General features: G+C 33.5%; 52 protein-coding genes and 1 pseudogene (2 of these 53 cut by a window edge). 35 read left to right on the top strand and 18 right to left on the bottom strand.

From position 1 onward, the window contains the following. The 10 genes and pseudogenes from ADIWIN_RS22300 to ADIWIN_RS20475 form a co-directional block, all read left to right on the top strand. A pseudogene (locus ADIWIN_RS22300) lies at positions 1-1,835 on the top strand (DUF5724 domain-containing protein); its annotated part reaches 1,890 nt to the left of the window's first position; the annotation flags it as partial. A 57-nt stretch (positions 1,836-1,892) separates the two neighbouring features. Next, on the top strand, positions 1,893-3,116 hold the full coding sequence (locus ADIWIN_RS22295) for a DUF4132 domain-containing protein (RefSeq protein ID WP_438874650.1): 1,224 nt from the start codon (positions 1,893-1,895) through the stop codon (positions 3,114-3,116). A 117-nt stretch (positions 3,117-3,233) separates the two neighbouring features. Further along, the gene (locus ADIWIN_RS02855; protein WP_020894887.1) at positions 3,234-3,647 is read left to right on the top strand and encodes a hypothetical protein; all 414 of its coding nucleotides are present in this window, start codon (positions 3,234-3,236) and stop codon (positions 3,645-3,647) included. A 9-nt stretch (positions 3,648-3,656) separates the two neighbouring features. Beyond that, complete coding sequence (locus tag ADIWIN_RS02850) at positions 3,657-3,971, top strand: hypothetical protein (RefSeq protein ID WP_020894886.1); 315 nt, start codon at positions 3,657-3,659, stop codon at positions 3,969-3,971. A gap of 80 nt (positions 3,972-4,051) precedes the next feature. Then, the gene (locus ADIWIN_RS02845; protein ID WP_020894885.1) at positions 4,052-4,570 is read left to right on the top strand and encodes a GNAT family N-acetyltransferase; all 519 of its coding nucleotides are present in this window, start codon (positions 4,052-4,054) and stop codon (positions 4,568-4,570) included. Between the two features lie 149 nt (positions 4,571-4,719). After that, entirely contained in the window at positions 4,720-5,340 is a 621-nt protein-coding gene (locus tag ADIWIN_RS02840) for a DUF1444 family protein (RefSeq protein WP_316929621.1), read from the top strand. A 212-nt stretch (positions 5,341-5,552) separates the two neighbouring features. Further along, a complete protein-coding gene (locus ADIWIN_RS02835; protein ID WP_040756416.1) occupies positions 5,553-6,176 on the top strand; it encodes a hypothetical protein in 624 nt (207 codons plus the stop codon). 76 nt (positions 6,177-6,252) lie between these two features. Beyond that, positions 6,253-6,627 (top strand): hypothetical protein, encoded by a 375-nt coding sequence (locus tag ADIWIN_RS02830; RefSeq protein WP_040756399.1) that lies wholly within the window; start codon positions 6,253-6,255, stop codon positions 6,625-6,627. Positions 6,628-6,681: 54 nt separating this feature from the next. Next, positions 6,682-7,365, top strand: coding sequence for a hypothetical protein (locus tag ADIWIN_RS02825; protein WP_020894881.1), 684 nt, complete (start codon positions 6,682-6,684; stop codon positions 7,363-7,365). A gap of 152 nt (positions 7,366-7,517) precedes the next feature. Continuing rightward, the gene (locus ADIWIN_RS20475; RefSeq protein WP_020894880.1) at positions 7,518-7,655 is read left to right on the top strand and encodes a hypothetical protein; all 138 of its coding nucleotides are present in this window, start codon (positions 7,518-7,520) and stop codon (positions 7,653-7,655) included. Positions 7,656-7,674: 19 nt separating this feature from the next. On the opposite strand, the gene ADIWIN_RS02820 is transcribed toward ADIWIN_RS20475, so the two are convergent. The 10 genes from ADIWIN_RS02820 to ADIWIN_RS02775 form a co-directional block, all read right to left on the bottom strand. Continuing rightward, complete coding sequence (locus ADIWIN_RS02820; RefSeq protein ID WP_161624660.1) at positions 7,675-8,082, bottom strand: DUF4168 domain-containing protein; 408 nt, start codon at positions 8,080-8,082, stop codon at positions 7,675-7,677. 236 nt (positions 8,083-8,318) lie between these two features. Next, positions 8,319-8,750: a hypothetical protein gene (locus tag ADIWIN_RS02815; RefSeq protein ID WP_020894878.1), complete on the bottom strand. Its 432-nt coding sequence runs from the start codon at positions 8,748-8,750 to the stop codon at positions 8,319-8,321. Between the two features lie 19 nt (positions 8,751-8,769). After that, complete coding sequence (locus ADIWIN_RS02810) at positions 8,770-9,279, bottom strand: endonuclease V (protein WP_020894877.1); 510 nt, start codon at positions 9,277-9,279, stop codon at positions 8,770-8,772. 37 nt (positions 9,280-9,316) lie between these two features. After that, positions 9,317-10,072, bottom strand: coding sequence for a DUF2314 domain-containing protein (locus ADIWIN_RS02805; RefSeq protein ID WP_020894876.1), 756 nt, complete (start codon positions 10,070-10,072; stop codon positions 9,317-9,319). A gap of 68 nt (positions 10,073-10,140) precedes the next feature. After that, on the bottom strand, positions 10,141-10,848 hold the full coding sequence (locus ADIWIN_RS02800; RefSeq protein ID WP_040756397.1) for a DUF1963 domain-containing protein: 708 nt from the start codon (positions 10,846-10,848) through the stop codon (positions 10,141-10,143). Positions 10,849-10,859: 11 nt separating this feature from the next. Then, positions 10,860-11,309, bottom strand: a complete 450-nt coding sequence (locus ADIWIN_RS02795; protein WP_020894874.1) for a DUF1963 domain-containing protein — start codon at positions 11,307-11,309, stop codon at positions 10,860-10,862. A 93-nt stretch (positions 11,310-11,402) separates the two neighbouring features. Further along, positions 11,403-12,479, bottom strand: a complete 1,077-nt coding sequence (locus ADIWIN_RS02790) for a hypothetical protein (protein WP_152487201.1) — start codon at positions 12,477-12,479, stop codon at positions 11,403-11,405. Positions 12,480-12,796: 317 nt separating this feature from the next. Next, entirely contained in the window at positions 12,797-14,053 is a 1,257-nt protein-coding gene (locus ADIWIN_RS02785; protein WP_020894872.1) for a hypothetical protein, read from the bottom strand. 57 nt (positions 14,054-14,110) lie between these two features. Continuing rightward, positions 14,111-14,752 carry a putative DNA-mimic protein gene (locus tag ADIWIN_RS02780; protein WP_020894871.1) on the bottom strand — a complete coding sequence of 214 codons (642 nt, stop codon included), beginning with the start codon at positions 14,750-14,752 and terminating at the stop codon, positions 14,111-14,113. Positions 14,753-14,997: 245 nt separating this feature from the next. Beyond that, positions 14,998-15,831 (bottom strand): DUF6892 domain-containing protein, encoded by an 834-nt coding sequence (locus tag ADIWIN_RS02775; protein ID WP_020894870.1) that lies wholly within the window; start codon positions 15,829-15,831, stop codon positions 14,998-15,000. A gap of 162 nt (positions 15,832-15,993) precedes the next feature. Here ADIWIN_RS02775 and ADIWIN_RS02770 point away from each other — a divergent pair, with 162 nt between their 5' ends. From ADIWIN_RS02770 to ADIWIN_RS02720, 12 genes are all read left to right on the top strand, one after another. After that, a complete protein-coding gene (locus ADIWIN_RS02770; protein ID WP_020894869.1) occupies positions 15,994-16,344 on the top strand; it encodes a hypothetical protein in 351 nt (116 codons plus the stop codon). Between the two features lie 2 nt (positions 16,345-16,346). Further along, entirely contained in the window at positions 16,347-17,207 is an 861-nt protein-coding gene (locus tag ADIWIN_RS02765; protein ID WP_020894868.1) for a hypothetical protein, read from the top strand. Then, positions 17,208-18,341: an adenylosuccinate synthetase gene (locus ADIWIN_RS02760; RefSeq protein ID WP_020894867.1), complete on the top strand. Its 1,134-nt coding sequence runs from the start codon at positions 17,208-17,210 to the stop codon at positions 18,339-18,341. Between the two features lie 60 nt (positions 18,342-18,401). Next, positions 18,402-18,818: a hypothetical protein gene (locus ADIWIN_RS02755; RefSeq protein ID WP_040756393.1), complete on the top strand. Its 417-nt coding sequence runs from the start codon at positions 18,402-18,404 to the stop codon at positions 18,816-18,818. A 91-nt stretch (positions 18,819-18,909) separates the two neighbouring features. Further along, complete coding sequence (locus ADIWIN_RS02750; protein WP_020894865.1) at positions 18,910-19,956, top strand: SMI1/KNR4 family protein; 1,047 nt, start codon at positions 18,910-18,912, stop codon at positions 19,954-19,956. 42 nt (positions 19,957-19,998) lie between these two features. Continuing rightward, positions 19,999-21,927 carry a hypothetical protein gene (locus ADIWIN_RS02745; protein ID WP_020894864.1) on the top strand — a complete coding sequence of 643 codons (1,929 nt, stop codon included), beginning with the start codon at positions 19,999-20,001 and terminating at the stop codon, positions 21,925-21,927. Positions 21,928-22,148: 221 nt separating this feature from the next. After that, positions 22,149-22,523: a hypothetical protein gene (locus ADIWIN_RS02740; RefSeq protein WP_020894863.1), complete on the top strand. Its 375-nt coding sequence runs from the start codon at positions 22,149-22,151 to the stop codon at positions 22,521-22,523. 4 nt (positions 22,524-22,527) lie between these two features. Continuing rightward, positions 22,528-23,187, top strand: coding sequence for a DUF1266 domain-containing protein (locus ADIWIN_RS02735; RefSeq protein ID WP_020894862.1), 660 nt, complete (start codon positions 22,528-22,530; stop codon positions 23,185-23,187). Further along, positions 23,184-25,427 carry a tetratricopeptide repeat protein gene (locus ADIWIN_RS02730; RefSeq protein WP_020894861.1) on the top strand — a complete coding sequence of 748 codons (2,244 nt, stop codon included), beginning with the start codon at positions 23,184-23,186 and terminating at the stop codon, positions 25,425-25,427. Before ADIWIN_RS02735 ends, ADIWIN_RS02730 begins: the two co-directional genes overlap by 4 nt. Before the next feature lie 23 nt (positions 25,428-25,450). Next, positions 25,451-27,307, top strand: a complete 1,857-nt coding sequence (locus tag ADIWIN_RS02725) for a tetratricopeptide repeat-containing sensor histidine kinase (protein WP_020894860.1) — start codon at positions 25,451-25,453, stop codon at positions 27,305-27,307. Then, complete coding sequence (locus tag ADIWIN_RS22290) at positions 27,304-27,414, top strand: hypothetical protein (RefSeq protein ID WP_438874649.1); 111 nt, start codon at positions 27,304-27,306, stop codon at positions 27,412-27,414. The genes ADIWIN_RS02725 and ADIWIN_RS22290 overlap by 4 nt, the downstream gene beginning before the upstream one ends. Before the next feature lie 6 nt (positions 27,415-27,420). Continuing rightward, entirely contained in the window at positions 27,421-28,059 is a 639-nt protein-coding gene (locus tag ADIWIN_RS02720; protein ID WP_040756389.1) for a response regulator transcription factor, read from the top strand. Between the two features lie 68 nt (positions 28,060-28,127). Here ADIWIN_RS02720 and ADIWIN_RS02715 read toward each other — a convergent pair whose 3' ends face one another. Then, entirely contained in the window at positions 28,128-29,120 is a 993-nt protein-coding gene (locus ADIWIN_RS02715; RefSeq protein ID WP_020894858.1) for a hypothetical protein, read from the bottom strand. A gap of 149 nt (positions 29,121-29,269) precedes the next feature. Between ADIWIN_RS02715 and ADIWIN_RS02710 the strand changes: the two genes are divergently transcribed. Beyond that, positions 29,270-29,665, top strand: coding sequence for a hypothetical protein (locus ADIWIN_RS02710; protein WP_020894857.1), 396 nt, complete (start codon positions 29,270-29,272; stop codon positions 29,663-29,665). A 153-nt stretch (positions 29,666-29,818) separates the two neighbouring features. Here the strand turns inward: ADIWIN_RS02710 and tssD are convergent, their stop codons facing one another. Then, positions 29,819-30,211 (bottom strand): type VI secretion system tube protein TssD, encoded by a 393-nt coding sequence (gene tssD / locus ADIWIN_RS02705; RefSeq protein WP_020894856.1) that lies wholly within the window; start codon positions 30,209-30,211, stop codon positions 29,819-29,821. A gap of 17 nt (positions 30,212-30,228) precedes the next feature. Beyond that, positions 30,229-30,918, bottom strand: coding sequence for a hypothetical protein (locus ADIWIN_RS02700; RefSeq protein WP_020894855.1), 690 nt, complete (start codon positions 30,916-30,918; stop codon positions 30,229-30,231). Between the two features lie 654 nt (positions 30,919-31,572). Between ADIWIN_RS02700 and ADIWIN_RS02695 the strand changes: the two genes are divergently transcribed. Both ADIWIN_RS02695 and ADIWIN_RS02690 read left to right on the top strand, forming a co-directional pair. Then, on the top strand, positions 31,573-33,210 hold the full coding sequence (locus tag ADIWIN_RS02695; protein ID WP_040756387.1) for a tetratricopeptide repeat protein: 1,638 nt from the start codon (positions 31,573-31,575) through the stop codon (positions 33,208-33,210). A 177-nt stretch (positions 33,211-33,387) separates the two neighbouring features. Next, positions 33,388-35,583: a T9SS type A sorting domain-containing protein gene (locus ADIWIN_RS02690; protein ID WP_020894853.1), complete on the top strand. Its 2,196-nt coding sequence runs from the start codon at positions 33,388-33,390 to the stop codon at positions 35,581-35,583. A gap of 402 nt (positions 35,584-35,985) precedes the next feature. Here the strand turns inward: ADIWIN_RS02690 and ADIWIN_RS02685 are convergent, their stop codons facing one another. Then, entirely contained in the window at positions 35,986-38,037 is a 2,052-nt protein-coding gene (locus ADIWIN_RS02685) for an HD family phosphohydrolase (protein ID WP_040756385.1), read from the bottom strand. Positions 38,038-38,151: 114 nt separating this feature from the next. On the opposite strand from ADIWIN_RS02685, the gene ADIWIN_RS02680 reads away from it, so the two are divergent. Then, positions 38,152-39,330: an acetyl-CoA C-acyltransferase gene (locus tag ADIWIN_RS02680; RefSeq protein WP_020894851.1), complete on the top strand. Its 1,179-nt coding sequence runs from the start codon at positions 38,152-38,154 to the stop codon at positions 39,328-39,330. A 9-nt stretch (positions 39,331-39,339) separates the two neighbouring features. Next, on the top strand, positions 39,340-40,089 hold the full coding sequence (locus ADIWIN_RS02675) for a C40 family peptidase (protein ID WP_020894850.1): 750 nt from the start codon (positions 39,340-39,342) through the stop codon (positions 40,087-40,089). Positions 40,090-40,140: 51 nt separating this feature from the next. On the opposite strand, the gene ADIWIN_RS02670 is transcribed toward ADIWIN_RS02675, so the two are convergent. Continuing rightward, the gene (locus ADIWIN_RS02670; protein WP_040756383.1) at positions 40,141-41,427 is read right to left on the bottom strand and encodes a tetratricopeptide repeat protein; all 1,287 of its coding nucleotides are present in this window, start codon (positions 41,425-41,427) and stop codon (positions 40,141-40,143) included. 26 nt (positions 41,428-41,453) lie between these two features. Then, entirely contained in the window at positions 41,454-43,997 is a 2,544-nt protein-coding gene (gyrA, locus tag ADIWIN_RS02665; protein WP_020894848.1) for a DNA gyrase subunit A, read from the bottom strand. A 422-nt stretch (positions 43,998-44,419) separates the two neighbouring features. Between gyrA and ADIWIN_RS02660 the strand changes: the two genes are divergently transcribed. Both ADIWIN_RS02660 and ADIWIN_RS02655 read left to right on the top strand, forming a co-directional pair. Continuing rightward, positions 44,420-46,969 (top strand): ATP-dependent Clp protease ATP-binding subunit, encoded by a 2,550-nt coding sequence (locus tag ADIWIN_RS02660; RefSeq protein ID WP_020894847.1) that lies wholly within the window; start codon positions 44,420-44,422, stop codon positions 46,967-46,969. A gap of 81 nt (positions 46,970-47,050) precedes the next feature. Beyond that, positions 47,051-47,422 carry a hypothetical protein gene (locus tag ADIWIN_RS02655; protein WP_040756381.1) on the top strand — a complete coding sequence of 124 codons (372 nt, stop codon included), beginning with the start codon at positions 47,051-47,053 and terminating at the stop codon, positions 47,420-47,422. Positions 47,423-47,460: 38 nt separating this feature from the next. Here the strand turns inward: ADIWIN_RS02655 and hutH are convergent, their stop codons facing one another. Beyond that, a complete protein-coding gene (gene hutH / locus ADIWIN_RS02650; protein ID WP_020894845.1) occupies positions 47,461-48,990 on the bottom strand; it encodes a histidine ammonia-lyase in 1,530 nt (509 codons plus the stop codon). Positions 48,991-49,118: 128 nt separating this feature from the next. Here hutH and ADIWIN_RS02645 point away from each other — a divergent pair, with 128 nt between their 5' ends. Then, entirely contained in the window at positions 49,119-50,156 is a 1,038-nt protein-coding gene (locus ADIWIN_RS02645; RefSeq protein WP_020894844.1) for a TlpA family protein disulfide reductase, read from the top strand. 61 nt (positions 50,157-50,217) lie between these two features. On the opposite strand, the gene ADIWIN_RS02640 is transcribed toward ADIWIN_RS02645, so the two are convergent. After that, positions 50,218-51,774, bottom strand: coding sequence for an NAD(P)H-hydrate dehydratase (locus ADIWIN_RS02640; protein ID WP_020894843.1), 1,557 nt, complete (start codon positions 51,772-51,774; stop codon positions 50,218-50,220). A 386-nt stretch (positions 51,775-52,160) separates the two neighbouring features. Here ADIWIN_RS02640 and thrA point away from each other — a divergent pair, with 386 nt between their 5' ends. The 5 genes in view from thrA to ADIWIN_RS02615 are tightly spaced (at most 60 nt apart) and all read left to right on the top strand, a layout consistent with a single transcriptional unit that may run on beyond the window. After that, positions 52,161-54,635: a bifunctional aspartate kinase/homoserine dehydrogenase I gene (gene thrA, locus ADIWIN_RS02635; protein ID WP_020894842.1), complete on the top strand. Its 2,475-nt coding sequence runs from the start codon at positions 52,161-52,163 to the stop codon at positions 54,633-54,635. A gap of 4 nt (positions 54,636-54,639) precedes the next feature. Further along, complete coding sequence (locus tag ADIWIN_RS02630; RefSeq protein ID WP_020894841.1) at positions 54,640-55,563, top strand: homoserine kinase; 924 nt, start codon at positions 54,640-54,642, stop codon at positions 55,561-55,563. 60 nt (positions 55,564-55,623) lie between these two features. Continuing rightward, positions 55,624-55,980 (top strand): four helix bundle protein, encoded by a 357-nt coding sequence (locus tag ADIWIN_RS02625; protein WP_020894840.1) that lies wholly within the window; start codon positions 55,624-55,626, stop codon positions 55,978-55,980. A gap of 50 nt (positions 55,981-56,030) precedes the next feature. Next, positions 56,031-57,320 carry a threonine synthase gene (gene thrC, locus ADIWIN_RS02620; protein WP_020894839.1) on the top strand — a complete coding sequence of 430 codons (1,290 nt, stop codon included), beginning with the start codon at positions 56,031-56,033 and terminating at the stop codon, positions 57,318-57,320. A 34-nt stretch (positions 57,321-57,354) separates the two neighbouring features. Continuing rightward, on the top strand, positions 57,355-57,671 hold the beginning of the coding sequence (locus tag ADIWIN_RS02615; RefSeq protein WP_020894838.1) for a DUF6503 family protein. It continues 520 nt past the right edge of the window; 317 of the gene's 837 nt are visible here — the first part of the coding sequence; it begins with the start codon at positions 57,355-57,357; the stop codon falls past the right edge of the window.

Here is a 57,671-nt window from a genome sequence, read left to right as displayed (position 1 = left end):
CCACTATATATTCCACAATCGCGCTTTGAGAAAAAAACGAATTTCTTCGATAAATTAGGAATTACCACTTCAGAATCTTCAGGGTTTAAATTCAAAGATTTTATAGATGCGACTAAAATTGTTAAGGAAGTTAATACCTTAATTGATATTGTTACTAAAAACAAAATTACGAATATCAAACAGAAATATATCAAGGGGAAATAGCAACTACTTATATAGACAAAGGGATTCGTGATATAAAAAAATTAGAAGATGATGCTACTGCCGAAGAACGTTTACACAATATTCCTTTAGCAAATGTATGGATCGCTTGGTACGAGCAAAGTAAGCTTAATGATTTTGAAATGTACGCTGCAATTCGTTACATTAATCATCATAATAATCCGTTTGGAGACTATAAAGAATTAGCACCTTTTGCCAGACAATATTATCCAGATTTGAGTGGTTTAAAATTAGATAAAGAAGACCGCTATAATTCAAAATCTGATGCCTATAACAAAATTCTAAAATGTTTAGCAAATGTCTATATAGAAGAAAGAATTATTGCGTCTTTTAAACTCGATGTCTTGGAGGATATGATTGCTAATTTTCCTAAAAAATTAAAATCCGTACACTACCAAACCTCTAATTACCGCTACAATAATAAAACTTACAATTGGGCTAATATTGTATTACCGCTCGGACCAGGAATAAGTAATAATAATTTACATCAACTCACAGAAGCACAGCTTCAAAGATATTGGGGACTTTATATGTATTTAATTGCTCAAGATATTGTCTACCCTGATACGACTAACGATGTAAAAGCGATTACAAAACAATTTAGTAGACCTGGTACTGTACCGTTTCCAAGGGTAGAAGTCACTTTAAAACTTTATAAAGAAGGCTTATTAAATGATGACGACTTACGTTTTCAGGCTTTAAATTCTCATGAATTAATGGTGATTATGGATGGTGGTTTTAATTATAGAATGAATTATAAATGGGTAGAAAGAGACTGCGTACCTAAGCACGTACTAGCACCTTTAAAAACCAATTTATTAGAAACAGAATTAGAACGTGGCGATTTAGAAACATCAGCAACAGGATACATAAACGGTATTCACCGTGTAGAAGGTGTAGATTATGTATTTAGAATTTTAGAACGCTTAGGAAAAGATAATTTTGAGCGTGGTTATAGCTATTATGGAGATAGTAAAAAAACAATTTTTAGTGGTCTTCTTAAAAAATCTCTTTTTAAAGATACCGAAAGTTATCCCGATTTTGCAGCTCGTGCAGATGCTTCTAAAGTCACTAAAAAACGATTAATAGAACTCGCGTGTTATGCCACACAATGGACGGGAGTTGTTGGCGAATATTTAGGTTTAGAAAAATTAGAAGATGCCGTTTGGTGGTTTCAGGCACACGCTTCAGATTATATGAATAGTGAAAAAGAAACCATTATTTCGCGTTATTCTAACATTCCAAAAAGCGATTTTGCGCTTGGTGCGATAGATGTCGATTGGTTTAATAGAGTCTATAAAACCATCGGAAAAACCAATTGGAAACTACTACACGATGCAGCCAAATATATTACCGATGGAAACGGACACCGACAAGTAAAACTCTATTCTAGCGTGATGCTTGGTGAAGTAAAAATCACAGAAACGTTGAAAAAAATTAAAGACAAGCGCGATAAAGATTACGTACGTGCTTTAGGTTTAATTCCATTAAGCAAAACCGTACCAGAAAAAGATTTATTAAAGCGTTACAACCTGTTGCAAGATTTCTTAAAAGAAAGCAAGCAATTTGGTGCGCAACGCCAAGAAAGTGAAGCCACAGCAGTAGAAATTGGTTTAGATAATTTATCAAGAACCGCAGGTTACCAAGATCGTGTACGTTTTAGTTGGGCTATGGAAGCGAAGGCAACTCAAAAAATTATGGAAAATGCCATAATTACCATAGAAGAAACGGTGATAGAATTAGTGATTAACGACCTCGGTAAAACAGACTTTAAAGTCACTAAAGCAGGTAAATTATTAAAAAATATTCCTGCCAAATTACGTAAAGACAAGCAAGTAATTGCTTTAAAAGAAAACAAAACATACCTATCTAGACAATACAGTAGAACACGTTTATCATTAGAGAATGCCATGGTAAACGAAGATGAATTTTCGGCACAAGAAATTCATAATATGATGCAACATCCTATTGTAAAAGTAATGTTGAGCAAATTGGTAATGTACGTTCCAGAAAAAGAAATTTCAGGATTTTATAACCAAGGCATTTTAACAGATGCAACAGGAAAAACACATCCATTAGCAGAAGACGATGTATTACTTATCGCGCACGCGTCGCACTTATACAAAGCTGTAGAATGGGATATTTACCAGAAACACTTATTCACAGAACGTTTAGTACAGCCATTTAAGCAAGTTTTTAGAGAGTTGTACTTAATTACCGATGATGAGCGCGAACATAGCACACGTTCCGAGCGTTACCAAGGACACCAAATTCAGCCTAAAAAAACCGTAGCACTTTTAAGAACTCGTGGTTGGACGGTAAGTATGGAAGAAGGCTTGCAAAAAGTATATCATAAACGTGGTTTTATAGCAACAATGTACGCCATGGCAGATTGGTATTCGCCGTCTGAAGCCGAAGCACCAACACTAGAAGATGTCTGTTTCCATTCCATAGATACTTACAAAAAAATTCCGCTTACAGAGATCCCATCCGTAGTTTTTAGCGAAATTATGCGAGACGTAGATCTTGTAGTAAGTGTTGCTCATGTTGGTGGTGTCGATCCGGAAGCAAGTCATAGTACCATGCAAATGCGTGCTGCTTTGGCAGACGAATCTGCAAGATTATTCAAACTTAAAAACATCACGGTTAAGGAGCGTCATATCTTTATAAAAGGAACTTTAGGCGATTATAGTATCCATTTAGGAAGTGGTCAGGTGAGCAAAAACGGACTGTCGTTATCTATCATTCCGGTGCACAGTCAGCATCGCGGACGTATGTTCTTGCCTTTCGTAGACGAGGACCCAAAATCGGCAGAAATTATTTCTAAAATGAAATTACTTTCAGAAGACAATAAAATCCAAGATCCAACCATTTTGGCACAAATTAATAGTTAATAACAATAATATTAGCGCGTTACCTCGCTTAGGCGAGGTCGGGCTTTCTGTTGCAAGTCCTCGTGCTAGCGCACTGTGGGCTTTCCACGGCAATCCCTAACGCAAAATCCGTAAACCATGGAACTCACGTTACAACTAAAAAAACTCGGGAAGAAAAAAGTAAAAGAAGTCCCTTTTACACTAGAGGAAAACCCTAAAAATCTAGAAGATTTATTAATTGGTTGTGTTAAAAATCAAGTGGACGCGTATAATAAAAAACGAACCGAAGTAAATGTTATCGGGTTTTTAAGTCCCGCAGAAATAGAAGAAAAAGCCCAAAGTGGTAAAGTCAATTTCGGAGACATCACCAACACCGAGTTAGCAAAGCATCAGCAAGCCATAGACAATGTGTTGCTAGCCTTTAAAGACGGTCTTTTCGTGGTTTTTGTAGACGATGAAGAAATAACCGATTTAAAAGCCCCTTTACAACTCACCTCAGAAAGTGTGATTGCCTTTATCAGGCTTACCTTTTTAGTCGGCACCTATTGGTAAATTGTATCTATGGAATCCCTTCAACACGACTTAGCAAAACAAATCACGAATTACCATTCGGTTTGGTCTAAATTATTAGCCAATACCAATTTTGGAAATTATGCTTCAAGTTTATGGAACGTCACACTAAAGCCAGAAGATGTGTCGGTAAACCGCGATGACGAAACATTCAAATTTCAACACGCTAATTTTCAATTTGATGTAGAAGTAGGATTGTCTTTTGGTGATGATCATTCCCTATTTACAAAACAGGTTTCCGGACAAGGAACGTTTCAATTTATTGACGCTAACATCATTAAATTAAAAACATTAATTCTTAACTAAAATTTAGACTTTCAGCATCTATAAAAATTATAATTTCGCAAAAAAAGGACATTTAGAATAGAAGGTAAAAACGAATTAAAATGATTGAAATTATAAAAGCAGATGCAGAGCATTCCCAATTAATTGCAGAACTAGCACAACAGACCTTTTTCGAATCTCATGGCCATAGTGCTTCTAAAGACGATATAAACAACTTCATTTTAAAGACCTACAATGCTGAAGCCATACGCAAAGAATTTGAAAATAAACAAGTCGCATACCACCTTATCTATGATAACGAAATCCTTGCCGGATTTTCAAAAATAGAATTGCAATGTCCTAATATAAATATAAGCGAGAAAAACATTACGAAATTAGACCGCATTTATCTTTTAGAAGCTTTTCAAGGCAAACAATTGGGTGTAAAATTACTCGATTTCAACATCGCTTTATCTAAAAAACAGCATCAAAATGGAATTTGGTTAGTCGTTTGGACGGAAAACAACAAGGCTGTAAATTTTTATAAAAAAATGGGCTTTAAAATTGCAGGAGCTTATGATTTTCAAATTTCTGAGACGCATACCAATCCCAATCATGTGATGTATTTAGAGTACAACTAACATTCATTAAAATATATAATGATAAGGTGTTTACAATATTGTAACACCTTTTTTTATGCCTTAAAAGTATATAGCTAAACCTTGAAATGGCTGAATACCGTGATAAAAAAAACCTAGTGTTGCTCTAATTTTGTAAGAACAAAAAATCAATAATTATGAGCAATACCATTTACGGGCCAGAAAAAACACCTGAAGAAATAGCAAAAATAGTAGAACAAACAGAAAATAGTGATCAAAAAATCTATCCTATTTTAAAACCTGGCGACTGGGTTGGACTAAAAGCTGGGGCTTTAAGTTCAACATTAATTCCTTCCGAAGACGGCGCTGAAGTCGTGATTGGTTACGGTATGGATACACCTGATAACTTTGTGTTTTTAACCAAACAGCATCTCGAAACTATGGATGCCAAGCAAATTACCCAAGAAGCTTTCACCAATTTAGAAAACTATAACACCGATTTCGAATTTGTTGAAGCGTTAAACAATAAAGCCTTAGCCTCTAGCGGACACGATTTTTCTAGTGAACGAATTCTTTCTAGAACCCATATGCTTAAAGCACACGCCATGCTAGAAGCCGAGGAGTTATTAGTGTCTATCCCTAGAAGAACCTGCATGATGGTCATTTCAAAAAAATCAGATAAAGACACTGTTAATAAGTTTACTTACTTACACAACCATACTTGGAATGATGATAGCTTCGGTAATGCACCTATTACAAACGGTCTTTTTATTGTGAAAGGTGGTGATATTGTAGGGCATATCCCGTTATAATACAATCAACAAAACCCCATAACTAACCGTGTTTTTAAAGTAGTTAAAACCAGTAAAGGCATTCTAACTTTAAAGGATGTCTTTATTTTTTATGCCTTAAGCTATTTAAATAAGCATTACAGATAATTCATAAAATTTACAAATAGCTGAATACCGTGATAAAATTCTTTATGGGCTTCGATAAATTTGCATTAAATAATAAAACAAATAACATGAAAGTTAACACCCTTAATAGAAAAGAAAATTTAGCAGAAATTAAAGCCATCGTAGAAAAAGCAAGCCAAGGAGACTACAAAGTGTATCCTATTGTAAAAGCAGGAACTTGGGAAGGTTTAGACGGTGAGATTCTACAAACTACCGCCATAAAAGGTGATAATGATGGGGATCCTTCTAAAATAGTCGCTGTGTATGGGATAGATACACCAGATGGTTTTGTGTACTTAACTATGTCCGATTTAGAAATTTACGACGGAACAAAACTATTAGATGATGCGTATCAAAACTTAGACGATTTAGAATCTACTTTAGAATATGCCGAAGCACTAGACAATAAGGCACTTATTTCTATTGATACGTATTTTGCTAGTGAACGCGTCTTTAGCAAAGTAGAAATGACAAAAGCTCACGCTATGCTAGATTCAGAAGATTTATTTGTGTCCACATCCAAATATGGTGAACTAATGATTATTTCACAACACGCAGATAAAGAGACTAAAGATAAGTTTGCTTACCTACATAAGTACAATTGGAATGATGATGACAACCCTAACGAGCGTATCGCTGACTTGGTGTATTCAGTAACAAACTGTGACATTGTAGGACATATTCCTTTATAATTTTCAGAATAAAATAAAGACATAGTTACCGGTGTGCACGCATCGGTAATTATTTTAAAACTTAAATACACAACAATTGAAAAATCTAGACTTTAGTATAAACGGAAGAGTTCAAAACTTAATGGTAGATGTTTTTGATGCTATAAGTGCCTCAAAAGAAGCAGAAGTTAAAATAAATGAACTTTTAGATACTAGAAGCATTTTTGAATTCGTTTTTGAAATTGTAAAAACCTCTGGTTTTTATAGTGAAGATGAAAACTTCAAATTGATTAAAGCCTTAAATATTGATACTGATGAAGCTTCCAATGAAGATGCTTTATTCAATACTTGGACGACTATGGGCGCCAACCTAAACACGTCTAAAACCCAAGAGGAATTTAATGCCAAATTCGCTTTGTTTGTGCCTATTATTTTAAAACATATGGAAGCTATTAACCGTATGTCGGCTTAACATCTCATTACATTTTTAGATCTACTAAATACCGATAGCCCAAAACAAAAACTTATGAAAATAGAAAAATTAACTAATAATCGTGAGCCTTACCACGAAATGTTATTTGACAGTTACTTAATCGAAAATATAAAGTCGTACGAGGAACTTATGGACGTTTATCAAACCTATAAACAAAATCATCCTGACAAGACTATAATCTTAACCTTAGATGATTTAGGTCAAGCTGAATATACTAGTGGACATGCTTGTGACTACAATTCTCTGCTAGATACAGAAGGCTATGATTTATCTGGACTTAACGAAGCGTGCTATGATGAAGATAACGCACATTTGGGTCATTTTTCTACACCATCTGAATATTTCATAATCCGAGAAAACTTTTTGAAACGCACAAAGGGGATTGATTTTAAAACGGTTTGTGGAAAAGATATAAGCAATTCTGAAGACGATGTTTTAGATTTAGAAAACATTAATGAATTCCCGTTAGCCTTTTTAGACCAACAGGTTATCCTGAAGATTCTTCCAGTAGAACAATCATACGAAGGACTAACAGGGTTTCCGAATGGATATTTTGATGCTGACTTAAGTCCTTTTGAGAATTACGCTTTATCGAAGCACCTATTTGAAACCTATAATTTTGAACTTTTTGGAATAGGGGCTTCCTTTTTAGGATTTATTAAAAATGAACCTTTAAAAGACAGTGAACTAAAAGCATTGGTAACCGACTTGGCATAGTTGTATAACACCACCGAATCAGAATTTGAAAAATTAGCAGACATCATTAAAAATAAAAAGCATTTGTTTTTAAGATACACCGAATAATTTGAGGATTAAAAATAGTAGATAACAAGTATCTTCTTTGTTTATAAATCGAAAATTTTGGATAAATGGAATCGAATAAAGGAGATGTGCGTTCAGGTGCTTTAGTAGGAATTGAAACATTCATGAATTTTCAATCTAAATCTTACCTAAAACATAAATGCCAGGGCTCTTGTTATATAAAGAAACCTGGCATTTATGCTTAAGTAGAAAAGCTATTAATCTTTAAGACTTATCACTTTGACGCTTTACTATAATGGCTTGTAGTCTTTGTTGAAGACTTTGATCCGCCTGAATTTTTGCACCTATTTTCTCATAATCTTGTAAAGTGATCCCTGCAGATTCTATACTGGCTATTGCCTTTTTTTCAATTTCTGGCTGCAATTCCTCAAACTTTACAATCACATTTTCATGCTTTTCCTTTTCAGCTTCTGTAGCATCCGATTCTTGATTTGGATCCATTTCTGCCTGTTGTATTTCATTGAAACGCTCTACCTCTAACCCTTCATCCTTTATGATAGCTATCATTTTTTCTTGAGACTTCTGATTTTGTACTTGCACTTCTGTATAAGCATCAGCAAATTGACCTAATTCTTTATCTGATATGTCTTGTTCTTGGGCCATAAGACTCATGGACCCGCAAACAAACACAGCTAGAAATAAACTTTTAATTTTAGATGATTTGAACATAATTATTGATTTTAAGATTTACTCAAACTTATAGGTTAAATTATTTGCCACCAATTAAAACTGCACTCTTAACGTTACTTTATAATTTTTTAGACTGATTTTATAATTTTTTTAGGAAACTTCAGTCATCAAAACAAGGGATGAATTGTTCAAGACTATATATCAAATAAAAAAGTAAATTATTCGGAATAGGCTTTAATAAGTTTGTATAACGTCATTTTGGTTTTAAATAAACCTCCGTCATCGTGACGAAAAATATAAAGTGTTTTACCATCGTGTCTGTCAACAAACAACAAATCCCCTTCTGAATTTTTACCAATAGTGATGCTCGCAGATAACATTGCCATATTCCATTTTTTTCCTTTTTGATCATAACTTGTAGGTCCCATAACATCATTTAATGTAGTGGCATAAGCTCTTAAGGCACGAGCTTCGCTCACTTCCATACCATCAATGTTTGTTAAGGAAATCATCTTCTCAAAACTAAATAGTTTAAAATCTTCATCTTCTACAGTAACCGTTATCTGTTTTTCTGTAATAAAATCTCTGTAATTTTTTCTAAACAGGTTCTTAGCAAGATCAATGCTTTCTATAATAAAATCTGTACTCATAATTATATTTTTTTTAATATTAGTTCTTAGTATTTTCTTTGGTCTTTGTATCTACAATCTGTAGTAATGTTGGCATTCGGTATTTACCGTGCATACGTTCTATAGCGTTACAAATCTCATTTCTATCCGAACCAATAGCGGTGACATACAATGGCTTTTTACTTTCGCCACGAAACACTTCTTTAAATACAGAAGTTTTAGATACAAACTCAGATTTTGCAATACCTACAACCGGAATTTTATGCTCTAAAGCTTGGTACAAATAGCCTCCTAAACCCAAATGTTTTTCTTCTAGAATCACATAACCATCTACAATAATTAATTCTACCTCATCTAAATTCACTTGCTTTAGTAAGCTTAGAATACACGGCAATTCGCGTTTATAAAAGGAACCTGGTTCGTACGGTTCTACACCTTCTATAATATCTGTATAAATTTGTATTGGCTCTTCATCTTCCCAATCGTTAAAGCTTACCGCAATGGTTTTGGCTTTTCCGTCGTAATAATAAGTGTCAAAAGCGAGTATCATTGGCAATTAGTTTAAGGATGGTATTAATAAATTAGGACTAACGTAACATCGGGATAATATGCGACCAATTTAAAGCGATCGCAAAATCTAAAGCTGTCTTACCAGTATTGGTTTTGGCATTTTTATCGGTACCTAATTCTAATAAAATCTCTACAGCTGTTTTGTTTCCAGCAATAGTTTCGGTATGTAATCTGGTTACTCCGTTTTCATCTGCAGCCTTTACTACATCTAGATTAGCTTCAAAAAATTCTCTAGCAGGTTGCTCCATTACTTTGCTCATTGGGTGTTCAATAAGGTTCTCTTCATTGTCTTCTTGCTGATAAGCCACTAGAATATGGTTAGGATCACCAAAATCTAATCCCCAAGCCTCATCGTGTTGTTGTCTTGCTTCCTCCGTCATATCAGAACGTAAGACTTGAATGGTATATCCTCCATAAGTTTTACGGTCTATGGCTAGCATCCAATCTGATATTTCAGAGACTTTTCTAGTTACCGTGTCGCCTTCCGCAACATTGGTTAATAGGTTAGGTGAATTCATTAAAACACCCGTAATATTTTCCCCATCAAAAGCTATTTCGCTAATCCACATATGTTCTACAGTAGGTTCGTCATCAACTTTATCCATTTGTTGAAAAGGAATTTTTACTAAGGCTAAATCGTGTGCAGGAACAACTCTTTTGCTTTCCCAATACATTTCACGCCAGAAATAGTTAAACGTTTCTTGTGCTTTTAGGTAAGCCGTTTTCATTTTTTGATTTTGTTTAGCAAAAATGATATTGTTGTCTTGACTCATCGTTTATGAATATGATATGTTAGTTATATTTTAGCATTGGATTTTCATCCGAGATACATTGTCCTTTATTAATAAAAATCGTAATACAAACTCCATTGTTTGGTCTTGCTATTTTTGGCGAACATTAAGCTCCCACCATCTATCACGTTGAAATTTGCCTTATAATCTGATACAATTTGAAACACAAACTGAAACCCCTCTCCAAATCCCTCTGCATCTCCTATTCCTGATTGACAAAAAGAAGGATAACCACCTATTTTGTGGTCGTAGATATGATCGGTAATATCAAAATAATCATCAATAATCCCTTTGTTTTCTAATTTTAAAACTTCGGCTTCATCTTCCATAGACAGACCTCCACCATCCCACAATGGGAAATCATTGTTGTCTAATTCTGGTTGTAGCGGAAAGGGTTTTACAACCGAATTAGGGGTTTCTAAATTTTTAATTTTGATACTGTCTAGACTTTCATACTCTCTTATCAACCAATGGTCTCCCATAGGCTCAAAACATTCTGGCCATTCTGTGGAAACAAAAACAGTGATGAGTTTGGTATTTTTGATATTTGGATGAACGTAAGGCAAATTAGGAAGGTAAAATTGAGCCAATGGTAACATTGGGTTACCGTTTTTATCTAACGGAATGTCTTCATCTTCGTTATAAGCAAAGACTTTACCTATCCAACTTTCTTCAATAGTATTTTTTGGTCTAAAGCCGCCAGTATTAAATTTAGTAACCGGTTTAGATATTTTATTTTTTAGGTCTTCTACTGTCATCATTTTAATTTTTATCCAAACATCGTGGTGTCTTCAAAAGTTTTACCGTTATAAGATTGTGCAATTAAATAATGATGGTTTACATAGGTTTTTAACGGCGTTCCTTCTTCAAAATAATAGACTTTTACATAATCTTTTGCTCCATAAAACACATTTTTATCATCATCATTAGCAATAAAAAAGATTAACATTCCTGTTTTTGGTAGTGGCGTTTCAAATTTAATTTCACTTAAATTAATTTGTAATGCAAAATGATAATCACCAAACTCGTGTGTAGGCCACTCAAAATCTTCAGGTACTTCTGGATAGCCACCTTGTTTACTTAAACCTACATTTTCTTTACTGCGGTTTTCTCCTTTTATTTTAATAGAGGGTAACATTACGGATCTTAAATAGGCTTCTTTTTTATATAAATCGTATTTTTCAATTTTAACTATCTCTTCAAATTTAGCTTTATCCATAAGGTTATATTTTACGCTTGGTGCATTATAAATATGAAGCTTTGCTTCGTTTTTTAAGTAACGGTTTTCAGTGATATTATAATTTCAGATGCTTTATAAGGTTGATTTGTGCGCTTTAAGACTTTCGATAAGCGAGTCGATACTTTTCAATTTTTCTTCATATTTATTTTTAATCGCTATTTGCGACACTTCACTGATTTTATCAGAATCAAAATCTAAAAGCTCTACACTTTCTAAAAAGTCAGGAATAGTATCCGTTATATTTATAAATGCCTTTGGCTTAAATAAAAGTACAGATTCTAGACTTGCTGCTTCAAAATCCTTAACAGAGATGGTTTTAAATGTTTCTAATTGCGTTAATGCTAGGGTATCAGTTAATAGAGTGCTGTCATTTAATGCTACTTCTATGTTTAGTGGTGACGTATTTCGGTAAATAATGCCTTCTACAGGTTCTTCGCTTACCAATTCGCCTAATAAAACCGCTTTAGGTTGAGTCACTTTTACTGTTATAATATCATTTAAATCACCTTTATCTACAAAAATATGCTCTGGAAAAATAGAATGGTATACATTATCTCCTTCAATACTTGACCAATTTCCGTCCTTATAGTAGAGTTGTAACGGATCGATAACAACTGTATATTTTACTTTATACTGTTTAATATAAGGTTGAAAATCTTCATTCAGGATTTTAAATTGACTTTTATAAAATGACATTGTATTTAAAGAACGTTCTGCTTCTTTTTTAGATACGATTTCAGGTATACTGTTCTTCAATTCTATTACTGCATCATACATTTTCGTTTCCATGTGAGACGTTGTAAATGAAGAATAATCATGCGTTTTACTATCCTTATTGTTAACAGACGTACTTGTTGTTTTTTCTAAAGCCGAGTTTTCTGAATCTAACTCCATACTTACAAAACGTGCATCCGACAGTTGTTTTCCTGTAATTACAAACATTTTAGATGTATCAGGCACTGAAAGCTTTGTTATTACAATTGGATCTTCAATCGTGATTTTAGTAGGCTGCATCTTTAAAACTCTGTCGATGTCTCCTTTTTGATATCTTGGTTCATTTAGTGTATATATGATTTCAAATTTCAATAGGTCTTTAGGTAGATAATACCTCGTGTCATTTTGTTCTAAAACGAGATTATCATGATACAATGCTGAATACGTTTTTTGTTACAAGAAGAACATAGGACTAGGATTAGCACTAAAAAAAGTAAAGTATTTTTCATATTGAATGTGTTTATTTTACAATTCAAAATTAGAACTTACACCTCTTTATTTTATCCCTGAAACTAGTGAGATTGATACATACTGAATTCAGGTTGTTTTGTTTTCACTGCAGAAAATAACAAAAAAAACACGGTTTTAAAGGCGTGCTTTTATTATTAAATACCGATGCAGAGTGACGTCATTTTTAATTAGATCATTTCAACTCTACTTTAAATAAATTAAAGTGGTTAAGAATTGCTGTTTTACCATTTCATTATAGGTTCGTCTTTCCAGAAAATCAGACGAAAATCTTCATAATGATCACCGGTTCCTATAGTATGGGTATCTCTACAACCTTTATCTAATTGTAGTTTATGAAGCATCCCTGAAGCAGAACCCACCCACAAAGTATTTTCGTCTTCAGAGATAGTCATACCTGTAATTGTAGATCCTAAAAAGTATTTCCAAATGCAATGGCCTTGCTTATCAATCGCTTTTATATACCCAAAGGCATCTCCTAAAATATAATATTTTGAAGTTGCTACACCACAATACACACGCATACCATCATCTATGGTTGTATAATCGTCACTTTCTTCATAAGCTACTATATTAATGTCTTTTACATTTGAAGTATCTACTCCAATGGTTACTCCATTATAAAAATGACACGAATTGGTAATTAACTGTGTATCGTCTTTAGAAAACAAACAGAAATCTGGATAAGAAGATTGTGGACCAACTTCACCAATTTCATTACCGTTACTATCTAAAATTCTATGATCGCAACACTGATCGCCAACAACGATATACTTATTATCGTTAGACAGGGTGGCATTTTCCATATCCATGTAAGATTCCCATTCGTCACCTTCTAGATCTGGCAAAGGGTGAATCATATTTTCAGCATCGCTAGAGATAATAAAAATACCATCCGAGGACACTAATAGAACTTTTAAGCCATCGTTAAAAGGAATGATCTCTGTAATCCCTAGATTCTTTGTCTTATCCAAATTAAAAGTTGCAATAATATCTCCCTCCCAACCTTGTGTCGTTACAATAGTGTTTTTTGACGCTATAGCAAAAACATTATGCTGTTTAGACTTACCTATACCGGTAATAGATTCATCTAACTGAAGCGTTATATCCTCTATTAATACGTAGGCTTGTCGTTTTTGATAAGCAGTACCCACAACAAATACTATTTTCTGTGCATCAATAAAGTGTAATTGTTCAATACTTTGACCGTGATCTTGCATAAACTTGATAAATGGCGTGTGTGCAGGCGGAAAATCGTTTCTAAATTGGTCAACGGTATGGTGTGTATTGGCTGCTTTTAAAAGTTGATATACAGCATCGGCCAAATGATTTCTCTCATCTTTCGGCTCCTCCCCTTTCCAGTTTTCCCAGCCGTAAGCATCTCCAAATTTCACCATAGTATTAACATCAGTAGCATAGGTACTTCCCAATGCATTCCATTCTTGTTTGATACTTTCTATATTCTTATCGGTTAATTTCATAAGTGTTATTTAAAGGTTTGTATTGTGAAGAATTTGAAACTAAAAAAGGACTCAGTTTTAATTAAAAAGAATAGCGGTATGGTTATTAATACTAAATTTTGCAGCATCTATAAGCGTAACACACACTAATATTTCTATCCAAAAATCACTTTCATTTTTAATAATTGTGTTCAATTCATCGACATTAGTAATGCTGTTATTTTCGTCTAATCCGATACCTAAATGTGGTGTCAAACTTTTTAACTCTTTTAAAAGACTATAAGACGATCCAATCATGGCACCAGGAACAGGATTCTCATCGGTATCAAAAAGCACCTCTGGTAATTCTACAGGAATATAAAAGCCTTCGGCATCTGAATGCGTTAACAGGTGACTAGACATATAAGAGTAATGATCTTCTAAAATAGCATCACCTTCTGGCTCGTCTTCAGGAGAAAAAGGTGTTGGCACCCAATTTTCATTATCTTCATTCTCCCAAGTGTGTGCTAAAAAACGTCTTAAATGATGTAGAAAACGATAAGGAAAACCACCAAATTGCAAAGGCTCTGTTTCCATTACATCTGGTTCTTCGTAAGGTTCTACATTATTTGCTGCCAATATTATATTTATATTATCAAAAATCACTTTATAAGCTTCGAAACCTTCTGGCTCGTTGTCTTTAAAATCTGCTAAAATGCCTGTTGAAATAGTTAATCCCATGATATCGTTGTTTTATTTTTACACGACAAAATTAGAATCTAGCTTTCATAATTTTATCCCCGAAACTAGTGAAAATTTAGAACCCTATCTTTTTTGTTTTTATAGAACACTTCAATTTAACTCATAAAAAAACACGCTCATCTAGCGTGTTTTATCATGTTTTTGCCTTTTATTTCAAAGCCATTCCGTTTCAATTCCCGTGCGCTCAAACTCATTATAAGCCTCATCGGTGGCATAACATAAAGTTACTTTTTTAAATTCGGAAATTGTTTGGCATCAATAGCGGTTTCAATATCCCAATATTCTACAGCACCACCTGAGAATGGAGATAAATTCATATAAATATCGTTTCCGCCATCTTGATAAAAGTCAGTAATCCCTGAAGCTAGGCGCTTCGGTATAGGTAAATCTTTAAAATATTGTTCTACCTCGGCTATAGGTTCGTAACCTTCATCATCAATATCAATCTCGCGCTCTTGATACCAATCTGCAAATTCATACAAATCAAATACGGGTTCCATTAGGCCTTTCGTATACATCAACTCTTCAATCACCGATAATTTAAATCCGAAATCTATAAATTCAATCACCTCCTCGTCCAACGATGTAATGCTGTATTTATCTTTAGGAATCCCTGATCCACGTACATAAGGTGTGTATTCACTAATTTCAATAGCGTTAATATTTTCTCTTCTTACAGAAAACCAAGCACTTATGTCATTGACCAACAAGGCACCACTTTTATCTCCTTTAAATAATTTAACGTGTTGCTGTTTATGCGACTTATAATAACGTACAATATCCTGATTGTTAAAATAAAATATACCGTCAAAAGTTTGCTTCGGACTAAATTCATAAGCTTCCAATTCTAAAGCGACCGTTATCGACTCTACCACCTCTCCATTTTTAGAGTAGGCTAATATTCCTAAATCGTCCCAAGTAAAAACCGTCGTGTTTTTTCCTTCTATAGTTCTGTAATTTTCATTCAGACATGCTTTTAACTGTGTTAAAGATGCTGGAAACGTGATGGTTTCTGAATTAATTTGAAATCCTTTAGACGATAAATGTAATACAATCATAAACGTGGTTTTAAGCGTTTTCAAAAGTAAGTCGCTTACAGAAATAAGTAATGCCTGTATTCCGTGATTTTTTCTTCAGAAGTATTCCTCACAAATTAATATCACTGTTATCAGGGATAAAAACCAAGACCTCGCCCACTAACTTTGTAAAAAACCTTTTTTATGGAAGATAACACCAAAACTGCTGCGTTTTTAGAATCTTTAAAACGCAACAACGATAAAATAAGAGACGACCGCGCTAACGCTATTGCAGAAGATGCACAATTGATGTACAAACGTGAAACGGAAGATTTAGCCTTGGCGTTAAAACGTTTAAAACGCGAACAAGACAATATGTTAGATATGAGTCCTACTGACGCGAATAGTTTGGTATTGGCATCTGATTTTGACGCCAAAGAGTATGTGGCTAAAGATTTAGATATGTCTGTAAAGATTAGAAACTTAGAAATTAAATTAGAATTAGCCAAAAAGCGTTACACACACTTATTTGGTGGTACAATAAACGAACTGTAATTATGGGAGGAGGAAGATTTAGTCATGATGCGTATGCAAAATTACGTCGATCAAAAGGCTACAGTAATAAGTCTAGAGAAGAAATATTTACATCTAGAGCAATAGATTCTGAAATGGATCCGTCTGAGGTGATTGAAAGAGAATCTAGAGATTCTGAAGAACATCCAGAAACCGTATCTATAATTGTGGCTTTAGATGTAACCGGTAGTATGGGTTTTGTACCCGAACATATCGTTAAAGAAGCGTTACCTGATTTAATTGGCTCTTTAATGGAAGCCGGAATTGAAGATCCGCAAGTGTTGTTTTTAGGGATTGGCGATTTTATATACGACAGAGCGCCTTTACAAGTAGGACAATTTGAATCGTCTGCTGAACTGCTAGACCGTTGGTTAACCTGTGTCTATCTTGAAGGTGGCGGTGGCGGCAACAATCAAGAAGGATATAACTTGGCACATTTATTTGCTGCGAGACATACAGCAATTGATTGTTGGGAAAAAAGACAACAAAAAGGCTTTTTATTCACTATTGGTGATGAACCTGTGTTTCCTACCATTCCTGCTGAAATTATAAAACGTTATACCAGTGCAGATGAAGCTGCAACTATTACTACGGAAGCTATTATTGAAGAAGCGCAAGAAAAATACAACGTATTTCATATGCATTTAGAGCATAATGAATGGTCTAAACAAGAAAGTCGTAAAGGAAATTGGAAGTCCCTATTAGGAGATAATTTCCTTGAAATTGCAGATTATAAAACAGTTGCTAAAAGTATTGCAGACGTGGTGATTCAAAACCATAAACCTAGCACTTCAAGCAATACATCTACAGGAAGTACTTCTATAGATGTAGAAAATATGCTTTAAATGACAAAATGTAGTTTAGTTATAGATTTAGGATTTGGTGATGCCGGAAAAGGGTTAATCACCGATTTTCTGGCATCGCAACATCCTGAGCAAAGTTTGGTAGTACGGTTTTCTGGAGGCCATCAAATAGGGCATACGGTTAGTACGGAAGCATTAACCCATACCTTTAGTAATTTTGGTTCAGGAACGTTTTTGGGCGTGCCTACTTATTATTCCGAGCACACGACTTTATTTCCGCCGGCCATTTTAAGTGAGGGTGAGTTTTTAAAAAAATATAAGCCTAAATTATATTGTCATCCTTTAGCGATGATAACTACCATTTACGACATTGCTTATAATCGGGCTTTAGAAAAGCAACAGCATCACGGTTCTTGTGGATTAGGTTTCGGAACTACCATTGCGAGAAATAACGCTGAAATTTTCTTTTACGCCAACGATTTACAGTTTGAGTGGGTGGTGAAACAACGTTTAAAAAGTATTAAAAACTACTACGAAACCTGTTTAGAAAGTCAGCCAAAAGAAGTACAAACCTATTATAAAAACGAACTCAAAGACTATAACGAAGATTATTTTATAGACAGTTGTTCGGCCATACAAAAGTTTTATAGCATCGCCCTATTGTCTGATTTAGAAGACAAATTTGAACATTTTATTTTTGAAGGCAGTCAGGGGATTTTATTGGACACCCAACACGGTTTTCATCCGCATACCACCTGGAGTTATACCTCTTCAAAAAATGCGATTCAGCTAATAAAAACACATTTAAAAACGATTTCAGATATTGATATTTTTTATGTCACCCGTTGTTATCAAACCCGTCATGGAAATGGCCCGATGAATGAAACCGCACCTGTAATCCTTCAGAATAGTGAAAATGAAGCGAATATAACTAACGAGTTTCAAGGTGTATTTAGAACACAAGCTTTAGATGCCGAATTGCTAAATTACGCTTTAAGTTGCGATGCCATTCATCACCAAGATTTACACAGCCACAAACATCTTGTATTAACGTGTTTAGACCAATTGGCTCATTTTTCTTATGATAAATTACTTCAAAAATTAGACAGTAAATTGAATACGTTATATGGAAGTTACGGCCCTAGACGCGAATGTATACAGAAGCTTTCAGACTAAGGTTTTAAGGGCTTTAACTATAATTTAAATTATAGAAGAATAAAATTACTAAAGTTTATTATGACTAAAACAGACAACAACTTTGGGATCGAATTAAGTTCTAAAGTAAAATATAAACCTTTAGTTTTTGCACTATTTATGATAGGGCTTTGCCTAATTTCCCTACAAGATATATCTATAGCTTCAATGATTCCTTTGGGGTGTGCTATCGTATTTTTTGGGCTCTATGCCTTTAATAAAAAGCTTAAAGTTTTCAAATTTTTTGAGACCCATTTTGTGTTTCAACCAGGAGTTATAGGTAAAACATCTGTGCCTTATAGTGCGCTTAAATCTTTTGCAGTTGAAAAAAAAGTCATCGTGATCACGTATGAGAATTCAAACGGAAAAGAAAAGAAAATCAGATGCCTTGTTAGTCAGATTGAACCTAAGCAATTTCCCTTATTAGAAAGCACGTTGAAAAGCAAGATTAACGATTAAGTCATTCGCGCTTTTCACAAAATCACTAGTTTCAGTGATAAAAACTACGATGTTCCAAAGTACCTTAGCATTCTAAATTTACACGCGTAAAATGACCAATTATACCGCATATTCAGACGAGTTTAAAGATTTACAATGGAGCGATTTTAATTTTGAAAACATTCAAATCGATACCTTTCCTGTCCTTGAAGACCCGTATCATTATAGTAACAGTTTTACGTTTAGAGATACACTTTTAGAAGCTGTAGAAAAAGCGTCTGGAAAGAAATTATTAAGCCTCATTTTTATTACACCAGATCATGAAACCATTCATAATTTCTATGCCGTTGGGTATTTAGAAGATAAAACTGTTTTTACTGTTGAAATAGAAAATACTACAGCATTTGAAGCGTGGTTTACCGTTATTCATGATGAACAGCACAAAAGCGCTACAGTCTATAATTTTAGTGATAATGGCTATAATTCGCAACCCACTTCAAACTTAAAAGATATTACGTTTTTAGAACATACAGGTGCTTTTATAAATTACTTTATTCCGAATGCATTTATAGCCGAACAATTAACAAAAGAGAAATCAGATTTTCTAGCACCGCATATTCAACTTGATGCGGAAATAGAAATGAAAGCCTTGGTCGCCTCTTTTATCGGTTTAATTTCAGAAAAAAGATTAACGCTTCATCCGCCAACAAATAACGAGGCTATTTATGAAACATTTGAAAAAGAAGCAGGCTATCCGTTTCCACAAATCATTAAAGACTATTTGAGCCTTCATAACGGTTTAGACCGTTGTGCTATTATGGGTGCAGAAGCGATTTATAACGAATGGAAACAGTGGAAAGATATTTATGATGATTGGACGCAAGAAGACTTGTTAGATACCTACTCTACCAACCAAGGGAAAGCCTTATTAATGTACACCACACCGTATTGGATACCGTTTTTCAATTTAGAAAACGGGAATTTTCTAGCCTTTGATTTTGCGCCGAATACCAAAGGAAACCCCGGACAAATTATTCGTTTTGGTGCCGACCAAGAAATAGGCTATATCGAAGCCGACGACCTCGTTTCCTTTTTTGAAAGCTTAAGAGGACCTGAAAGCGAAATTGAAGACAACGAATGGTTTTATAGCGCTCAATAACACTCGTGTAAAAAAATATAAATTTTGAACAATCTCTAGCAAATGTCTACTATTTTTAAAACGCATATCATTCCTAAATTAAAGCTCGATGCTCTAGAAGCTTCAGAAACAAAAGCCCTACAGCAGGTTTTAGAAGTTTTGGAAGCTACAGGTACGGATGTTTATAAAAACATACAAAACAACAGTGATTTCAGTGGAATTACTGCCAATTTCACAACCCAAGTCGCGCTACAAATTTACTTTCATCCTCAACGCTATGCCAACACCACAGAAGGTATTGCTTTTGTAATCGCTTGGTTGCCTTTATTGAAAGAAGGGATTTATCCAGATGAAAAAAGCACAAGAAAACTAGTCGAATTTTTGACTTTTAATCTGGCTTATTTTCAGTCGGAAGTCTTTTCTAAAACAACAGAACAGCAACTCTTTCAAGTCCTAAAGATTTTGGTTGAAAGTCCATCGGAAGCGGCACTTCCTATCACTCAGTTTTTAATTCAACGTATTTTTGACATTCGTGATGTGTTGAGTTCTGAGTATGTAATTCAGAATTGCTTAAAACACGATTTGCTATCTGGAACTTATGCCGTAAAACAAGACGACGAGACTATAGATACGTTTTCTTTCACTAAAGATTCCAACTTTGTTAATTGCTTTTTTGAAGATAATTGGGAACTGTTTATTCATAAATTCCATCAATTATTACCGGTTGGTCGTGTATATGAGAAAACGGCTTACGATATTATGACACCTTGGTTCAGTAGCGATTTGGCCGCTTTTTACGAAGCCAACCCAAACATTGCTTTGACTGCAATTGAAGCTTTAAAGGAGCGTTTAATTTGGGCAGATGCTCAAAGTGACGCACTGTTACACTTAACAACTGCCGAAGGCAACTACCCATTAATGCAAGCTTTAGCGAACAAAAAATGGGATGCAGGTGATGTGTTATTATTCAATACTAGAGATACAAGCCTTCCGAAGCAACAACAAGATGCGGGATATATTAATTTTTTAGATTGGTTAACTGCCGATAGTGGCGCCAATTTAAATTCGGAAGCCTTTAAAGATTACGGTATTAAAATTTTGAGCGAAAATACCGCCAACAATTTACCTTTAGAATGCATTCCGTTTTGGTTTCAAGTAGCGCATCCTGAAACAGGTTTTAAAAATCATACGGAAACTTTCAACACTCTTTTTTCTAAATTGTTTTTAGAAGATGACAGTTTCGGTTTATTGCCAACAATGCGATTGAAAGGAGAAGATTTTCAAGTTACAGGACCGTTTGTAATTCGTACCATAGCACAATCGCATTCAAACGTATTACTTTGGTTTGAACGTTTACAAAATGATGGTCTAAAAAACCCTTTAAATCAGTTTTTAATTAGAGCCTTTTCTGATGCTGGCGAAGCTTTATTAGAATTATTTACTGCGGAAGAGCAAGAAAATTTACAACGCTTATTATTAAACTTAGCTTACGCTACACGTGATTCAAGTGCTATTGTTAAAGCAAAAAATATTCCGCTTATTGCAGAAACCCTAGGATTCTTATGTGTAGAATCAGGAAACTTTACACGTGTTAATGAAATTTGGGCGCTTAAAGATTTAGATACCAACGCGACTGATGTTTGTAACCAATTTGCGCGCAAACACTATATCAACGAAAACAGTCCGCTAACCCTAAATAGTATTCAAGCTTGGTTTAATTATTTAGGCGATTATTATTACAGTTTGACCAAAGAAGCCGTTTGGGTTCCCGAAGCTTTAACCACACAAGGTGAGCGTGTGGCGCAGTACTTTAACCTTCAGAATGAAGATGTTGGTTTCTTTATACACCGCTTGGTAAACCGTGTACTTAGTTTTCATAAACGCTGTAAAAGCAAGGAAGCCACCAATCCTATTTTTAAAACTATTTCCGCAGATATCGAAGTCTTTTTAACCGATTTTTTAGGCAAATTAAAAACGAAAAGCTTCACCTGAACACCATCACACATCTATACGAATACAGCAATAGTGATAATTCTCGTTTCAGTAGTAATGATGCTTTATATGACCAAATTGAAAGTTATAGTCAGTTTATTTTAGCAACCGAATCTGAAGAAGCCACAGAACAAGACGCTGAGGAAGCTCAAGAATCAGAATCCGCAGAAGATGCAGTAGACCCTATTCCGACTTCAAAAATTGATATAAATGCTATTGAAGTGAATCAGCATTATGTTGAAACGCTGCTTACCAATTTAGAAACTTATAAAACTACAGGTTGCGAAACAGAACTTTTAGAATTTTTCAACACGCATATCGAAGATTTAAAAACTTGGTTAAGTAATGATGAATCTGGTTTAGAAATGCGATTCGGTCAAACGTTATATATGACTTTATTAGATACCGATTTAGCACCAGGAACCCCATTAGAAACTTACGGTAACCTTAGCAAAAACATTTTTGTACACTTGGTAAAAGGTAGCAATTTAGCCACCTCTTACGCTATGGGATTAAAAGCGATTTCAAAATCTGGAGCCTATTCAGACGTACTAGCCAATGCATTACTGCAAGTTGTAGACCAATTAAATGCTTAAAATAATGACACAAGATATCACACCCGAAATCCAAGACCAATTAAATTTATCGGCCTTGATTTTAAAGAAAAACCATAAGCAAGCCAACTTAAGCAGTTGGTCTGGCTTTAACTTAGACGATAAAATGCACGTGAAGCAAGCCGAAAGATTATTAACCATTTTAGGTATAAAATCAGGCTTACATTTGCGCAATAGTTTACAGCGCTACGAAAGCGGATCAATGGTCTCTCAAGCTTTTGAAAAATTAGCAGCTGAGTTTAGAACCGACACCACAAAAACTTTTGAAGCCAAATACCAAGCTTTAAATAATCCTCAAACCCAAAACACTTATAAAATGGTGTGGAAATACCGTTTTAGTTTAAAAAACCAAAAACTAATAGGGTATGAAATAGCAATGTATATTTTTCAAATGCGATTAGGCCTAGTTTTAGGTTTTATCACTACCGAAGAAATGATTTTACGTTTAGAAGAAGTCAATGCCACCGTAAAATCTACATTTTCAAGTTGGGGAGAATTTCATAGAAATGTGTGTATTGGAGATGAATACTTTTTAGGAGCTACAGAACAAGATGTTAGTACATTTCCTAATATGACCACCTTATGGGACCACTATCAACGCTTACATATAGAACACGCCGATTGGTTTAAAAACTGGAACAAATGATTATATCATCAAACGACATCATTACCTACATAGAGCGTGCAGAAGCGCATTATAAAAATAATCAGTACCAGGCCTTACAGTCGGTAATTGGTGATATTCAAGAGTATGTAACGTTACTAAGTGAACCTGAAGATTTTGCAAGATATTACCGCATTTATATGTTGTATCTCGGCGTTTATGAAGAAATGAATATGCCAGTCTTAAAGTCGTATTTACAAGCTTTAATAGATTGCGGACAAGTACAAGCATCAGATTTTGAATACGTCTGTAGCTTTTACAAAGAATGTGAGCAAAGTGTCTACGAGGATGCTTTGGTGCGCTATCCGTATAACGATACCATACAATTACATTATGCTTTTAAATTGCAAAATGAAAACCGCTACCAAGACGCCATTTTGGTTTTAAAGTATCTTTTAGAGTGCTATCCAGCCTTAACAGAAGCCCGTTTTTTACTTTGGGACATTCAAGCTGCGCAATTAGAACAGTTATGTGATTCTAACGAAGAAGCAGATTGTAATGAATTGTTAGATTTAGCTTCGGCAACGCATAACAAATCGGTATTAAAAGGTTTACAATTAGATGAACGCTTAGACCTGCCCAGCCAAACCTTAGCCCATATGCACGTGGCTATGTGGGAAAATAAATCTATTGACAATAAAGGCTTGTGGAATTCAGAATGGAAATATTTAGAGATTACAGATAGAGCCCGAATGTTATTGGTAGATTACTTTCAGTCTTTTATGCGGAACGATATGGTGTCTCAAATTATAAAAGATCCTGGAGAGCCACAATTACCAGAAGAAGATTTTAGTAATTTTGAGGGGTTTAAAATCTATATGCAAGATTTTGCAAAGTCTGGATGGCAATTGGCGCAGCACTATTACCTACGCTATGGGGATTCAGCTTATTATCACTCTAAAAACAGAGATGTACTAAACCAATGTGTACAACGTGGTTTAGCCTTGAATCCTAAAAACCCGAACCTACACGTTTTAAAAGCACGATCTTTTTTCTTTATTCAAAATTACAACGAAACCGGAGCTGCGTATCACGAAGCCTTTAGAAACGGGCTTCGAATGAGTGAGTATCTATTTTATTTACTAGAAGTGAATGGAAGAATAGAAAGCTGGCAAGGGATATTAGATATTGTAGAACAGTTTCATAGAAGACTACCACCAACACTTAAAACTTTATTTTTTAAAGCCCGTGCTTTGGTAAAATTAGCCCGTTTTTATGAAGCGTTAGTTGTTATAAATGAAGCCCTTGAAGATTTTCCTTTACCTCCACATTCTTATGCTCCTTGGTTGTATAATTTAAGGATGATTATTCATATGAATAATCAAAACTATACCGTGTTTTTTGAAGACATGCAATCTGAAATAAATTATTACAAGATTGGTGATTCAGATTACTGCAGCACTATGAACTTATGTGTGGAAGCTCTTTTAGAAATGGACGATTATAAAGAATGCCATAAATATGCCATTTATAATCATGAACAAGGACAATTAGCTCCAGAATTGTATCCTGTCTTTAAATGGATTTGTTATTATGATTATTTACCAAAACCAGAAGATTTAGCACCAGCCTCTGAAGCGGATTTGGTTAAAATGCCAACAACTTTTATAGACTTTAGAAACAATGGTTTAATCCACTGGATTTTGAAGAATTTTGATGCCGCAATAGGCAATCTTAGTCAAGCCGCACATATGGCAAATAATAAAGCATTTTATCTTAAAATGGTAGCGAGTTGTGCAGAAGATAGTTTTAATAGTGCAGAAGCGCTATCGGCTTACAAAACAGTAAAAGAGCAAGTCCCTGAAGCGGGCGAATACAAAACCTTTTTTAAACTTTATAATTTTTATAAGGAAGAAAATGAGCCGAAAAAAGCCTTAGAAACACTTCAGCATTCCATACAAAGTTATCCCGATTACACCTTTTTTGATTTCCCAAAGGATGAATATAATATGATGTTGAGAAGCCATAAAATACTATCGCAAAAACTAGAGGATGTAGAAGGCTACACAAAATACAGCGCTATGTTTTTAAGTAAAGACCAACCATCAGTTCAGGCCTTATATGATCAACTAACACATGTAAAAACCCATTTTGAATCTGATGCTTTTTTACTTCATAATATATTAGAAGAACTTTCTCAACGCGATGACGATTTTAAGGAAGAGGAATTTGAATTGTTAAAAAATGTCAAATCTAGCATTAAAGCGACTTATTTCACCTAAAGGTATTAATTTTACATTATTTAATGAAGTTATTTACTACACATGTTATTGTCACCTTTAGTCTTGTTTTAGGGGTAACTTGGTCATCCTTGGCTCAAAACCTAGATAGCACTAGATTAGATTCTTTGTCTAATGTTTATGCTGAGTATTTACATACAAAACCACAAATAGCAGAGGAAGCTGCAGTGCAATGGCTTAAAGAAAGTAGACGTTTAAATTTAAATCTTCAAGAAGCTAGAGCGCTCTATGCCTTAGGGAATTTAGGTAATATAACGGGCGATTATAAAAGCACTATAAATTACACTTATAAAGCCATTGCGCTACTTAAAAAATCAAACACTGAAAAAGGCTTAGCCGCTTGTTATAATATATTGGCATCTGCCTATAAAAGTTTAGGCGAATATCCGAAAGCCATCGATAATTTTATGGAGTGCTTACGGTATGCGCGATTAACAAATAGCCAAACACAAGAGGCTAACGCTTATCAAAACATTGCCACATTATATCTACTTCAAAAGGACTATAAAAAATCTGCAGAAAACTTAGATCGTGCTGCAGATTTATACCGATCTATTGGTGATGATGATGGTGTACTCACTACCCTATTTAACTTTGCAAATATCCTCAAAGAAGAAGGTAAGTTTGACCAGGCTCGAGAACATTACCAAACTGTTTTAGAGTACAGAATAAAAGAAGGAAATAAAGCTGTTGTTGCCTATATAAATATAAATCTATCACAAATGTTAGTGGTAGAAGGTAAATGCAGAGAAGCCATAATTGCTTTAGAGAAAACATTGGTGTTATTAGAAGAACTCAAATTTCACTCTGACATTGCTATTGTATTAAACGATTTGGGCCTATGCGAAAGCAAATTAGGGAATACTAAATCGGCTATAAATTATTTTCAACGTGCCTTAGCCATTGGAGAGAAACAATCCTTATTTCAATATAAATCTGACATTTATAAAAACCTAGCGCAACTCTATCAAAAAGAAAATAATTACAAAAAAGCATTAGAATTTCATCAAAAGGGGGTTGCAAGTGTAGCTGATCAGAACTCCTTAGATAAAGAGAAATATGTGGTAAAAATTCAAGAGCGCTATGAAACAGAGTTAAAAGAAGCCAAAATTCAACTGTTAGAAAAAGAGCAAAAATTAAGTGAAGCCGAGTTGCAAAAAGTAGAACTTACTGTAAAACGTCAAAAACTCATTAGAAACGTGCTCATTGCCGGATTTACATTAGTATTATTTACCTTAATAGTATTAAGGCTTTTCTACATTCAGCGTCTACGAGTGCAAAAAGAATTGAGTTTACAACAGGAAGAAAATGCCAAACAACAGATTAACAAAATGATAAATGATCATAAATTATCTGTTATAGAACGGTACCAAGAAGGACAAGAAGAAGAACGATCGCGCTTAGCTCGCGAAATTCATGATGGGATTGGAAGTGATTTGGCAAGTATAAAAATTGCCTTTGAGCATTATGCAGAATACCATGAAGAAGACGTAAAATCGAAACGTATTGCAACGGCTATAAGTAATGCCTGTATTGATTTACGTAGCCTATCGCATCAATTACATCCTCTATCCTTTTCGAAAATAGGATTTACGAGTTTCTTAAGTGATTTTATTGATCAGATTATTAAAAAATCTAATATTAAAATACAAACTTTTTTCTTTCCGCGAGAAGACATTGATTTGTTACCAGACGAACTTTTGGCAGATGTTTATCGCATTGTACAAGAATTAATTAATAATATTTTAAAACATGCAGAAGCCTCGCATGTAGATGTGCAACTCACCAAGCATAAAGATCATTTAAATATTGTGGTTAATGATGATGGTATAGGGTTTCAAAAAATAAAAAGCAAGGCATAGGACTCCGAAATATTAAGGAACGATTACAAAAGGTAAAAGGTACTTTAGATATTGATAGTAATTCAGGACATGGCACTTCTATAACTATAGACATTCCTATAAATTAATACATTTTGAAGAAAGCAAATATAATAATAGCAGACGATCACTTAATGTTTCTTGAAGGTATAAACACCATTTTAAGCGATATGCAAGAAATAGGTGACGTCCATTTAGCAACTGAAGGTAAGCAAGTACTTAGATTGTTGAATCAATTTGAAATTGATTTAATTATTAGCGATATCAGTATGCCAAAAATGGACGGTATCGAGCTACTTACAGAACTTAAGAAAAAACATAGTAGTGTAAAAATTATTATGCTGAGTATGCTAGACAATCATAGAACGGTACATAAAGTGATACAAAAAGGAGCTGATGGTTTTGTTCCTAAATTTACCAGTAAAGAAGAATTACAGAAAGCAGTTAGGACAGTATTAAATGATGAACAGTATTTTTCGGAAATTATAAAACAACGCTATTTGGAAAGTGTTTTTGAGCGTAAAAAGTATAAAAACATAGAACTATCCCCACGTGAAAAAGAAGTTTTAAATCTTTTGGGAGATGAATTGACGTCAAAGGAAATTTCAGAGAAATTATTTATTTCTGTCAATACGGTAGAAACCCATCGGAAAAATATTCTCTTAAAAACGGGTTCTAAAACTACTACAGGTGCGGTAAAATATGCTATAGAATCTGGCCTGTTTGATTTATAGAAACATCTGCTTTTATATTAAACTTAAGCTGAAGTCTCCTACACTTAAAAACGTGTTATAGAGCGTCTTTATTTCGTTCTAATCCCCTCCGCTTCAACGGTGTCCATGATTTGTCTTAATTCTTCACGGTAAGACATGGTATCATTCTCATCGGTTAATAACTCGCCACGATAGATAAATTTAGTATCTAAATCAAAATACACAACATAAAGTCCTGTTTGTGGATTTATCCATTTACCTTTTCCATTATTTACAATCCGTTTATCTTCTAAATACTGTACCCAAGCCCCTCTAGACAAAGTCGTTTTATCTATATATATTTTACTGTGTTCAGTTGTTTTATAATAAGGATATGGTGTTTCTAATTTAGCTTGTATATTTTTTAAAATCATTGTTTTTAAACTTTCAAAACCAACCGCTTTTTCAGACAATAACATTGGGTTAGCATGCCATTTACTGTCTTCAACTTCTAACGGAATAATCATAAAACCCTCTGGATGACTAGTTGTTCTAATTCGTAAACTAAATTGATAGGCCGATTCTAACTCTTCAATAGATTGACTTAACCTATCTATAAAACGTGCCACGATAGCTTCGAGCTCATTTGGTTCTATATCTCGTTTAAAATTTAAATCAATAATTTCTGTAGAAAACATTATTTCAGGGATTTCTTCTTTAAAATCGGCAATCACCGCTTGTCTGGTTTCATAACGTGTTAGGGCACGTTTATATAAATCATCCACAGTCATTGCGTCTGCAATAGGATACATGGGTAAAGTGTCGTTTTCTAATATATTTTTAAGATTAAGATGCGTATAAAATTCTATTTCCGGAATATCCTTATCATAAATTAGCATCCCGTACATATTAGGATCCATAGTTGCGGCATTAAAAAATAGACTTAAATCACTATAAGCCAGTTTTCCTTTGTATTTGTTTTGTAAATATTCTTCTAAATTACGTGCTGCTTTCTTTTTAGGAATTCCAATATATTTGGAGCATCCCGCTAAAATGAGTACTAATACTAGAAGACATATAATAGATATAATTGTAATTTTCATTGTTTTTAAGTTTGAAACTTAAATGTAGAGCAATCTATTAGCAAAGCACTCACGGAATTCAGTGAGTTTTTTTATTCCCTTATTCAGGGTGTTTTTCAACCTATGACTTCCAATACCTTTGAAGTATTAATTAAATTAAAATAACGATTATGGGATTACAAGAAAAAAGAGCAGCAAAATCTATAGAAGATCAATATTTAGCTGATTACCAACAAGAAATTAATGAAATCGTGGGTAAAGAACTACCAATACATATTAATTGGGACACCTTTGAATTAGATTTTATAAAATTTGTGCCAAGTGTATGTTTACAACGTCTTACTGATGGTATAAAATTGGTTTGTAAAGATGATATGGGCAAAGAAGCCATGGCAGAAAGTGTGACTTCTATTGAAGTATACTGCATCCCAAATGAAGGTGCTGAAGCTAAAAAAGAATTAAAATTAGAGGATGGTGTGTTTTCTTTAACAGCATGTTGGGGTGGTCACCACAGTGGTTATTTTATAGACTTAACAATCCGTGAATATTTAGAAAACAACTTATAGTTTTAAAGCTATGATCAGAAAACAAGGAGAAGATAAGATTGGTTTTCTCCTTTTTTTATGAGATAATAAATGACTCTTAGTAGAATACAGAAAAAGCCTTTAAGTTAATTTCTTAAAGGCTTTTCTGTATTTATTTATGAGGGAAACTTTTTACTAGTTTAATTTCACAGTATTAAACGTTACACCTTTCATAATCATGCTAAAGTACGCATCGCTATGCGCATTATATTCAGAAAAAGACTGACTAAAACTGACTACAGTCGCCTTATCAAACTCTATAGCTACAGAAGCTGTTTCTTGATCTCTATGATAAACCTTAGCGCTACCAGACCATTCGCCAGGTTGGTTAGAAATCCATGCCATAAATAAAGGATCATTAACCATTTTTGTTGTTCCTGAAAAACTGACGTCTATCGGTTTTTTCTCTTCAGTATAATAATCATTATTAAAACTATAGTCACAATGACTTAATACAAAAGCTTTTTCTGTATTGTTATCTTTTCTTATTAATAATTCTATTCGGCTAACCACGTTAGAGTCTTGCATATTGATTTGTTTTAGTGTTATAAAAATTTTTCGATTTGATCTTGCAGCTGTTTCGCTTTAATAAAACTCCTTAAACCTTTAGAGGTATCTATTGTGACCGTAACAACTTCTTTATCTCTTATTAAGTTATTCTCGCTCCCCAAACAGAAATTAATAGTGGAAATGGCCTCTGTAAACGCAGCTTTTGCTAAGTGATCTGTTGCTATTTTAGAAAGTGTTTCTTTTAGTAACGGTACAACTTTTGAAGCATAAAACTTATCTAAATCTTCGGGAGTTCCGTCGTGCACATAAACTATAGAAATTTCTTTATCTAAAGCGTCTTTAATTTCTAATTCTAAATTTTTAATATCTTTTTTAAGCTGAAGTACCGTTGGTATATCATCAGCATCTGGCGTAAAAGGAATGTTTCCATTCGATAAAAGGTAGGCATGCTTATTTATGTTGCTCAAAGAAATCGATGAAATAGAATGGACTTCTATATATTGAAATTGCGCATCGCGATCATAAATATCACATAATAAAACTACTTTTTTTTCTGCATTATAGTTGACAAAAAATCCAGAAGCAGTATCAGAATGTGTAGAGATTGCAACCTTAGGCATGCGCGGTCTTTCTTCTTTTCTTTCAATATCTGCTATTTCTTGTACTATTGCCAAAACCTCATTAGTATCTAACACAGGTAACTGTAACATTGTTTTAAAATCCATAATTGTAAGTTTTTATTCCTTACAAAATTGAACATTTATAAACCTATTTTTCTAACCGTATTCAGGGATATTGTAACATTATCTATTTTTTTTCACAAACCATATCACACTAAGTAACACCTACAAAATTGAGTTTAGATGCTTTAAAGAACCATAAGCCTAATCAACATACAGATACTTAATTTCAATGCTGTTCGGTTAACAATAGACTCGCTTTTTTTTGCCTTCTAAGCAGGCGGACCTAAGTTCTAACCCTAGTGCGATCTCAAAAAGCCTTAATAGCAATGTTGAGGCTTTTTTGTTTTTAACAAATAGTTCCATATACCTTAATAATAAAGAGGTACGCTTTTTTAATACACATTAAAAACAGATCTCTCCCACCCACAAACTATAATCAAATATCAGTTAATAATTAAAATTAATTCATGCAGGTTTTCAGAATCACACACACTATACACACACAAATTGTTTTTTTATAAAATTTGATGCTCGTTATTAATGATCCATACTACTTGTTGTTTTTAAGCAAAAATTGTATTTGATAATAATCTCGTTTTCCCTACATAAGCAGTGGGCGAGAGTAAATAGATTTATTGTATAATTAATATTATCATTACATTTATCTTTTACTAATGTTGGTCTATCCTAAATCCTATGCGTTTTTTTAGCAACTATTTTATATTTTTTTTCTGCCCTTTACTATTCGCCCAAAATACTGTACAATTAGACAGTTTATTAAGGAAAGGGATTGAGGCTCGGATTGAAATGCAATATCCGCTATCGCTAGAGATACTAACTAATGTACGAACTGTTGCCGAGGAAAATCAATGGTATAAACAGCAATTTTTGGCCTTAAATAATATTGGTACCAACTACTATGCTATGTTAGATTACGGCGAAGCGCTAGACAACTATCTTGAAGCATATACCATTGCGTTGAAACATTTGGATAATAATGAAGAGATGATAGTTTTAAACAATATTGCTATCCTTTACAGTAAAGAAGGTGATTTGCCTAAGGCTCAAGAATATTTTTTAAAAGCATATGTACAAGCAAAAGAACATAATGAAAGTATTAAAATTGGTATTTATGCCATTAACTTAGGTATTGTTGCCAATCAACTTAACAGATTGGATGAGGCAACGAATTATTTGACGGAAGCAAATGAAATGCTTCAACATAAGCCATCAATCGCTATTATTGGTGACATTGCACTGGCTGAAAACAAATATAAAAGAGGAGAGTTTCTAGTGGCACAATCCTTGGCACAACAAATATTACCAAAACTAGAACCAATTGCCAATATTGAAGAACGCGTGTTGCTTCTTATTCTACTATCCAACATTACAAAAGATATTGATGAAGGCGAAAATTCAATTTTATATGCCCAACAAGCGCTGCATGCAGCAGAAAATTATGAAAATAAAATAATGGCATACGAGCAACTTGCCACTGTGTATGAAAAAAGCAAGTTGTACAGTAAAGCACTGAGAGCCAAAGACTCTCTAATTTCGTTGAGCGCCTCGGTTAATAATATGAAGAACGGCAAACTATTTGAAACCAATAGGGTTAAATTTGAAATTGCAGATTACCAACGAGAATTAAAACTTAATAAGGAGCTAAACCAAAGGGAAACAACGACGCTTTACGGTCTGTTGGGTGCTGCTATATTGATCATTTTTCTAATTGCTTGGGCATTAAGGAATATGTATTTAAAAAACAAGCAACGCAAAATACTTAATAAACGTAGCAAAGAAATAATAAATTTGGAACTTCAAAAAAAGGAGAGTGACAATTTACTTTTGGAAAAACAGTTAGTTGCAAAAGAAACTATGGCACTACTAGAGCAAGAACGGTTACGAAATGAAATTGAAAATCGGAACCGGAAACTTGCAACAAAAGCATTACAAATTTCAAACAGAAATGAGTTATTAAAAGAAGTAATTAATAGTCTTTCAGGGCAAACAGAAGTAACCAAAAATGCATTGCTATCAAAAAAAGTAAAAGAGTTGAAAATGCTTTTGAAAGGTGATGCAGAATGGGAGAGTTTTCTAACACATTTTGAAGAGGTGAATCATGGTTTTCTTTCAACCCTTAAAAAAAATCATCCTGAACTCACTGTTAACGATATCCGTTATTTAAGTAACCTTTACATGGACCTCTCTAGTAAAGAAATTGCGTCACTTTTTAATATTACCGTAGAAGCTTCTCGTAAACGTAAAGAAAGAATAAGTAGTAAAATTGGCCTAAAGGACAGCCAGCAACTATACAGCTACATATCAAGTATTTAGCATTAGATGTCACACTTTTTATTTGAGCTGTCACAGTAATTATGTGGTAATTTCTAAGATTATGAATTTTTGTGCATAGTATTGAATTCTAATCAAAATTAAAACCATGAAAAATTAATTACTACTTACCTTTTCTTTTTAAGCTTTTGTGTTCAACCTATTTTTGCTCAATTCGAAGTGTTAGGTTCTGAAGATTATGGGAGAATTTTCTCTCTCACTTATGACGCCAATGTACCTAATAAGGTTTACGCTCATACTTTAAAAAATCATATATTAGTATCTACAGATAATGGAGCAAGCTGGGATATTCTTTACTCTTTGCCTATTGGTGAATCTGCCTCAATTGAAGAGATGAAACTAACTGCAGATGGTACAGGCTTAAGTTTTATAGCTATAACACCAAACCGTCCATATGGTGCTATAATGATTTATAATATTACATCGAATGAAGTTTCAAAAACTTTTAATTTGCCTAACCAAAATTTAAACGGCAATGCAGTATCATATTCTTTTTATGAAGGAGATTCCGATATATTATTAGTAGACACTAATTTAGGTCAAACGTTTTACACAGCAGATAGCGGATTAAGCTGGGTAACAGTTTACGATACTCAAGACTATGATGCCGTGTCTATATTTAATGTTGCTATAAGCCCTAATAATCCTGAAAAATTATTTCTTGCTAGAGGTATGGAAGCTGGCTTACTTATTTCAGAAGATGCAGGACAAACATGGGAGGTAAAGCTTGACGGTGTTAGTTTAGAAGCTATAGCTTTTGACCCTTCTAATACAGAAACCCTTTTAATTGGAACAGCTGGAACTTTTGATTCTACAATTGAAAATCTATATAAATCTACAGATGGAGGGGAGACTTTCAATATAGTACCCATCACCTGGACTACGGGAGTTTTAGATGGTATAAATACAATACATTACAATCCTCTTAATCCTTCACAGATCATTATTTTGGAAGAAAACGAAATTGCAATTTCTAGAGATTCTGGTGCCACTTGGCAAAATATAGTGTATTTGGAGGATAATCCTTTAAGTTATAGTTTCGGGAAACATGCTAGTTTCAACCCACAGAACTCTGAAGAAGTAATTATAACGAGTAATTATGTCCCTTTATTTTCAACAGATGGAGGTGAGACCGTTACATGGTTAAAAAGTCCTTATTATGCAAGTGAAGGCAATTTGGAATTGTACTTGGACGATGAAAATGCAAATTTATATTATGGTGTGCGATTTGGTTTTGTGCATCGCGATTTGAATACAGAGTTAGAATTAGAATACAATGTTTTGCCGTTTAATTTTTCATCATCTAACCCAGGCCCAACTGTTTTAGCAGATAAAATAACAGCGAATAGAATATTTACTTTAAGCCCAAGTTTCATGGGCTCTAATTTTGAAGTGAGCCATGACAATGGTGTTACAAAACATTTTTTGACCTCCTTGTATCTGAATGGGTTTACGGCGTTAGGCACCTACCCTCAAGCTAATGAAACGGTACTGGTTGCTTTTTCAGGCTTTTCGCCAAGTGATACTGTATTGAAAAAGTTTGATTTCACAGATATTAATAGTGTAGTGCAAACAGATATTACACTACCCTTTTTAGATATAATAAACGGTATCTTAATAGACAATTCTGGTAAAATTACTTTATCTGTAGGGGTGGAAATATACTCTTCTACCGACGATGGTAACACATGGAGTAACGATAGTAACGGACTAGAAGTTATGACGCCAGATGATCTTATTTTCGATTTGCAAAAGGATCCTTTTAATGCTAATACATTAGCTATAGCAACTTCAAAGGGAATATTTATTTCTACAGATAGTGGAGAAAACTGGGTACAGAAATCTACCGATTTGGTTTTTAAACTCGGCTTTTCAACAGAAACAGAAGGAGCTATTGTTGCTACAACCTATTCATCGGAAGTATCTGAGTTTTCTTTATCTTTTTCTACAGATAGTGGTGATAGCTGGGACACTTTTAATAATGGACAATTGTTGAGTATCTCTAGCCGCTCTGCTGCCTATCAATTTTATGAAAATTCAGTTAAAGTTTATATAGGAAGTTTTGATCTAGGACTGCTTACGTACACTATAGATTTTACGTCGTTGAGTCATTCAGATTACGACAAAACAAACCAAGTTATGGTTTACCCTAACCCAGTTAATGATGTTTTAAACATAAAACTACAGGATAATGCAAGTTTTAAAGTAGCCCTTTATAATATGACCGGGCAGCAAATGCTAAATGCAGATGGTATTGAAGAATTAGACATAAGTCATCTTGCTCCTGGCATGTATTTGTTACGTGTAATTTCTAGTTCTAATAAGGTTTTCCTTAAAAAAATAATTATTGATTAATTATTATTCTCTTATACTTTTAAAAAGTCCTGGAATTCATTTTCAAGGGCTTTTTTGGGTTAGAACCAATATATAATTATAGTATGAATTTATATCATTTTTAGAATTTCCTTTTGGATATATAATCTATCTCAAAAATCGGTTAAAAAGACGATCTTATTCTAAAGAAATTCAAAACATTATTAGGATTGTACTTTTCAAAAGCTACTCTTTCACCTTAGTAGTATTTAGCTTTTACTACTTCGTTACACCTTAACATACAGCTAATTAAGACGCCCCATTCCGCAAGAGTAATTTCAATAAATATCAAACCATTACAGTATAATCCATTTAGAAATAGAATAAACTTTTTTACTCTTTAAATTACATTTAAATCAGACAAAGAATAGATTTTATTTGTATTTACTCAGGATACTCAATCCTCAAATGATAAATATTAGCCAACTTAAACTTAAGTACCTTCTTTAGAGATTGGATTTCTTTAAAGGTGATATCAGCATTCAAAAACTGACCACCTTCCATCTGTTTATTGATTATGTTTTCAACAAAATCATTAATCTTAGTGCTTGTAGGTTCTTTTAAACTTTTAGAAGCTGCCTCTACGCTATCACACATCATTAGTATTGCTGTTTCTTTACTAAATGGAGTTGGTCCAGGATAAGTAAAATCTCTGATGTCAACGTTTTCATTTGTTGCCTTTTCCTTCATATAGAAATAATAGACCAAACTTGTGCCATGATGCGTTCTTATAAAATCTATAACACGATCTGGAAGATTATATTTTTTAGCGGTTTCAATGCCGTTTAAAACATGATCTATAATAATTTTCGCGCTTTCTTTATTCGATAATTCATCATGAGGATTAATACCTGTACTCTGGTTTTCCGTAAAATACGTTGGGTTATTCATCTTACCAATATCATGATATAAGGCTCCTACTCTAACTAACATGGCATTTGCACCAATCTCGTTTGCTGATGCTTCTCCTAAGTTGGCAACGTTTAAAGAATGATGAAATGTTCCGGGTGCTCTGTTAGATAGTTCTTTTAGGAGTTTAGTATTTGTATCGGAAAGCTCTAATAAAGACACATCAGAGACTAATCCGAATATTTTTTCATATATATATATCAAAGGTTGAACAAATAGTGTCGCTAAACCAGAAAGGATAAACATCCCAAAAATCTCAAACTTTAAACCTGTTAACTGTCCTTCATGAATTACAAAAAAGGCGAAGTATGCTATGATATATATAAACGTTATTTGTCCTACAGATATAAAAAGATTAGCGCGTTTGTACAATTCCGAAACAGTTAATATGGTAACCATACCAGCAATAATTTGAAGAAACATATATTCATAACTATTGGGCACTACAAAACCTAAAAGTAACACCGTAAGTACATGCGTAAACAAACCTAATCGCGCATCGAAAAAAGCCTTTAATACTAGAGGTAAAATACATAGTGGCACTACATATATATATTGAGAATTAAAGTTGATGACTAACGTACTTAAAAATATCATTAACGCGATATTGAAAAATATGAATGTAACTTTAGTGTTGTTTAAAAAAACCTCTTTTCTGTACTTACTAAGAAATAATAGTAGCATCAGAAGTGCTAAAGCCACTAACAAAGTATAGGCTATAAGAACCCAATTGTAATTGGTTGAATTCCATACTTGAGACTCATATTCAGATTTAAGTGAACTTAAAATGTCATATTGAGCTTCTTCAATAACCTGTCCTTTTGAAATTATAAGCTGATCTTTCTCTACTCGACCTCTTGTTAATGATATTCTAGACAACTCTTCTTCTAATGCCTTTTCGGTTAAGTTTTTGTTTAATTTAGTATTAGGTTTTATAACATCGAAAAAAACAGATATCATACGTTTTTTAACATCAACAGGTATTGAATTACCCATATCAGACTCAACATGAGTTCTTAAATTACTCAATTCAAATAAACTGCCATATTGAATTTCTTTTTCAACTTTATTAGCTGTCGCTAATTTTACCGGTCTATCATCCGCATAATTGTAATCTAAATCTAAAACTCCAACATTGTAAAGGTTATTTACTATTGTTTTTCCTTTTTTATATAAGTCTGAATTTTCACTAATAAAATTACTAGAGTCTTTAAACACCTGATTAAATCGTGCTAGATAATCAGAAAACACCTCATCTTTAACGTCTCTATTTATTTCAAAATAAACAAGACTTCGGTCTTTAATTTCATTTTTTTCGGCATCAATTTCAGCTTGAGATTTTTTGATAGCAAAATTAAACGGAGCATATAAATTTTCAGATTGCCAAGGCTTCCCTTTTTCAAATGAATACCTAAACTTTCCTGTTTTAGGAAACAGATATACAATAAACAATGTTGTTACAATGAACAACAAAATTTTATAGACTAAAGCGTGATTCTTATACCACTTATTGAAGAATACATTCATATACAATCAAATGTAATAAATATTAAAATTTTAGAAGGCTAATATCATTAATACATTCTCAAATCTCTCAAAAAATGTTTAATTTCGCATCAAACAACATCAAATATAATTACAATGAATAAGGACGTCGTTATCGTTTCAGCAGTAAGAACACCTATTGGAAGTTTTCTAGGAGGCCTATCTACAGTACCAGCACCAAGATTAGGAGCTGCTGCTATTAAAGGAGCTTTAGATAAAATAAACTTGAAACCTGAATTGGTTGATGAAGTCATTATGGGTAATGTTGTTCAAGCTGGTACAGGGCAAGCACCTGCCAGACAAGCCGCTATTTATGCTGGTTTGCCAAATACAGTTCCTTGTACCACTATAAATAAAGTTTGTGCTTCTGGGATGAAAGCTGTAATGCAAGCTGCACAAGCTATACAGTTAGGAGATGCAAATATTGTTGTAGCAGGTGGAATGGAAAACATGAGTTTAATTCCTCACTACTTCCACGCTAGAACCGGCACCAAATTTGGACCTGCAACATTAGAAGATGGTATGCAAAAAGATGGTTTGGTAGATGCGTATGATAATAACGCTATGGGCGTTTGTGCAGATGCCTGCGCAACGGAATATGATTTCTCTAGGGAAGATCAAGATGCTTATGCTGTTCAATCTTATAACCGCTCAAAAGCGGCTTGGGATAATGGGAAATTTAATGATGAAGTGATTCCTGTTGAAGTTCCACAGCGAAGAGGAGAACCTGTTATTGTAGACAGAGATGAAGAATACTCAAATGTAAAGATGGATAAAATTCCTGCATTACGACCTGCATTTACAAAAGACGGAACAGTAACTGCCGCAAATGCGTCTACAATTAACGATGGTGCTGCTGCCTTAGTTTTAATGAGCAGAGAAAAAGCAGAAGAATTAGGTTTAAAACCTATTGCTATTATAAAAGGATATGCTGATGTTGCACAAGAACCTGAATGGTTTACAACGTCACCATCAAAAGCATTGCCAAAGGCACTTGCAAAAGCAAACCTTGAATTGGATGCTATTGATTTCTTTGAATTTAATGAAGCGTTTTCTATTGTTGGTTTAGCAAATATGAAAATCCTAGGATTAAATGATAAAAACGTGAATGTAAATGGTGGAGCTGTTTCTTTAGGCCATCCATTAGGTTGCTCTGGTGCTAGAATCCTAGTCACGTTAATCAACGTATTACATCAAAACAATGCTAAATTAGGTGCAGCTACTATTTGTAATGGTGGTGGTGGTGCATCTGCAATGGTATTAGAACGCGCTTAACTAAATCCTATGCAATACGGCATTTGCAATCTTGGAATTGTACCAATACGATTAGAACCTACCGATACCAGTGAAATGGTAACGCAGGCATTATATGGTGATTATTTTAAGGTCTTAGAACAACGTAAACAATGGAGTCGTATTCGCTTTGCTTTTGATAAGTATGAAGGTTGGATAGATAATAAACAATATCTCGAAATTGAAGAATCTAACTACAATAATTTGGATAAGTCTGATATTAATTTATCTAAAGACTTAATTGAATTTGTTTCAGATACTTCTAATAATTTATATCCTATTCCTGTTGGATCAGATTTAAATAGTTTAGCTTTATTTAATCATAACTTTGATGGCACTGCGTTAACTTCAAAAAGCACTAAAGAGAATATTATAAAATCCTCTTTTCTGTTTTTGAATGCTCCCTATTTATGGGGAGGAAAAACGCCTTTTGGAATTGATTGTTCTGGCTTTACTCAAATGGTCTATAAGCTTAACGGTTACAAACTTTCTAGAGATGCATCTGAACAGGCAACACAAGGTGAAGCCTTAAGTTTTATTGAAGAAAGTGAACCAGGTGATTTAGCCTTTTTTGATAATGCAGAAGGCAATATTACGCATGTTGGTATTATAATGGAAGATAATTATATTATTCATGCCCACGGTAAAGTAAGAATTGATCGCTTAGACCATAGTGGTATCTATAATATTGATAAAAACATACATACCCATAAGTTAAGGGTTATTAAAAAAATTGTATAAAAAAAAGCGACTGAAAAGTCGCTTTTTTTCTTTTATGTTTTACCGTAATTTTTAATTACCGTTTGCTGAAGCTTCAATTTCCTCAACCTTAGTTCGCATAGCTTTGAATTTATCAGTTTCACCAAGTGCACTGTAAATATTCATTAATGTTCTTGCAGCATCAACATTAGTACTTTTCAATTCTAACGCCTTTTCTAAATAAGGGATAGCTTGTTGATATACTTGAGTACGCTTTTCCTTTAATTCATCATACTTCTTATTATCAGCGCTACTTGTTCCTAAATTATTCATTTTTTCAACAATATCAGCTTCTCCATTTAAAATTACTACTGCTAAATTATTATAAGCATCAACATAGTTTGGGTTAATGGCAAGAGCTTTTTCATAATATTTTATAGCTGCCTCTGAGTTACCACCTTCTGCTGCTAATACTCCTAAATTATATTGTAATTCAGCATTATTAGGATCCTTTTCAGTCGCTTCCTCCATTAAAGATCTAAACTTCTCTTTATTTCCCATTTTAAGGTAAACATTCGCTTCTGATAATAATAAACCAATATCATCTGGATTTTCACCTCTTGCATCTGCCATAGCTCCTAATGCTTTTTCATTATCCCCTTGAGAAACATATATTAAAGCAATATTCTTTACAATTTCAGCCGTTTTTGATTGACTTTTTTCATCTCTTGGATCCTTATGTAACTTCGCTTTTACAGAAAAATCTCTTGATGATTTATTAGCAAAGTTTTCCTCCTCACCTGTTTCAACATTAGTAGCATAATAATTCATTTGCACACCACTATACCCCATGTTTTTAAGTTGTACGTAATAATCTAACGCAGTATTGTAATCTGGTTCTGATACTGCTGCAGAAGCTGCATAATATAAATATAATGTATCCTTAGGAGACATTCTATATACTTTTTCAAAACCTTTTGCCGCTACTTTATAATTTTTATTAGTAAATGCGTCATTAGCTTTAGTTAAAAAAGAATTAACCATCCCTGTAGTCATTTCATTAGCTTCTTGGGTATATTTTAATTTCCCCATCTTAGATTCTAAGTCTTTCAAATTATCTAAACTTGTTATAGCTTCATCAATATTAGCATCTGTACCCGCACCATTTGCATACAATGCCTGTGCTTTTAATAAATAAAATTTAGCCTTAGACTTATCGTCCATACTTCCAATTAAAGCTTCTGCCTCAGCTGTTGCTGATTTAGCATCAGCAAAATTTGAATTTTTAAGTGCTTTCTCTATTGCCTTTATCTCATTTTTTTGCGCAAAAGACAATGACGTAATTGCTAAAACTAGCACTAGTGTCAGTAATTTTTTCATCTTGTATTAAATCGTTTTATTGTTAATTATTCGCTTTCTGTGTCATTATTATCAATAGCTGTGCCATTTTCAATAGAGTCTTCATTGTCCAATACCTCAGCATCTATATCTATTATAGCTTCCTCTTCATCATCTTTCATTACTTTAGCTACGGCAGCAATAGAATCGTTTCCTTTTAAGTTAATAAGTTTTACACCTTGTGTTGCTCTACCCATTACACGTAAATTAGCTACAGCCATTCTAATTGCAATACCAGACTTATTAATAATCATTAAATCATCTTCATCGGTTACATTCTTAATAGATACTAAGTTACCTGTTTTTTCTGTAATAGAAATAGTTTTTACACCTTTTCCACCTCTATTGGTAATTCTGTAATCTTCTAAACTAGAACGTTTTCCATAACCATTCTCAGAAACTACAAGAATATTGCTTTCCATATCATCTACGGCAATCATACCTATTACCTCATCTGTTTTCTCATCTTGAAGACGGATACCTCGAACACCAGAAGCATTTCTACCCATTGGTCTTGTTTTCGCTTCTTCAAAACGAATTGCCTTACCAGATTTTAAGGCTAACATCACTTGGCTCTCACCTGTTGTCAACTTCGCTTCTAATAAAACATCATCCTCCTTAATAGTAATGGCATTAATACCATTAGATCTCGGTCTAGAATATTGCTCTAAAGATGTTTTCTTAACCTGACCTTGTTTCGTTGCCATAATGACATAATGACTATTAATGTAGGCTTCATCTTTTAAATCTTGAGTACAAATAAAAGCCATCACTTTATCATCTTGCTCAATATTTATTAAATTCTGAATCGCTCTACCCTTAGATGTTTTTGATCCTTCTGGAATTTCATAAACACGCATCCAGAAACATTTTCCTTTCTGAGTAAAGAACAACATGTATTGGTGGTTTGTTCCCACAAATAAATGTTCTAAGAAATCTTCGTTACGAGTCGTTGATGCTTTTTGTCCAACTCCTCCTCTATTCTGAGTTTTATATTCTGTCAGTAATGTGCGCTTAATGTAACCTGCATGAGAAATTGTGATTACAACTTGCGCATCAGGTATCATATCTTCAATACTTAAATCTCCACCTGCATATTCAATTATAGAACGGCGCTCATCACCATATTTATCTCTAACAACCACTAACTCCTCTTTAATAATAGACATACGACGATCTTTTCTTTCTAAGATATCTTTAAGGTCTATAATTGTTTTCATGATGTCATCATATTCAGAACGTAATTTATCTTGTTCTAAACCTGTTAACTGACGCAAACGCATCTCTACAATGGCTTTTGCTTGAATCTCAGATAATTTAAAACGTTCAATTAAACTATTACGAGCCTCTTCTGCATTAGATGAAGCACGAATAATTTTAATAACTTCATCAATATTATCAGAAGCTATAATTAAACCTTCTAAGATATGTGCACGTTCTTCTGCTTTACGCAATTCATAAGTTGTACGTCTCACAACAACTTCATGTCTATGCTCTACGAAATAATGAATTAATTCTTTTAAATTCAATAATTGCGGACGACCTTTAACTAGTGCAATATTATTTACACTAAAAGACGTTTGTAAAGCCGTATATTTATATAACTTATTAAGAACGATATTTGGAATTGCATCACGTTTTAAAACGTAAACAATTCGCATACCATTTCTATCCGACTCATCACGTATAGAAGCAATACCATCCATTTTCTTTTCGTTAACTAAATCAGCAGTCTTTTTAATCATGTCTGCTTTGTTAACTTGGTAAGGAATCTCAGATACAATGATACATTCTCTGCCTTGTACTTCTTCGATAATTGCTTTTGCACGCATTACAATCCGTCCACGACCTGTATGGAAAGCTTCTTTAACACCGTCGTAACCATATATTGTTCCACCTGTTGGAAAATCTGGTGCTTTAATGTGTTGCATTAACTCATCGATTTCTATATCATTGTTTTCGATATAAGCTATAGTACCATCTACAACTTCGGTTAAGTTATGCGGAGGCATATTGGTAGCCATACCAACGGCAATACCAGATGCACCATTTACTAAAAGCCCTGGGATACGCGTTGGAAGAACAGTCGGTTCTTCTAATGTATCATCAAAGTTTAATTTATGATCTACAGTTTCTTTATCAATATCTGCCAACATGTCTTCAGATATTTTACGCATTCTAGCCTCTGTATAACGCATTGCTGCAGGACTATCACCATCAACAGATCCAAAGTTACCTTGCCCATCAACTAACATATAACGTAAACTCCATTCTTGAGCCATACGTACCATTGCATCATAAACTGAGGTATCTCCATGTGGGTGATACTTACCTAAAACTTCCCCAACTATTCTTGCTGATTTTTTATGTGCACTATTAGCTCTAATACCTAGCTCGTGCATACCGTAAAGCACACGTCTATGAACTGGTTTTAAACCATCTCTTACATCTGGTAACGCACGTGACACAATGACCGACATTGAATAATCAATGTAGGCCGATTTCATTTCATCTTCAATGTTAATTGGAATGAGCTTTTCTCCTTCTGCCATATATAAAATTAATTAGTTTTTGTGAATTTCAATAACGTGCTAATATAACCAAAATACTACTGTTTATATACAAAATCAATCAGGTTTTTGGGAATTTTTATTAACAATATTTAATATCTTTTTCGTTAATAAGTATCTCTTTTTTTCCTTTGATTTAAAATGCTTTTTTACTCTCTTCGTTTCAAACATTTGATAAACATCAAATAAGTCTTAAAACGACACCTGTAATTCGTTTCTATTGCACTCATAGTTCACTAATAAACAAAACCTTAGCAAAAAAACCCTGAGATTTTAATTATTTATTCAAGTACAATTTAATTCAAGTTATTTAGGACTCATTTTAAAATTCATTTGGTTTAGGTATAGTTTTTGACCTATACTCAATATGTTTTTATTATTTTTAAAGCAGAAAGGAATTTAATATGGATGATAATTTTTCCCCAAGAGTTAAAGATGTTATTGCTTATAGCAAAGAAGAAGCGTTGCGTTTAGGTCATGACTTTATTGGAACTGAACATTTAATGCTAGGTCTATTAAGGGATGGCAATGGTAAAGCGATAGATATTTTAAGTGCCTTAGATGTGGACTTAAACCATCTAAGACGCAAAGTAGAGATATTGAGTCCGGCTAACCCTAATATCGTAACAACATCTAACGAAAAAAAGAACTTACACCTAACTAGGCAAGCTGAGCGTGCTTTAAAAACAACATTTTTAGAAGCCAAATTATTTCAAAGCACCTCAATAAATACGGCACATCTATTATTGTGTATTTTAAGAAATGAAAATGACCCTACAACCAAGCTTTTAAATAAGCTAAAAGTAGATTATGATAACGTTAAAGAAGAATTTAAATCTATGATAACTAGCGAAGATGATTATTTAGACACTCCCAAAGCAGAATCGTTTTCTGATGATGACATGAATGAAGAGGAAGAAACAAAGCAGAATCCATTTAGTGGACAATCTAATAAAACGAATAAAAAATCAAAAACACCTGTTTTAGATAACTTTGGAAGAGACTTAACTGTACTTGCAGAAGAGGATAAATTAGATCCTGTTGTTGGTAGAGAAAAAGAAATACAACGTGTATCTCAAATTTTAAGTCGAAGAAAGAAAAACAACCCTTTATTAATAGGAGAACCTGGAGTTGGTAAATCTGCCATAGCTGAAGGTCTTGCCTTGCGAATTGTAAAACGTAAAGTCTCACGTACTTTATTTAATAAGCGCGTAGTAACTTTAGATTTAGCAAGTTTAGTCGCTGGCACAAAGTATAGAGGACAGTTTGAAGAACGTATGAAAGCCGTTATGAACGAGCTTGAAAAGAATGATGATATTATTCTGTTTATAGATGAAATTCATACTATTGTTGGTGCTGGTGGAGCAACCGGAAGTTTAGATGCTTCTAATATGTTTAAACCTGCTTTAGCAAGAGGAGAGATACAATGTATTGGTGCAACTACTTTGGATGAATACAGACAATACATTGAAAAAGATGGGGCTTTAGAGCGTCGTTTTCAGAAAGTCATTGTTGAACCAACTTCGGTTGAGGAAACTATTGAAATTCTAAACAATATTAAAGGTAAGTACGAAGAGCACCACAATGTTAATTATACTGATGAAGCTATTGAAGCTTGTGTAAAATTAACGAGCCGTTATATGACGGAACGCTTTTTACCAGACAAAGCTATCGATGCTTTAGATGAAGCAGGTTCTCGTGTACACATTACAAATATTGATGTACCTAAACAAATACTTGAATTGGAGAAAAAGCTTGAAGAAGTTAAAGAAACCAAGAATAGTGTCGTTAAAAAACAGAAATATGAAGAAGCCGCAAAGCTTAGAGATGATGAAAAACGACTAGAAAAAGAATTGGCTACTGCCCAAGAAAAATGGGAAGAGGAAACCAAACAACATCGTGAAATTGTTACAGAAGATAACGTTGCTGATGTCGTTTCTATGATGACAGGTATTCCAGTAAATAAAATTGCGCAAACTGAAATTAATAAACTCTCTAAATTACCTGAACTAATAAAAGGAAAAGTTATTGGTCAAGACCAAGCAGTTTCTAAGGTCGTTAAAGCCATTCAGAGAAATAGAGCTGGACTAAAAGACCCTAATAAACCAATTGGTTCATTTATCTTTTTAGGACAAACTGGTGTTGGTAAAACACAACTAGCAAAAGTATTAGCGCGCGAATTATTTGATAGCGACGATGCTCTTGTTAGAATTGACATGAGTGAGTATATGGAGAAATTTGCTATTTCTCGTTTAGTTGGTGCACCTCCAGGATACGTAGGTTACGAAGAAGGTGGTCAATTAACTGAAAAAATAAGACGTAAGCCTTATGCTGTTGTACTTTTAGATGAAATTGAAAAAGCACATCCAGATGTCTTTAATATGTTACTGCAAGTTCTAGACGATGGGTATTTAACAGATAGTTTAGGTCGTAAAATTGATTTTAGAAATACAATCATTATAATGACTTCGAATATTGGAGCTAGAAAATTAAAAGATTTTGGAAGTGGAGTTGGTTTTGGTACTGCAGCAGCAGTTGCTCAGGAATCAGACCATGCCAAAGGTGTGATAGAAAATGCGTTGAAAAAAGCCTTTGCACCAGAGTTCTTAAACAGAATTGACGATGTTATTGTATTTAATGCCTTAGAGAAAGAAGATATTGGTAAAATTATTGATATTGAAATGGCTAAGCTTATAGAAAGAATAAAAGACTTGGGTTATGAACTGAAACTTTCAGATAAGGCCAAAGGTTATATTGCAGAAAAAGGCTTTGACAAACAATATGGTGCAAGACCTCTTAATAGAGCGATTCAGAAATATGTTGAAGATGCACTAGCAGAAGAAATTATCAATTCTAAAATTCATGAAGGTGATATCATAACAATGGATTTGGATAGTAAAACAGAAGAATTAAGTATTAGTATAAAATCATCTAGTAAGACGACTGAATCTTAATTCTAATCAAAAATAATATTTTAAACTCCTTCATAATGAAGGAGTTTTTTTTTATCTTATTAGAAGAAATACCTTTAAAAAATGATACAAAAATTGTCTTTCGACTTTGGGGAATTAACTATTCACGAAAATTATGTGTTAGCTGTGATGAAAGAGGGTGTTACTATTTCTCCAAGTTACAATGATGTTTTAATGGATATAAGTAAAACCTATTATAATAACAAACAATTTATTTATATTACGCATAGAGTCAATTCGTATTCTGTAAATCCACAAATCTATTATCAAACTGAGAAAATTGAAAATTTAATAGGTTTTGCTGTGGTTTCTCATAATTATCAGGCAAAATTGAATGCGCAAATAGAAAAAATGTTTTTCAAAAAGCCTTTCAAGATTTTTACTGAATTAGAAGATGCTATGACATGGGCAACAGAAATAACTCAAACCAATTAATAAAACTTATTAGTTGTATTAGTTATTAAAATTCAAATTTATTTTAAATCGTAATGATTCAAAAACAATTCATCAATATCAATATCTACATCTTTTAAAAATTGAATTGAAGCCTCTATAGAATCATGTAACACTTCATCTACTTTTATAAATGGCACCACTTTTCTATATTGCTCTAAAAACGATTCTAATAAAGGAGATGTTTTTAAAGGTCTTCTAAATTCTAAGGCTTGTGAAGCATTCATCAACTCAATAGCAATTACGCGTTCTACATTTGTAACTAAAGTATACGCTTGTGTAGCAGCATTGGCTCCCATACTTACATGATCTTCTTGTCCGTTACTAGATACAATACTATCTATACTTGCCGGAGTTGCCATTTGTTTATTAGCACTAACAATACTTGCTGCGGTATATTGTGGAATCATAAAACCAGAATTAAGACCTGGATTATCAACTAAAAATGCAGGTAAACCTCTTAAACCTGATACGAGTTGAAACACGCGTCGTTCTGAAATATTACCAATCTCAGCCATGGCAATCTTTAAGTAATCTAAAGCCAAGGCTAAAGGTTGACCGTGAAAATTTCCTCCTGAAATAATTAAATCCTCTTCGTGAAAAATATTAGGATTATCCGTTACCGAATTAATTTCAGTTAAAATCACCTTCTCAACAAAGTCTAAGGTATCCTTTGTTGCTCCATGTACCTGAGGAATACAACGAAATGAATAGGGATCTTGTACATGTTCTTTTTCTCGCGTAATAAGCTCACTTCCTTTAAGAAATTCATTAAAACGCCTTGCCACTTTACGTTGTCCAGGATGTGGTCTTACCGCATGTACTAAATCATGAAAAGGATCCAAGCGACCATCAAAAGCATCTAAGGAAATACTGGCAATAATATCTGCTAAATAAGATGTTTTATGAGACATCAACAGTAAATAAACACCGTAAGCACTCATAAACTGCGTTCCATTTAATAAGGCTAAACCTTCTTTAGCTTCAAGAGTAATGGGTTTCCAATTAAACTCTTCTAAAATAGTTGCGGCATCGTACTCCTTAGAGTTATGTACCACTTTTCCTTTACCTAATAAAGGCAAAGCTAAATGTGCAAGTGGAGCTAAATCACCCGATGCCCCTAAAGAACCTTGGGTAAAAACAAATGGAAATATATCATTATTAAAAAACTCTATAAGTCTATTTACCGTAGCTAACTGCACTCCACTATGACCATAACTAAGTGATTGTATTTTTAAAAGCAACATCACTTTAACTATAGATTCAGGAACCCGATCACCTGTTCCACAAGCATGAGACATCACTAAATTTTCTTGCAATTGACTTAAATCAGCATCTGAAATCTTTACATTGTATAAAGATCCAAAGCCTGTGTTAATGCCATACATTGGTTTTTTTTCACTAGCTAACTTTTCGTCTAGATACGTTTTACATTTCTGTATATTATTTGCTGATGCTTCTGAAAGTTTTAGCTTTTTATTTTTATAAAAAATATTGTAAATTGTTACAATATCTAAAGCGTCAGAAGAAATGATATGATAGTTATCCATGAGGAGTGATTTTAAGTTCTCAAAATTTGGGAATATAATTGGATTCTACAAGATTTTGTTAATAATTCATTACACCTATAAATTAATCTTTTAATGTTTATTTTTGTGTTCGAACAAAAAAACTAGTTATGAAACGATTATTATTACTTGGTATTGCTGCAACTTTATTTGCATGCAAAGGAGAACCTAAAGATTATGTTACACTTTCTGGGAAGATTGTAAACCCTGATGAAAGTAAAACACTTAAAGTTTTTCAAGGACGCAATTTTGAAAAAATTATTACCATTAATGAAGATGGCACATTTAAGGATACTTTAAAAGTTGTTGCTGGAGATTTCAACTTCCAACATGGAAAAGAATACGGTCAGATTTACCTAGAAAATGACAATACAACGTCTTTTGAAACGGATTATGAATCATTTATAGATTCTATGGTGTTTAAAGGAGATGCGTCAGATCTAAATAACTTTTCTGTTCAATCTTTTTTAATTTCTAAAACTTATTTCACTGAAGATTTAGTAGGTACTAGTGATATGGGAAAAGTTGAAGAAGCTATTAAAGATTATAAATCTGCATACGAAGATTTAAAAATCAAATATACTGATGTAGATTCTACTCATGTTGCTATTATGGATAAAAACATAAATATGACAGTTCAGCAACTTTCTAAATTTATGGAGAATAAACAAGCGACAATTAACGCTTTCCCTAAAGGATCAGCTTCTCCTGCTTTTGATAATTACGAAAATTATGCAGGTGGTAAAACTTCTCTTTCAGATTTAAAAGGCAAATATGTTTACATCGATTTATGGGCAACTTGGTGTGGTCCTTGTATAAAAGAAATACCTGCTCTTAAAGAAGTTGAAAAACAATACGAAGGAAAGAATATAGAATTTGTAAGCATTTCTGTTGATGAAGGTCGTGGTTATAAAGGTGATGCTTCTGAAGCTTATAAAGGCTGGAAAAAAATGGTTAGCGAAAAAGAATTAGGTGGCATGCAATTAATTGCAGATGATGGTTTTAGATCACAGTTTATACAAGACTATAAAGTTAATGGTATTCCAAGATTTTTATTAATAGATCCTAATGGAAATATTGTGAGTGCAGATGCACCGAGACCTTCTAGTTCTGCATTAATAGATTTATTTAATGAGTTGAGTATATAATTTCTACCTCATTTAAGAAAAGCCTGTATAAATTTAATTAAGCAGGCTTTTTTTTATGCCTTTATTTCTCTTGTTGTCCCTCTTCTTCTTGCGGCTGCTCTGGTTGTTTAAACAAATCGATATAAGCTTCACCAATAGTTTCTATAATATGACTCGCTATTAAACTTTGGTAACCATAATCTTCTATGGAAATATCAGCAGATTTCCCATGTAAATACACTCCAAAAATGGTTGCTGCCAAAGGCGTGTAACTTTGAGCTATTAATCCCGAAATAATTCCGGTTAAAACATCTCCACTTCCCGCTGTGGCCATACCTGGATTTCCGGTAGTATTAACGTACAGTTTCTTTTTATTTACCGTTATAGAATGTGCTCCTTTAATTAAGACAATAACATTATGCTTTTCTGAAAATGATTGAACCTTTTTAAGCATCTCAAAATCATCTGACCACTTCCCTACCAAACGTTCTAACTCTTTTAAATGAGGCGTTAGAACAGTTTGTTCTGGTAAAAATTTTAAAAGTGTTTTCTTTTGTGATAATAAATTCAAACCATCTGCATCAATAACTAATGGTGTTTTATTTTTCTTTAAAAAGGCTTCAAATGTTTTTGCTGTTTCTTCAGACGTATCTAATCCTACTCCAACACCTATAACGGTTGGTTTTATTTCGAAATTAATATTTGAAATATGAGTTTCATTGTCATCTGTAATAACCATAACTTCTGGTATAGCCGTTTGCAAACTATGATACCCACATTTTGGAATATACGCTGTTACCAATCCTGCTCCAGAACTTAAAGCTGCTCTACTCGCTAAGTTAACGGATCCTATTTTACCGTAGCTTCCTCCTAAAATCATAACATGCCCAAAATCACCTTTATGAGCAAATTTCTTTCTAGGTTTATATAAAGGTAAAACTTCATGCTTTGAAATTAACTCTACCTCTGTTTCGGTTTGCATTAAATAATCGCGATCTATCCCTATATCTAACGCCTCCCATTGTACAGTATATTTTTCGGTTTCGGGTAAAAAGAAAGCCAATTTAGGCGATTGAAAACTTAAAGTATAATTAGCATAAACCACCGCATTTTCATCTTCTACAGCTTTATCTGCATATAACCCTGAGGGCATATCAATAGATAAAGTAAATGCCTTAGAGGTTTTAAACTTTTGAAATAATGAGCTGACCCAATCATTTGGTGGTCGGTTTAAACCAATACCAAAAATAGCATCAACAATAATGTCATCCACACCGATTTCAATTTCAGTTAAGTCTTCTTTACAGCTCAACATCGTTGGCCATTTTTTAGTCACCGTTTTAATACGATCGTAATTGATTAAAAAGTCTTTAGAACGTTTATCACTACAATTAACAATATAAGTCGTCACATTATAACCGTGCGTAATTAAGTGTCTTGCTAATACCAATCCATCACCACCATTATTTCCAATGCCGCAAAACACATGTATAGATACTTGTGCGCCTTGCATACGCGTATGTATCCAATTAAATATTTGTGTTCCAGCGCGCTCCATTAAATCTGTAGAAGAAATATTTTGGCGTTCTGTAGTTAATTTATCTCCTTCGTAAATTTGTTCTTTCGAAAATAATTTCATGTTATTATAAGTATTGTTTTATAGATGTTTAATGTCATATTCGTAAATTGATTTTCCTTAAGCTTGAAAATTCTATTCATAAATAGCACTCGTATGATTTTAAAAGCGTTTGCAAATAGCAAGTTTTGTTTCATTTTTAATAATAAGAAGCGCTATTTTTAACAAATCCTTAAAAAGAAACGAATTGTTTTTTATTGTTATAAAAATAATACATTTGAGATGTAATGAAGAAAAAAAATAACATATCAATAATTTCCAATTCACATTCTATGTGTGTATTTATGTTTATTATTTCAACACGTATTACCCTTTGGGGTAATTTATAATATGCTCTCCGTCCCTTATTGTCTATACAGACATTTTTATTCTCTTAAAATATATTTAGTATGAAAGTTCTCAAGTTTGGTGGAACATCAGTTGGTTCAGCCGAAAACATAAATAAAGTTATTTCAATTTTAGACCAACAATCTAAAAACACTAATATCGCTGTCGTTGTATCTGCAGTTGGTGGCATTACAGATAAATTATTAGAAGCTGGTAATTTAGCCTGCGATAAAAATTTAGACTACAAACAGAAGTATGATGTCATATGGTCTATTCATAATTCTGTAATTGAAGGTTTATTTTTTAATCCTAAAAAGGATAAAGCAATCCAAAAACAACAAGACGATTTACATGATTTAATTACAGAAAAATTAACTGACCTAAAAAGTCTCTTAGATGGTATTTATCTCATTAATGAATTGTCTCCAAAAACTAAAGATAAATTATTAAGTTTTGGTGAAAAACTATCATCTACTATAATTTATCATACCTTAAAATCGAGAGCCGTTGACGCGACTTTGAAAAATTCGCAAGAGCTAATCGTTACAGATTCTAATTTTAATAATGCTACGGTATATTTCGATATTACAGACGCTAATATCCAGACCTTTTTTAATTCAAACTCTAGTCCTATTGTTTTACTTCCTGGTTTTGTTTCAAACTCTATTAACGGTGAAATAACAACTTTAGGTCGTGGTGGTTCAGATTACACGGCTGCTATTATTGCTGCAGCAATGGATGCTGATGAATTACAAATCTGGACAGACGTTAGCGGCATGTATACGACTAATCCTAAATTAGTAAAACAAGCCGCACCAATTGTCGAATTATCGTATCAAGAAGCTGTAGAGTTGTCTCATTTTGGAGCAAAAGTTTTATACCCTCCAACAGTTATGCCCGTACTTAAAAAGAAAATTCCGATTGTTATTAAAAACACACTCGATCCAGAAGCTATCGGTACTACAATTACTCAAAACGTAACGCCAAATGGAAATTCGCCTGTAAAAGGAATTAGCAACATTGATAACGTAGCCTTACTCACCTTACAAGGAAATGGTATGGTTGGTGTGCCTGGATTTAGTAAACGCTTATTTGAGACACTAGCACAAGAGAAAATTAATATCATTTTAATTACGCAATCATCTTCAGAACATACCATTTGTTTCGGAATATCAGATCTCGATGCACAACGTGCTAAGATAGCTATAGACACGGTTTTTGAATATGAAATTGCGCTTCAAAAAATTGATCCTATTGTTCTGGAAACCAATTTATCTATCATCGCCGTAATTGGTGATAAAATGAAAAATCATCAAGGAATAAGTGGAAAAATGTTTAGTACACTTGGTAAAAATAATGTCAATATTAGAGCTATTGCTCAAGGTGCTTCTGAACGTAATATTTCTGCTGTGATTCATAAAAACGATGTAAAAAAAGCATTAAATAGTTTACACGAGCAGTTTTTTGAAATCAAAACCAAACAAATCAACCTCTTCATTACTGGTGTTGGCAACGTTGGAGAACGACTTATAGAACAGATAAAACAACAAAAAGGATATTTAAAAGAGAACTTTAAAATCAACTTAAGAATTGCTGGTTTATCAAATTCTAGAACCATGGTCGTTAACGACGAAGGTATTAATTTAAAGAACTGGAAACAGGAACTCGAAAACGGTGAAAAAGCTAGTTTAGATGGCTTTTTTGAGCATGCAAAACACTTAAACTTAAGGAACTCTGTTTTTGTGGATATCACTGCAAATGAAGCCGTATCTAATAGTTATGGTAAGTACCTTAAACAAAGCATTTCTGTAGTCGCTTGTAATAAAATAGCATGTTCTGGGAATATTGAATACTACAATGAATTAAAAACATTATCGCGACAATATAATGCATCATTTTTATTTGAAACTAATGTTGGTGCAGGTTTACCTGTATTAGACACCTTGAGTAATTTGATAACTTCAGGAGATAAAATAAATACGATCCAAGCCGTTTTATCTGGAAGTCTTAATTTTATCTTCAATAATTTTAATGCTGAAACCACTTTTTATGATGTTGTAAAACAAGCACAAGAAGAAGGCTATACAGAACCAGATCCTAGAATAGATTTAAGCGGCATTGATGTGGCTCGTAAAGTTTTAATTTTAGCGCGTGAAAGTGGGCATGCTATTGAATTATCACAACTTGAAAGTGATAATTTCTTAACCGAAAATGCTTCAAAATCTGATACTGTTGATGACTTTTTCAAAACATTGATTGAAGACGAAGCCTATTATCAAGGCTTATTTAAATCGGCACAAGACCATAACTGCCAACTAAAATTTGTTGCAGAATTTAATGATGGTAAAGCTAAAGTTGGACTTCAAGAAATACCAGAAGGACATCCGTTTTACAACTTAAAAGGAAAAGATAATATTGTCATGTTTTACACGCAACGCTATCCTGAGCAACCCTTAATCATTAAAGGTGCTGGTGCTGGTGCAGATGTTACAGCGTCTGGGTTATTTGCTGATATCATTAGAATCGCTAATAACTAACACTATGACTAAAGAAATTAAAATATTTTCTCCTGCAACCGTAGCTAATGTCGCTTGTGGATTTGATGTACTTGGCTTTTGTTTAGATACTATCGGTGACGAAATGGTGATTAGAAAGACAGAGCAAAAAGGCATTAAAATCACTAAAATTGAAGGGTATGATTTACCGTTTGAAGCAGAAAAAAATGTAGCAGGAGTTTCGGCTTTAGCGATGTATGACGCTTTACAACCCGATTGTGGATTTGAAATAGAAATTTACAAAAACATAAAACCAGGCAGTGGTATAGGAAGCAGTTCGGCTAGTGCAGCAGGAAGTGTTTTTGGAATGAACGAACTCCTCGGAAGACCATTAGATAAAACCAAGCTCACCTATTATGCTATGAAAGGCGAAGCTTTAGCTAGTCAATGCGAACATGCTGATAATTTAGCTCCAGCTATTTTTGGTGGATTTACCCTTGTAAAAAGTGCGTCCCCATTACAAATTTTGGAGTTACCTACGCCTCCCGATTTATTTGCGACGTTAATTCACCCACAAATTGAAATTAAAACTTCAGAGTCTCGCGCGATTTTACCTAAAGAGATTCCATTAAGCAATGCTATTGCACAATGGGCAAATGTGGGTAGTTTAGTACATGCTTTACATACTTCAGATTACGACCTAATTAAGGACGCATTGCACGATGTGGTGATTGAACCGTATCGTAAACAATTGATTCCACATTTTGATGAGGTTAAAACTGCAGCATTACAAGCAGGTGCTTTAGGTTGTGCAATTTCGGGCTCTGGACCTTCAATTTTTATGTTAAGTAAAAGTAAAGTTATCGCACAGAATGTTGAAAACGCCATTAGAGATGTGTATTCAAAAACAAATATAAAATTTGAAACCTACGTTTCTAAGATTAATACCGAAGGAGTTCGGGTTTTGTAGAAAAAATGACGGAAAACTATTGACGGAAGACAGAAATGGAAGAGAATTAAAATTGAGATTATGAATAAATTCAAATTTGAAAAACTGATTATTTGGCAAGATGCTATGGATTTCGGAGAAGTTATAAATGATGTTTCTCAACTTTTTCCAAATAAAGAAAAGTTTAATTTAACATCGCAAATTATGAGAGCTGTAGATTCTATTGCTCTTAATATTTCTGAAGGTTCAATTGGTCAATCAAATCCTGAACAACGTAAATTTATTGGATACTCAATTCGTTCTTTGGCTGAAGTAGTAACTTGTTTATTTAAAGCAAAACGACGAAATTATATCTCAGAAGAAATTTTTATCGAATTATACAATTCTGCTTTTCACTTAATGAACAAAATGGCAGCATTCAAAAGAAACATTAACTAAAAATGAATTCGGCAGTCTGTCCTCAGTCTCCCGTCTTCTGTCAAAACATTATGAATTACTATTCTTTAAATAAAAAAGCTCCAAATACAACCTTCGAAGATGCTGTTGTGAGAGGACTAGCACCAGATAAAGGTTTATATTTTCCTGAATCTATTACACCTTTAGATGCATCATTTTTTGAGACTATTGAAGACAAGTCCAATTCTGAAATTGCTTTTGAAGCGATTAAACAATTCATACTTCCTGAAATTCCAGAAGACGTTTTAAAAACTATTGTGGAAGAAACATTAAACTTCGATTTTCCTGTAGTTGAAATCAATGAAAACATTTCAACGCTTGAGTTGTTTCATGGTCCAACAATGGCTTTTAAGGACGTTGGTGCACGCTTTATGGCACGCTGTTTAGGGTACTTTAATAAAACCAATACTAAAGATGTTACCGTTTTAGTCGCGACTTCGGGTGATACAGGTGGTGCCGTTGCTAATGGCTTTTTAGGTGTTAAAGGTGTTAATGTGGTTATCCTCTACCCTAGCGGAAAAGTAAGTGATATTCAAGAAAAACAATTAACCACACTAGGTCAAAACATAACTGCCTTAGAAGTTGATGGTGTTTTTGATGATTGTCAAGACATGGTAAAGCAAGCCTTTATGGATACTGAATTAACGAGCAAAATGCAATTGACTTCAGCCAACTCCATTAACATTGCACGTTGGTTACCACAACTTTTCTATTTTATGTTTACTTACAAACAGCTTAAATCCAAAAACAAAGACTTGGTCTTTTCGGTTCCAAGTGGTAATTTTGGTAATATTTGTGCTGGTATGGTGGCTCAAAAATTAGGCTTACCGATTAAACATTTTATTGCGGCCAACAATGCAAATGCTACGGTTGTTAATTATATGATTTCTCAAACGTACAATCCTAAACCCTCTATTCAAACGATTAGTAATGCTATGGATGTTGGAAATCCGAGTAATTTTATCAGAATCCAAGAATTACATAATAATGACTTTGATACGTTAAAAGCTAATTTATCATCATACAGCTATACAGATGATGAGACTAGAGCTGCACTTTTAGAGTTGTATAATGATTTTAATTATGTAGCAGATCCTCATGGTGCCGTTGGTTATTTAGGCGCTAAAGACTATTTAAAAGAAAATGAGGCTCATGTTGTATTTTTAGAAACGGCTCATCCAACAAAATTCTTAGATGTTGTTGAGGACGTGATTAGAGAAAACATAGATTTACCTCCACAAATTGAAGCTGTAATGCACAAAGAAAAAGTAGCAATCGCTATTAATTCTTATGACGCATTGAAAGCCTTCTTACTACGATAATGACTGCATAATAACTAACTTAATTTTACCATAAATGAGACTTCACCTAACAACAAGTATTCTTTTAATTGGCCTTTTGGTATCTTGTAAAAACGAGAACCAAGTAAAACCTGAAAATAAAACTAGCACTGTAGAACAGGAACAGCCTCCAAAATTTCAAAACAAAGGGCATGAACTAGTTTTTAACATGGTTCAGAACGTAGGTAACTACGAAAAGTTAAGGCAACTCAAAGATGTTGTTTACACGTATACCTACCAAACACCAGATGGAAAAACGGATAGCTCTACTGAAAAATATATTTTTGACGGAGAATTATCATACGGCGCATACAACACCCATGAAAGAACATT

This window comes from Winogradskyella psychrotolerans RS-3, from assembly GCF_000427335.1.
GTDB classification, from domain to species: domain Bacteria; phylum Bacteroidota; class Bacteroidia; order Flavobacteriales; family Flavobacteriaceae; genus Winogradskyella; species Winogradskyella psychrotolerans.
Note: the sequence above shows the minus strand (reverse complement) of the source record. Positions and strands in the feature narration are given on the sequence as shown.

Bases quoted from the DNA above. Each gene is read 5' to 3' on its own strand.
- ADIWIN_RS02630 (WP_020894841.1), top strand. From the start codon at position 54,640: ATGACTAAAGAAATTAAAATATTTTCTCCTGCAACCGTAGCTAATGTC.
- ADIWIN_RS02640 (WP_020894843.1), bottom strand. From the start codon at position 51,774: ATGAAATTATTTTCGAAAGAACAAATTTACGAAGGAGATAAATTAACT.
- thrC (WP_020894839.1), top strand. From the start codon at position 56,031: ATGAATTACTATTCTTTAAATAAAAAAGCTCCAAATACAACCTTCGAA.
- ADIWIN_RS02745 (WP_020894864.1), top strand. From the start codon at position 19,999: ATGTCTACTATTTTTAAAACGCATATCATTCCTAAATTAAAGCTCGAT.
- ADIWIN_RS02725 (WP_020894860.1), top strand. From the start codon at position 25,451: ATGAAGTTATTTACTACACATGTTATTGTCACCTTTAGTCTTGTTTTA.
- ADIWIN_RS02795 (WP_020894874.1), bottom strand. From the start codon at position 11,309: ATGGATAAAGCTAAATTTGAAGAGATAGTTAAAATTGAAAAATACGAT.
- ADIWIN_RS02810 (WP_020894877.1), bottom strand. From the start codon at position 9,279: ATGATACTCGCTTTTGACACTTATTATTACGACGGAAAAGCCAAAACC.
- ADIWIN_RS02675 (WP_020894850.1), top strand. From the start codon at position 39,340: ATGCAATACGGCATTTGCAATCTTGGAATTGTACCAATACGATTAGAA.
- ADIWIN_RS02680 (WP_020894851.1), top strand. From the start codon at position 38,152: ATGAATAAGGACGTCGTTATCGTTTCAGCAGTAAGAACACCTATTGGA.
- thrA (WP_020894842.1), top strand. From the start codon at position 52,161: ATGAAAGTTCTCAAGTTTGGTGGAACATCAGTTGGTTCAGCCGAAAAC.
- ADIWIN_RS02755 (WP_040756393.1), top strand. From the start codon at position 18,402: ATGACTAAAACAGACAACAACTTTGGGATCGAATTAAGTTCTAAAGTA.
- ADIWIN_RS02805 (WP_020894876.1), bottom strand. From the start codon at position 10,072: ATGAGTCAAGACAACAATATCATTTTTGCTAAACAAAATCAAAAAATG.
- ADIWIN_RS02700 (WP_020894855.1), bottom strand. From the start codon at position 30,918: ATGGATTTTAAAACAATGTTACAGTTACCTGTGTTAGATACTAATGAG.
- ADIWIN_RS02850 (WP_020894886.1), top strand. From the start codon at position 3,657: ATGGAATCCCTTCAACACGACTTAGCAAAACAAATCACGAATTACCAT.
- ADIWIN_RS02695 (WP_040756387.1), top strand. From the start codon at position 31,573: ATGCGTTTTTTTAGCAACTATTTTATATTTTTTTTCTGCCCTTTACTA.
- ADIWIN_RS02710 (WP_020894857.1), top strand. From the start codon at position 29,270: ATGGGATTACAAGAAAAAAGAGCAGCAAAATCTATAGAAGATCAATAT.
- ADIWIN_RS02670 (WP_040756383.1), bottom strand. From the start codon at position 41,427: ATGAAAAAATTACTGACACTAGTGCTAGTTTTAGCAATTACGTCATTG.
- gyrA (WP_020894848.1), bottom strand. From the start codon at position 43,997: ATGGCAGAAGGAGAAAAGCTCATTCCAATTAACATTGAAGATGAAATG.
- ADIWIN_RS02835 (WP_040756416.1), top strand. From the start codon at position 5,553: ATGAAAGTTAACACCCTTAATAGAAAAGAAAATTTAGCAGAAATTAAA.
- ADIWIN_RS02715 (WP_020894858.1), bottom strand. From the start codon at position 29,120: ATGAAAATTACAATTATATCTATTATATGTCTTCTAGTATTAGTACTC.
- ADIWIN_RS02785 (WP_020894872.1), bottom strand. From the start codon at position 14,053: ATGAAATTAACCGATAAGAATATAGAAAGTATCAAACAAGAATGGAAT.
- ADIWIN_RS02655 (WP_040756381.1), top strand. From the start codon at position 47,051: ATGATACAAAAATTGTCTTTCGACTTTGGGGAATTAACTATTCACGAA.
- ADIWIN_RS02660 (WP_020894847.1), top strand. From the start codon at position 44,420: ATGGATGATAATTTTTCCCCAAGAGTTAAAGATGTTATTGCTTATAGC.
- ADIWIN_RS02735 (WP_020894862.1), top strand. From the start codon at position 22,528: ATGACACAAGATATCACACCCGAAATCCAAGACCAATTAAATTTATCG.
- tssD (WP_020894856.1), bottom strand. From the start codon at position 30,211: ATGCAAGACTCTAACGTGGTTAGCCGAATAGAATTATTAATAAGAAAA.
- ADIWIN_RS02765 (WP_020894868.1), top strand. From the start codon at position 16,347: ATGGGAGGAGGAAGATTTAGTCATGATGCGTATGCAAAATTACGTCGA.
- ADIWIN_RS20475 (WP_020894880.1), top strand. From the start codon at position 7,518: ATGGAATCGAATAAAGGAGATGTGCGTTCAGGTGCTTTAGTAGGAATT.
- ADIWIN_RS02780 (WP_020894871.1), bottom strand. From the start codon at position 14,752: ATGGGATTAACTATTTCAACAGGCATTTTAGCAGATTTTAAAGACAAC.
- ADIWIN_RS02730 (WP_020894861.1), top strand. From the start codon at position 23,184: ATGATTATATCATCAAACGACATCATTACCTACATAGAGCGTGCAGAA.
- hutH (WP_020894845.1), bottom strand. From the start codon at position 48,990: ATGGATAACTATCATATCATTTCTTCTGACGCTTTAGATATTGTAACA.
- ADIWIN_RS02815 (WP_020894878.1), bottom strand. From the start codon at position 8,750: ATGAGTACAGATTTTATTATAGAAAGCATTGATCTTGCTAAGAACCTG.
- ADIWIN_RS02825 (WP_020894881.1), top strand. From the start codon at position 6,682: ATGAAAATAGAAAAATTAACTAATAATCGTGAGCCTTACCACGAAATG.
- ADIWIN_RS02820 (WP_161624660.1), bottom strand. From the start codon at position 8,082: ATGAGTCTTATGGCCCAAGAACAAGACATATCAGATAAAGAATTAGGT.
- ADIWIN_RS02750 (WP_020894865.1), top strand. From the start codon at position 18,910: ATGACCAATTATACCGCATATTCAGACGAGTTTAAAGATTTACAATGG.
- ADIWIN_RS02775 (WP_020894870.1), bottom strand. From the start codon at position 15,831: ATGATTGTATTACATTTATCGTCTAAAGGATTTCAAATTAATTCAGAA.
- ADIWIN_RS02625 (WP_020894840.1), top strand. From the start codon at position 55,624: ATGAATAAATTCAAATTTGAAAAACTGATTATTTGGCAAGATGCTATG.
- ADIWIN_RS02685 (WP_040756385.1), bottom strand. From the start codon at position 38,037: ATGAATGTATTCTTCAATAAGTGGTATAAGAATCACGCTTTAGTCTAT.
- ADIWIN_RS02845 (WP_020894885.1), top strand. From the start codon at position 4,052: ATGATTGAAATTATAAAAGCAGATGCAGAGCATTCCCAATTAATTGCA.
- ADIWIN_RS02760 (WP_020894867.1), top strand. From the start codon at position 17,208: ATGACAAAATGTAGTTTAGTTATAGATTTAGGATTTGGTGATGCCGGA.
- ADIWIN_RS02770 (WP_020894869.1), top strand. From the start codon at position 15,994: ATGGAAGATAACACCAAAACTGCTGCGTTTTTAGAATCTTTAAAACGC.
- ADIWIN_RS02645 (WP_020894844.1), top strand. From the start codon at position 49,119: ATGAAACGATTATTATTACTTGGTATTGCTGCAACTTTATTTGCATGC.
- ADIWIN_RS22295 (WP_438874650.1), top strand. From the start codon at position 1,893: ATGGAAGCGAAGGCAACTCAAAAAATTATGGAAAATGCCATAATTACC.
- ADIWIN_RS02855 (WP_020894887.1), top strand. From the start codon at position 3,234: ATGGAACTCACGTTACAACTAAAAAAACTCGGGAAGAAAAAAGTAAAA.
- ADIWIN_RS02800 (WP_040756397.1), bottom strand. From the start codon at position 10,848: ATGACAGTAGAAGACCTAAAAAATAAAATATCTAAACCGGTTACTAAA.